The 51,483-nt window shown below is 41.4% G+C and carries 49 protein-coding genes, 1 tRNA gene, 3 pseudogenes and 2 riboswitches; of the genes and pseudogenes, 31 read left to right on the top strand and 22 right to left on the bottom strand.

Annotated features, from left to right (window positions below; translation table 11 throughout):
- A partial coding sequence (gene alr, locus F3741_01890) for an alanine racemase (protein ID MZG29546.1) occupies positions 1–725 on the top strand: 725 nt, incomplete at its 5' end.
- Here alr and F3741_01885 read toward each other — a convergent pair.
- Positions 726–1,631 carry a dihydroorotate dehydrogenase gene (locus F3741_01885; protein MZG29545.1) on the bottom strand — a complete coding sequence of 302 codons (906 nt, stop codon included), beginning with the start codon at positions 1,629–1,631 and terminating at the stop codon, positions 726–728.
- A 181-nt stretch (positions 1,632–1,812) separates the two neighbouring features.
- On the opposite strand from F3741_01885, the gene F3741_01880 reads away from it, so the two are divergent.
- Both F3741_01880 and F3741_01875 read left to right on the top strand, forming a co-directional pair.
- Positions 1,813–2,787: a hypothetical protein gene (locus F3741_01880; GenBank protein ID MZG29544.1), complete on the top strand. Its 975-nt coding sequence runs from the start codon at positions 1,813–1,815 to the stop codon at positions 2,785–2,787.
- A gap of 249 nt (positions 2,788–3,036) precedes the next feature.
- On the top strand, positions 3,037–3,996 hold the full coding sequence (locus F3741_01875; protein MZG29543.1) for a calcium/sodium antiporter: 960 nt from the start codon (positions 3,037–3,039) through the stop codon (positions 3,994–3,996).
- Positions 3,997–4,002: 6 nt separating this feature from the next.
- On the opposite strand, the gene F3741_01870 is transcribed toward F3741_01875, so the two are convergent.
- A complete protein-coding gene (locus tag F3741_01870; GenBank protein MZG29542.1) occupies positions 4,003–6,006 on the bottom strand; it encodes a tetratricopeptide repeat protein in 2,004 nt (667 codons plus the stop codon).
- Between the two features lie 279 nt (positions 6,007–6,285).
- Here F3741_01870 and rph point away from each other — a divergent pair, with 279 nt between their 5' ends.
- Positions 6,286–7,002 (top strand): ribonuclease PH, encoded by a 717-nt coding sequence (gene rph, locus F3741_01865; GenBank protein MZG29541.1) that lies wholly within the window; start codon positions 6,286–6,288, stop codon positions 7,000–7,002.
- Positions 7,003–7,026: 24 nt separating this feature from the next.
- Here rph and F3741_01860 read toward each other — a convergent pair whose 3' ends face one another.
- A complete protein-coding gene (locus F3741_01860; GenBank protein MZG29540.1) occupies positions 7,027–7,692 on the bottom strand; it encodes an endonuclease III in 666 nt (221 codons plus the stop codon).
- 143 nt (positions 7,693–7,835) lie between these two features.
- Between F3741_01860 and ilvN the strand changes: the two genes are divergently transcribed.
- The 5 genes from ilvN to F3741_01835 are packed head-to-tail and all read left to right on the top strand — an operon-like array spanning position 7,836 to position 11,660.
- Positions 7,836–8,324, top strand: a complete 489-nt coding sequence (ilvN, locus tag F3741_01855) for an acetolactate synthase small subunit (protein ID MZG29539.1) — start codon at positions 7,836–7,838, stop codon at positions 8,322–8,324.
- A gap of 2 nt (positions 8,325–8,326) precedes the next feature.
- Positions 8,327–9,352 (top strand): ketol-acid reductoisomerase, encoded by a 1,026-nt coding sequence (ilvC, locus tag F3741_01850; GenBank protein ID MZG29538.1) that lies wholly within the window; start codon positions 8,327–8,329, stop codon positions 9,350–9,352.
- A gap of 6 nt (positions 9,353–9,358) precedes the next feature.
- Positions 9,359–9,991, top strand: a complete 633-nt coding sequence (locus F3741_01845) for a phosphatidylserine decarboxylase family protein (protein ID MZG29537.1) — start codon at positions 9,359–9,361, stop codon at positions 9,989–9,991.
- A 1-nt stretch (position 9,992) separates the two neighbouring features.
- Positions 9,993–10,739, top strand: coding sequence for a CDP-diacylglycerol--serine O-phosphatidyltransferase (gene pssA, locus F3741_01840; protein ID MZG29536.1), 747 nt, complete (start codon positions 9,993–9,995; stop codon positions 10,737–10,739).
- Positions 10,740–10,751: 12 nt separating this feature from the next.
- Entirely contained in the window at positions 10,752–11,660 is a 909-nt protein-coding gene (locus tag F3741_01835) for an acetyl-CoA carboxylase carboxyltransferase subunit beta (GenBank protein MZG29535.1), read from the top strand.
- Between the two features lie 237 nt (positions 11,661–11,897).
- Here F3741_01835 and F3741_01830 read toward each other — a convergent pair whose 3' ends face one another.
- Complete coding sequence (locus tag F3741_01830) at positions 11,898–12,857, bottom strand: chlorite dismutase (protein MZG29534.1); 960 nt, start codon at positions 12,855–12,857, stop codon at positions 11,898–11,900.
- Between the two features lie 350 nt (positions 12,858–13,207).
- On the opposite strand from F3741_01830, the pseudogene rocD reads away from it, so the two are divergent.
- Positions 13,208–14,424, top strand: a pseudogene (gene rocD / locus F3741_01825) (ornithine--oxo-acid transaminase).
- A gap of 105 nt (positions 14,425–14,529) precedes the next feature.
- Here the strand turns inward: rocD and F3741_01820 are convergent.
- From F3741_01820 to F3741_01805, 4 genes and pseudogenes are all read right to left on the bottom strand, one after another.
- Positions 14,530–14,721: pseudogene (locus F3741_01820) on the bottom strand (hypothetical protein).
- A 221-nt stretch (positions 14,722–14,942) separates the two neighbouring features.
- Positions 14,943–15,407 (bottom strand): tetratricopeptide repeat protein, encoded by a 465-nt coding sequence (locus tag F3741_01815; GenBank protein MZG29533.1) that lies wholly within the window; start codon positions 15,405–15,407, stop codon positions 14,943–14,945.
- A gap of 3 nt (positions 15,408–15,410) precedes the next feature.
- Entirely contained in the window at positions 15,411–16,034 is a 624-nt protein-coding gene (locus F3741_01810; protein MZG29532.1) for a pyridoxamine 5-phosphate oxidase, read from the bottom strand.
- Between the two features lie 79 nt (positions 16,035–16,113).
- Positions 16,114–18,225, bottom strand: a complete 2,112-nt coding sequence (locus F3741_01805) for a peptide ABC transporter substrate-binding protein (protein ID MZG29531.1) — start codon at positions 18,223–18,225, stop codon at positions 16,114–16,116.
- Between the two features lie 308 nt (positions 18,226–18,533).
- On the opposite strand from F3741_01805, the gene F3741_01800 reads away from it, so the two are divergent.
- From F3741_01800 to F3741_01790, 3 genes are all read left to right on the top strand, one after another.
- Complete coding sequence (locus tag F3741_01800) at positions 18,534–18,860, top strand: YfhL family 4Fe-4S dicluster ferredoxin (protein MZG29530.1); 327 nt, start codon at positions 18,534–18,536, stop codon at positions 18,858–18,860.
- A gap of 134 nt (positions 18,861–18,994) precedes the next feature.
- Positions 18,995–19,071: transfer RNA gene (locus tag F3741_01795), tRNA-Met, on the top strand.
- A gap of 253 nt (positions 19,072–19,324) precedes the next feature.
- Complete coding sequence (locus F3741_01790) at positions 19,325–19,624, top strand: hypothetical protein (GenBank protein MZG29529.1); 300 nt, start codon at positions 19,325–19,327, stop codon at positions 19,622–19,624.
- Between the two features lie 746 nt (positions 19,625–20,370).
- Here the strand turns inward: F3741_01790 and F3741_01785 are convergent.
- Genes F3741_01785 through F3741_01775 form a run of 3 tightly spaced genes read right to left on the bottom strand, consistent with a single transcriptional unit; the run spans position 20,371 to position 21,438 of the window.
- Positions 20,371–20,628, bottom strand: a complete 258-nt coding sequence (locus F3741_01785; GenBank protein ID MZG29528.1) for a hypothetical protein — start codon at positions 20,626–20,628, stop codon at positions 20,371–20,373.
- Between the two features lie 23 nt (positions 20,629–20,651).
- Entirely contained in the window at positions 20,652–21,095 is a 444-nt protein-coding gene (locus tag F3741_01780) for a DMT family transporter (GenBank protein ID MZG29527.1), read from the bottom strand.
- 49 nt (positions 21,096–21,144) lie between these two features.
- Positions 21,145–21,438 (bottom strand): hypothetical protein, encoded by a 294-nt coding sequence (locus F3741_01775; GenBank protein ID MZG29526.1) that lies wholly within the window; start codon positions 21,436–21,438, stop codon positions 21,145–21,147.
- Positions 21,439–21,562: 124 nt separating this feature from the next.
- Between F3741_01775 and F3741_01770 the strand changes: the two genes are divergently transcribed.
- Both F3741_01770 and F3741_01765 read left to right on the top strand, forming a co-directional pair.
- Complete coding sequence (locus F3741_01770) at positions 21,563–22,912, top strand: NADP-specific glutamate dehydrogenase (GenBank protein ID MZG29525.1); 1,350 nt, start codon at positions 21,563–21,565, stop codon at positions 22,910–22,912.
- Positions 22,913–22,982: 70 nt separating this feature from the next.
- Positions 22,983–23,486: a YajQ family cyclic di-GMP-binding protein gene (locus F3741_01765; protein ID MZG29524.1), complete on the top strand. Its 504-nt coding sequence runs from the start codon at positions 22,983–22,985 to the stop codon at positions 23,484–23,486.
- Between the two features lie 49 nt (positions 23,487–23,535).
- Here the strand turns inward: F3741_01765 and F3741_01760 are convergent, their stop codons facing one another.
- A complete protein-coding gene (locus F3741_01760; GenBank protein ID MZG29523.1) occupies positions 23,536–24,084 on the bottom strand; it encodes a DJ-1/PfpI family protein in 549 nt (182 codons plus the stop codon).
- A gap of 129 nt (positions 24,085–24,213) precedes the next feature.
- On the opposite strand from F3741_01760, the gene F3741_01755 reads away from it, so the two are divergent.
- Positions 24,214–24,522 carry a hypothetical protein gene (locus tag F3741_01755; GenBank protein MZG29522.1) on the top strand — a complete coding sequence of 103 codons (309 nt, stop codon included), beginning with the start codon at positions 24,214–24,216 and terminating at the stop codon, positions 24,520–24,522.
- A gap of 9 nt (positions 24,523–24,531) precedes the next feature.
- On the opposite strand, the gene F3741_01750 is transcribed toward F3741_01755, so the two are convergent.
- The 6 genes from F3741_01750 to F3741_01725 form a co-directional block, all read right to left on the bottom strand.
- Complete coding sequence (locus F3741_01750; GenBank protein ID MZG29521.1) at positions 24,532–24,855, bottom strand: hypothetical protein; 324 nt, start codon at positions 24,853–24,855, stop codon at positions 24,532–24,534.
- 15 nt (positions 24,856–24,870) lie between these two features.
- Positions 24,871–25,374, bottom strand: a complete 504-nt coding sequence (lspA, locus tag F3741_01745; protein MZG29520.1) for a signal peptidase II — start codon at positions 25,372–25,374, stop codon at positions 24,871–24,873.
- Positions 25,375–25,379: 5 nt separating this feature from the next.
- Positions 25,380–28,169, bottom strand: a complete 2,790-nt coding sequence (gene ileS, locus F3741_01740; protein MZG29519.1) for an isoleucine--tRNA ligase — start codon at positions 28,167–28,169, stop codon at positions 25,380–25,382.
- 19 nt (positions 28,170–28,188) lie between these two features.
- Entirely contained in the window at positions 28,189–29,175 is a 987-nt protein-coding gene (trpS, locus tag F3741_01735; protein ID MZG29518.1) for a tryptophan--tRNA ligase, read from the bottom strand.
- Between the two features lie 19 nt (positions 29,176–29,194).
- Positions 29,195–29,821, bottom strand: coding sequence for a site-2 protease family protein (locus F3741_01730; protein ID MZG29517.1), 627 nt, complete (start codon positions 29,819–29,821; stop codon positions 29,195–29,197).
- A 215-nt stretch (positions 29,822–30,036) separates the two neighbouring features.
- On the bottom strand, positions 30,037–30,774 hold the full coding sequence (locus F3741_01725) for a glycosyltransferase family 2 protein (GenBank protein ID MZG29516.1): 738 nt from the start codon (positions 30,772–30,774) through the stop codon (positions 30,037–30,039).
- Positions 30,775–31,096: 322 nt separating this feature from the next.
- Between F3741_01725 and F3741_01720 the strand changes: the two genes are divergently transcribed.
- From F3741_01720 to folK, 15 genes and pseudogenes are all read left to right on the top strand, one after another.
- Positions 31,097–32,590: a hypothetical protein gene (locus F3741_01720; GenBank protein ID MZG29515.1), complete on the top strand. Its 1,494-nt coding sequence runs from the start codon at positions 31,097–31,099 to the stop codon at positions 32,588–32,590.
- 33 nt (positions 32,591–32,623) lie between these two features.
- Positions 32,624–33,601 (top strand): MinD/ParA family protein, encoded by a 978-nt coding sequence (locus F3741_01715; GenBank protein ID MZG29514.1) that lies wholly within the window; start codon positions 32,624–32,626, stop codon positions 33,599–33,601.
- Between the two features lie 120 nt (positions 33,602–33,721).
- Positions 33,722–34,996: a CCA tRNA nucleotidyltransferase gene (locus tag F3741_01710; protein MZG29513.1), complete on the top strand. Its 1,275-nt coding sequence runs from the start codon at positions 33,722–33,724 to the stop codon at positions 34,994–34,996.
- The gene (locus F3741_01705) at positions 34,993–35,649 is read left to right on the top strand and encodes a phospholipase (protein ID MZG29512.1); all 657 of its coding nucleotides are present in this window, start codon (positions 34,993–34,995) and stop codon (positions 35,647–35,649) included. The genes F3741_01710 and F3741_01705 overlap by 4 nt, the downstream gene beginning before the upstream one ends.
- Before the next feature lie 65 nt (positions 35,650–35,714).
- A riboswitch (cobalamin riboswitch) is annotated at positions 35,715–35,888 on the top strand.
- A gap of 42 nt (positions 35,889–35,930) precedes the next feature.
- Positions 35,931–36,902: an ABC transporter substrate-binding protein gene (locus F3741_01700; protein ID MZG29511.1), complete on the top strand. Its 972-nt coding sequence runs from the start codon at positions 35,931–35,933 to the stop codon at positions 36,900–36,902.
- A complete protein-coding gene (locus F3741_01695) occupies positions 36,899–37,678 on the top strand; it encodes an ABC transporter ATP-binding protein (protein ID MZG29510.1) in 780 nt (259 codons plus the stop codon). Before F3741_01700 ends, F3741_01695 begins: the two co-directional genes overlap by 4 nt.
- A gap of 5 nt (positions 37,679–37,683) precedes the next feature.
- Positions 37,684–38,700 carry an iron ABC transporter permease gene (locus tag F3741_01690; protein MZG29509.1) on the top strand — a complete coding sequence of 339 codons (1,017 nt, stop codon included), beginning with the start codon at positions 37,684–37,686 and terminating at the stop codon, positions 38,698–38,700.
- A 4-nt stretch (positions 38,701–38,704) separates the two neighbouring features.
- The gene (locus F3741_01685; protein MZG29508.1) at positions 38,705–40,207 is read left to right on the top strand and encodes a cobyric acid synthase; all 1,503 of its coding nucleotides are present in this window, start codon (positions 38,705–38,707) and stop codon (positions 40,205–40,207) included.
- A gap of 5 nt (positions 40,208–40,212) precedes the next feature.
- A riboswitch (cobalamin riboswitch) is annotated at positions 40,213–40,378 on the top strand.
- A gap of 9 nt (positions 40,379–40,387) precedes the next feature.
- A complete protein-coding gene (locus F3741_01680; protein MZG29507.1) occupies positions 40,388–42,418 on the top strand; it encodes a TonB-dependent receptor plug domain-containing protein in 2,031 nt (676 codons plus the stop codon).
- Positions 42,419–42,512: 94 nt separating this feature from the next.
- The gene (gene cobO / locus F3741_01675) at positions 42,513–43,067 is read left to right on the top strand and encodes a cob(I)yrinic acid a,c-diamide adenosyltransferase (GenBank protein ID MZG29506.1); all 555 of its coding nucleotides are present in this window, start codon (positions 42,513–42,515) and stop codon (positions 43,065–43,067) included.
- 183 nt (positions 43,068–43,250) lie between these two features.
- Entirely contained in the window at positions 43,251–43,985 is a 735-nt protein-coding gene (locus F3741_01670; protein ID MZG29505.1) for a hypothetical protein, read from the top strand.
- Positions 43,986–43,994: 9 nt separating this feature from the next.
- Positions 43,995–44,375 (top strand): cytochrome c, encoded by a 381-nt coding sequence (locus F3741_01665; protein MZG29504.1) that lies wholly within the window; start codon positions 43,995–43,997, stop codon positions 44,373–44,375.
- A gap of 38 nt (positions 44,376–44,413) precedes the next feature.
- Positions 44,414–45,381: pseudogene (gene cobT, locus F3741_01660) on the top strand (nicotinate-nucleotide--dimethylbenzimidazole phosphoribosyltransferase).
- 234 nt (positions 45,382–45,615) lie between these two features.
- Positions 45,616–46,854 (top strand): LL-diaminopimelate aminotransferase, encoded by a 1,239-nt coding sequence (locus F3741_01655; GenBank protein MZG29503.1) that lies wholly within the window; start codon positions 45,616–45,618, stop codon positions 46,852–46,854.
- A gap of 100 nt (positions 46,855–46,954) precedes the next feature.
- Positions 46,955–47,452, top strand: coding sequence for a 2-amino-4-hydroxy-6-hydroxymethyldihydropteridine diphosphokinase (folK, locus tag F3741_01650; protein MZG29502.1), 498 nt, complete (start codon positions 46,955–46,957; stop codon positions 47,450–47,452).
- Here folK and thiI read toward each other — a convergent pair.
- From thiI to tmk, 4 genes are read right to left on the bottom strand one after another with little or no spacing between them, the layout of a single operon-like run.
- On the bottom strand, positions 47,438–48,634 hold the full coding sequence (gene thiI, locus F3741_01645; GenBank protein ID MZG29501.1) for a tRNA 4-thiouridine(8) synthase ThiI: 1,197 nt from the start codon (positions 48,632–48,634) through the stop codon (positions 47,438–47,440). The two genes, folK and thiI, sit on opposite strands and share 15 nt — an antisense overlap.
- Entirely contained in the window at positions 48,631–49,821 is a 1,191-nt protein-coding gene (locus F3741_01640; GenBank protein ID MZG29500.1) for a cysteine desulfurase, read from the bottom strand. Before F3741_01640 ends, thiI begins: the two co-directional genes overlap by 4 nt.
- 6 nt (positions 49,822–49,827) lie before the next feature.
- Positions 49,828–50,382 carry a UbiX family flavin prenyltransferase gene (locus tag F3741_01635; GenBank protein MZG29499.1) on the bottom strand — a complete coding sequence of 185 codons (555 nt, stop codon included), beginning with the start codon at positions 50,380–50,382 and terminating at the stop codon, positions 49,828–49,830.
- Entirely contained in the window at positions 50,383–50,994 is a 612-nt protein-coding gene (gene tmk, locus F3741_01630; GenBank protein ID MZG29498.1) for a dTMP kinase, read from the bottom strand.
- Positions 50,995–51,483: the final 489 nt, after the last annotated feature.

The following is a 51,483-nucleotide window of genomic DNA, read 5'->3' as shown; positions in this document are numbered from 1 at the left end:
TGGGAGTCACCCCTGAAAATTTGGCAGCACTTCTAGATAGTATTCGCAGTTTGCCAAATCTGAAAATTGAAGGTGTCTCCACCCATTTTTCCTCTGCCGATGATGAAGATCCTTCCTTCACTCTAGTTCAACTTGAAAAGTTTCGTTCCGTATTACCCATGCTGGAAAAAGAAAATATCCCAATTCTCCATTGCGCTAATACTTCTGCCTTGTTTAAATTCCCTGAAAGCCATTTCAACATGGTAAGACCAGGGCTCATTCTTTACGGTGCTCTACCCTCTCCCTCCTTGCGATCATTTGTAAACTGTGAAGAAAAGCCCTTCCAACCTGTCATGCAATGGAAAAGCCAGGTCATTCTCGTCAAAGCAATAGCAAAAGGGCAACCCATCAGTTATTCAGGCAGCTATACAACTCAAAGGGAAAGCCTTGTAGCTACTTTGCCAATCGGATATGCAGATGGACTCCACCGCACCCTGTCCAACAACATGGAAGTCCTTATCCGGGGCAAACGTGCGCCACAAATTGGGAATATCTGTATGGATATGACTCTCATTGATGTTACAGAAATTCAAGATGTGCGGGCTGGGGATGAAGTTGTCTTGTTTGGGGAACAAGAGGGAAATGTAATATCAGTCGAGGAGATGGCAGAAAAAGGAAAAACCATACCTTACGAAATTCTCTGCAATGTAGGAAAACGGGTGCCCCGGTTCTACCTGGGAGAATGATTAGACTTCACTCATTTTTATTTCAGAAACACTCTTCATTCCATTCGATGTACAGTATTTACGAATACCGTCTATCACATTTATAGTTGCTTCAGGGTCGATAAAGTTTGCCGTTCCTACCTGAACCGCTTTAGCACCAGCCAATAAAAACTCAACCGCATCATCACCACTTGCTATTCCTCCAAGTCCAATAACAGGGATGTTGACTGCCTGCGCAGTTTTATATACGAGATTTAACGCAAGGGGTTTAATCGCCGGCCCCGAAAGTCCCCCGGTCTTGTTTGAAAGATGGGGTTTTCTGGTTTTCAAGTCAATCGACATCCCCACAAAGGTATTGCACACTGACAAGGCATCGGCTCCTCCGTCTTCTGCCGCCTTTGCCAGTAAGGTTATGTCAGTCACGTTGGGAGATAACTTAACGATCAAAAACTTTCGCGTCGTTTTTTTCACTAATGAAACCACCTCTGTCAAAACCTCCGGATCAGAACTGAATTGCAACCCTCCCTTTTCTACATTTGGACAGGAAACATTCATCTCTAATGCATCCAATCGCTCCACATCAGACAAAGCCCGTGCCATCTCTACATACTCATCAGTGGTATCACCAAAAAAGTTTACGATAATCCGGGTGCTCAGTTTCTCCAACTGAGGCAGTTTATCGGTTATGAAAGACTCCAGTCCTATATTCTCCAAACCTATCGCATTGAGCATACCTGAAGAAGTTTCGATCACCCTTGGAACGGGATTTCCTGTTTTAGGTTTTAATGAGAGCCCTTTTGTCGAAAATCCACCCAATGCATTCAGGTCTACAATCGAACCATATTCCAGTCCATAACCAAAAGTTCCCGATGCCGCTATGACCGGGTTTTTCAAATGTAAACTGCCCAGGTTAACCGACAGATCCATGACAACGATTCCTTATCTTATTGACAATTAAGGAGTTATAAGATATATTTTCTACTGAGTGGAATCAAAAAGGGTAAAAAGCCCTGTTCCTGATACATCCTAACATTCACAACTTAAGTTGTCCCAAAATAAAACCAGATTATATTTTAACTCAAAATATTAACTAAAAAGGCCACCGATTATGCTGGAAACAAAAGAACAGAAAACATTACCTTTCGAGGAAAGCAGCCAGCCTCTTGAGGAAACCACAAAATACCAAAAGCGAATTGATGATCTCATTGAAGATGCCGAAATTGAAGCAGAAATGGAAGCGGAAAAAAAGATCAGGTCAAAGAATTCGCGTATGCTTTCTATTTCGATGATCGGTATCGGCCTGTTAGGCCTGGTTTATTTTCAGGTTAATAACCAGGTTCCTAATGAACCTAAAAATGAAACGGTAACGGAAGTCACTGAGACGGCAGAAGAAAAACTGGCAAAACAAGTACCTGTAGTCGAAGATGGGTCCAGCGCATCCAGTCTGCCCATTCCACAGTCCACAAGTCCTGTAAAGCCGCTTGAAAACCCTTTTATCAAAGAGCCGAAGACCAAGAGTTCCCCTCCTCCTGTTAAAAAGGTAAAGAAAACTCCTTTAAAAGAAAAAATAGCGTCAGCCCCCAAGCCAAAATCCACTCCTAAAAAAACAGCGCCCGCTTTAAAAAGTGAAAGCTCCAAGTTTTATATTCAAGTTGGTGCATTCGGAGTTAAACAAAATGCGGATACGCTTGTCAAAAAACTTAAAAGCAAAGGCTTTTCTCCTTCTATTCAAACACAATCAAAGAAATTAAGCCGCTATGTTGTTACAGTTGGAAATTTTGCCAATAAAAAAGCCGGTGCTAATAAGTTAAAAGAACTTACCAGAAAAGGATACGATGCTTCTTATTTCCAGAATTCCAAAAAATCATTCAGCTTGAAAGTTGGTCAATTTAAATCTCTAAAGGATACTCAGAAAGCGCAGGACAACCTGAGCATAAAGGGCTTTCTGTCAGAATCGCACAAGGCTGAAGTTCCTGTAAAAACCTACATGGTTCAACTGGGCGTATTTCCCAACAAAGAAAAAGCACGTATAACCCAGGAAAAGTTGTCCAGAGCAGGATTTTCTAAATCATTTATACGTTAAATACTGACAAAGTATAGCCAATTCTTCTTTTAAATCTATTGCCTTAACGCTGACCTGCTATTTGTTTCAAGTCAAGTGGGTTGATAATTACCTTCCACGTATGGTATCTCTTCACTTCACCTTTTTAATTGGTGAAATACTGATTATCAGGTGAACAAAGAGTTGCCCGGACTAAACACACTTCTGCTGGTTGCTGCCCACAGCTGATGGGTTGCTATTTCCTTCCCACCCTGGTGGGCAATTATCCGCATTTATCCGAGGTATTTATTGCTTGATCTAATAAAAATAGCTGCCGGACTGGCACTTTTATATTATGGCGGAAATTTTTTAGTAACAGGCAGTGTTCGCCTTGCTCGAGTGTTGCAGATAAGCCCTTTTATAATTGGTGCCACCGTTGTCGCTTTTGGAACCTCCGCTCCAGAACTGGCGGTTGCCGTTCTTGCTGCATTAGACGGCACCTCGGAGCTTGCTATGGGCAATGTTATTGGAAGTAATGTAGCTAACATTGGCCTCGTCCTTGGACTTACAGCTCTTATTTCTACTATGACGATCGCACCTGATCGGCTAAATCGGGAGTCACCTCCACTTTTACTGGCATCTCTATTAATTGTTTTGATTGCGTGGAATCTGGAGATTAATCGTTACGAAGGTTTTTTTATGGTTTGCCTTTTGGGACTCTATATATGGAGATCACTCAGCCATAAAGAAGATTTTTCTGGTGAACCGGAAGAAGAATCAAATTTGTTTTCAGGAAAAGGGCCTGCATTCCAGTTCGCGCTTATTGTACTGGGACTGACACTTTTGGTCGGTGGTGCAAAGTTATTAGTCGAAGGGGGTGTAGGGGTAGCCAGAAGCCTGGGAATCAGTGAATGGTTTATAGGCATCACCATCGTTGCTATAGGAACCAGTCTCCCTGAAATTGTTTCATCTGTTATCGCAGCAAAACGAGGACATAGTGAAATGGCGATTGGAAATATTTTTGGAAGTAATATCTTCAACATCCTGATGGTTCTAGGCCTGACAGCAACGATTCATCCGTTGCAGATCAAGGAGCCTATTCAGCCTGACCTGGTTATCGCTACCGTTATCACTATTGTTCTGGTGGCTATGATTGCTTTCGGAAAACATTCATTGGGGAAAGCAAAAGGGTTAGTTTTGCTAATGTTTTATTTTGCTTATATTGGACTAAAAGGCGCAGGGGTTTTATAAAAACTATCAGGCAGGCGGATTAGGCTTTATATTCTTAAACTTCCATAATTGCTGCTTGTAATAGGGGTTATTAGGCTCCAGCTTAATGGCCTCCTGAATTTTTTCCAAAGCTTTATCAGTCTCGCCCCGAACATAATGAATTTCTGAAAGCGTATCTATATACTCAGGCCGTTTAGGGAAAGCTTTCAATGTCTGACTTGACAGATCAAAAGCTTTTTTAAGGTTATTTTTTTTCTTTGCATACAGCCAGGCCAGACGGTTCATAACTTCATAGTTGCCTTTATCAAGTTCATTAGATTTCTCGCAATGCTTGGTGGCAACTGTAAAGTATCCTTTTTTTGTATAAACATTACAAATTGATAAAAAGACTTTAGGGTTATTTGGTTCTTTTTGAGAAACCGGAAGAAGGAGTTCCAGAGATTCATCCAATTCTTTTTTTTCCACCATTGCCAATACCAACCCCATAATAAAATCCGAGTTTTCAGGTTCCTTGTCCAGGGCTTTTTGAAATGAATCTCTGGCTGGATCCAGTTTTTCCCTGGCCAACAACACAATCCCCAATTCATAATGAGAAGGCCCATGAGCAGGGTTCAGAGCAATAGCATTGGACAGCAGAGATTGGGCACGACCCCATTTTCCTTCACTGGAAACCAGTTTACCCAGTTGATAATGGCTGAGAGAGTCCTTGGGGTTTAGCTTTATAGCTTTTTCTAATGCAAGTTTGGCTTTTTGCTTTTCATTCTTGTCAGAATAAATTTTTCCTAAACGCGCTTGCACGACAGGATTTTCTGAGTCAAGAGTCTCCGCGACTTTATAAGTTTCAAGCGACTCATCCAGCAATCCTTTAGTGTAATACCAGTCAGCAATACGAATTTGGGCTTGAAAGTTTTGCGGAAACAAGTTGGCCGCTTTTTTAAATGCCTCCACAGATTCATCTTCCTTACCTGTTTCCAGAAGTAGTTTTCCCAAAGCCAGATGTAAGTCAGGCTTGTCATTTTTAAGGTTTATTGCTTCTTTAATTTCTACAAGAGCCTTGTCATAATTCTTTTGTAATGAGTAGAGTTTACTAAGCGACTCATGAGGCTCATATGCACTTGCATTTAACTCAACACTCATTTCAAGCGATTCACGAGCTTTTTCAAGTTCTTCCTGCCCAAGATACAAAAGACCCATTTTATAAAAAGCTGTTCCACTCTTAGGGTCAATCTCCAGTGCCTGTTTATAGGACTTTACCGCATCCTTTATTTGACCCTTTGAGGAATATACATTTGCCTGTTTTATGCGATATTCAGCATTCGCAGGACTCAAATCAATGGCCCTTTGAAACTGGGCCAATGCATCGTTATAAAGCTTGTCTTCAAAGTAAATATCACCCAGCCCCGCATAAACTTTTGGTTCAACTCGAGAAACGGTCAGCGCCTTTTTCAAAACTGCTTCAGCATCTTCATATTTTTTTTCAGAAAGAAGCCTATAACCTTTTTTAACCAAAGGTCCCAGTCTATCCTCTTTGCTCGGATAAAACCAAGTCAGCCCGGCTATTACTAGAACAGCAATTGCAATACCGGCGGCCTTTTTTACTGGAAAAATAGGTTTTGAATCGGGTTTAGATGTTTTCTCTGGAGGGGATTTGGCAACCTTCACCGATTTAGGAACGGGCCTTTCCAGTGTTTCAATTTCCTCCTTTACGGTTTTTGGGGGCTCGTCGATCATCTTACAACGACCCTCAAAATTGGACCCCTCATCAATGATCAAATGATACGTTGAAATGTCACCGGTCAAACGGCTGTCATTCATCAGGACTACTTTATTTTCGGCAAAAAGGTTGCCCTGAATAAAACCCATATTGGTTACATTACAGGTTTTTATATTGCCAAGGATCTTGCCCGACTTACCAACCACAAAATGATCGGATGAGTAAATCTCCCCTTCATAGTCACCATCAAAGCGAACCGCTCCTTTTACCCAGAGAGTGCCCTTAAGCCTGATTCCTTTTTCAAAATAGGAGTCCATAAGCCAGCAAAGAAAAACAAAAGGTTTATTATCAAGAATGGTCCAAATACTATCAAATAATTGAATATGTTACAAGCAACTAACAAATGCTTTCGGGTCTTTAACCAGGGTACTTTCCGTAACTTTTAGCAGGGAATAATTCTTTCAGGGTTTTCTTCATAATGAAATTCGAGATTAGCTGCAGTTGAAAAATTGATTCATAACTGCTAGTTTAATCACTTTTTATATTTCCCGATGCAATAATTTTCAAACTATTCACTCACTTTTCCAAGGAATACCATGTCCAGAAACCAAGGCCGCGCCCACAATATGTGCCGAAAAGTTAAAGTCGTTAAAAATTACACCATGCACCCGGCAGGTTCAGTTCTCATCCAGATGGGTAATACAAAAGTCATTTGCGCAGCCACGGTAGAAGAAAAAGTCCCTTCCTTCCTCAGGGGAAAAAACAGTGGCTGGGTTACTGCAGAATACTCAATGCTCCCTTCTTCAACCAATGTAAGAAGTCCAAGGGAAGCATCGCGTGGAAAGTTGTCGGGAAGAACACAGGAAATCCAACGTCTCATCGGACGTTCACTCCGCACAGTCATAGACCTTGAAAAACTAGGTGAGCGTACCATCTGGCTCGACTGTGATGTGATTCAGGCTGATGGTGGAACTCGTTGTGCTTCCATAACCGGCGCTTTCATGGCAATGGTAATGGCCCTTAAAAAATTGAAAAAGGAAAAGTTGATTAATGAGCTTCCCATCTTAGATTATGTAGCCGCAATCAGTGTAGGCATTGTCAATAATAAAAAAGTGCTTGATCTGGACTACTCGGAAGACTCAAACGCTGAAGTTGATTTAAATATAGTTAAGACCGGATCAGGAGGATATGTCGAAATACAGGGAACCGCCGAACAGGAACCATTTAATGACAAACAACTGGATGGGCTCCTTAAACTGGCCGATAAAGGCATCAAGGAATTAATAGAACTACAGAAAAAAACCGTCGGCTAACACTCGGCGTGCAGCCAACTTAACTTATTGCACACTGCCCCCACGGCTAGTGGTCACGCCAATTTTCGGGCAACTATCTTCTATTTCACAAACCCCGCAAAATGGTGAGACCGGCTTACAAATGTTCTGCCCGAAACTCACCAATAAATCGTTATATCCCTTCCAATACTTCCGGGGCAATATCTTACGCAATTCAGACTCAGTTTCATCAGGGGTTCCTGTTTTCACATATCCCCAGCGATTGGAAATACGGTGTACATGAATGTCTACACAGATCCCTGGTTTATTGTGCCCCAGAATCATTGTCAGGTTGGCTGTTTTACGCCCTACTCCCTTTAGCTTTAACAAATCCTCCAAAGTGTCAGGAACCTTTCCTTCATAATTTTGCACCAGGTCTTTACATAGTTCTTTAAGGGATCGTGCCTTATTTCGAAAAAACGCAGCAGGATAAATTGCTTTCTCTATTTCTTTGATGGAAAGCTTCATCAATTGATCCGGGGTTTTTGCCAGGCTGAACAAACGGAGTGAAGCAGGTTCAGTGACTTCATCTCGTGTACGCAAACTGATTATGCAACTCACTAATACAGCAAAAGGATCATTCTTTTGACTGATCACGGTCACACTCGGTGTTCGAAAATTACGGACAACCTTTTTTACCTGGGTCAAAACTCTATCAATAGGAAACGCCATGAATTTTCTCTTTGATCAGCTATTTTTGGTCCCTAATCTATTCTTTTATTAGGAAAAAAGCGTTGATTTTGCTACTATAAGGGTTTTTAAAAAACCCCTCCCCATAAAGGTTAGGGTGAACCTCAAACCCGGATTTCAAGAAAATGCAGCATACCATTTCTGTATTAATGAACAACCGTTTCGGTGTTTTGTCCCGCGTATCAGGACTCTTTAGCAGTCGTGGATTCAATATAGAGAGTCTGAATGTTGCTGAAACTTCCGACCCAACCGTTTCCCGCATGACTATTGTCACCCGCGGAGATGATGCCAAAATAGAGCAAGTCACAAAACAACTAAACAAACTGGTTGATGTTATCAAGGTCATTGACCTGACTGAGGAAAGCTTTGTTGACAGGGAGTTGTTATTGATAAAAATGAATGCTGAAGTCCGAGTCAGGGAAGAGATTCTTAGAATTGTGGATCTGTTTAGAGCCAAAGTTGTAGATGTCAGCCCCAGTACTTATACCATTGAGATAACCGGCGATGAAGGAAAAATAACGGGCTTTCTGGATATGTTAACTCCCTTGGGAATTAAGGAAATTGTCCGGTCTGGAAGAATTGCTATTAGTCGAGGAAATAAATCGATCAATTAAACTTGTTTAGTAGAAGGAGATCCATTTTGTCGAAGATTCTTTATAACAAAGATGCGGATATTAAAATCATAAAGAAAAAAACTGTTGCCATAATTGGTTATGGCAGCCAGGGTCATGCTCACGCCAGAAACCTGCATGACAGTGGAGTTAAAGTAATCGTTGGCTTGAGAAAAGGCAGTGCTTTCTGGAAGAGAGCCCAAAAGGATGGGTTGAACGTTATGACCGTTCCGGAAGCTGCCAAAAAAGCAGATATCATGATGATCTTGATTCCTGATGACAAACAAAAGGCCATGTATGAAAATGATATCGAACCGAATTTGAAAAAAGGTATGGCTTTAGCATTTGGCCATGGGTTTAACATTCATTTTGGCCAGATCGTTCCGCCAAAAGATGTCGATGTATTTATGGTTGCCCCGAAAGGCCCGGGTCATTTAGTACGAAGAACCTACGAGCAGGGAGCTGGTGTCCCCTGTTTAATGGCTATTCATCAGAATGTCACCAAAAATGCCAGGAAGATTGCCCTGGCCTATGCCAAAGGCATAGGAGGAACCCGTGCCGGCGTGCTCGAAACCAATTTTAAAGAAGAGACCGAAACCGATCTATTTGGTGAACAGGCCGTATTATGCGGAGGTGTTTCTGAGCTGATTCGCGCTGGATACGATACTCTTGTGGATGCTGGATATAACCCGGACCTTGCCTACTTCGAGTGTCTCCATGAACTCAAGTTGATTGTTGACCTGATTTACGAAGGTGGAATTGGCAATATGCGATATTCCATTAGCACAACTGCCGCATATGGAGATGTAACGCGGGGGCCACGTATTATCACTCAGGAGACCCGTGAAGAAATGAAGCGGATTCTGGGCGAGATTCAAAGCGGTGCCTTCGCTAAGGAATTTATTCTGGAAAATATGGCCAATCGTCCCCTGTTTAATGCCAGATTGGCACAGGATAAAGCTCACCGTATCGAACAGGTCGGAGAAAAGCTCAGAAAAATGATGCCTTTTGTTGGCAAGAAGGTACAGTAAACACCTATGCGAATTCCTATAGCTAAAGAGGGGTATGTATTCATCATTCCCCTCCTTGTTTTAACCTGGGGATTCTGTGCTCTATCCTGGTTCTGGGCCACAGGGTTATTTGGCGGACTTCTCCTGTTTGTCACGTGGTTTTTTCGTGACCCTGAAAGAGTTATACCCGATGACCCTAATGCCATCGTTTCACCCGGGGATGGCAGGATAGTTGAAATAGTCCCAGAACAAGATCCTCTGCTTGAAAATGAAGGGTATACACGGATAAGCGTATTTCTGAATGTGTTTAACGTTCATGTCAACCGTGTGCCTATTGCCGGTAAGATTCAGGCATATCGCTATAATAAAGGGAAATTTTTAAACGCCGCCAGCCACAAGGCCTCATTGGATAACGAACAAAGCGCTATCCTATTGAATAATGGTCATGTTACAATTTTAGTGAAGCAAATTGCCGGTTTGATTGCTCGCAGAATTGTATGCTGGGCAAAAGAAGGTGATGAATTTCAACGTGGACAACGCTACGGCTTAATCCGTTTCGGCTCACGTATGGATGTGTTTGTACCTCAGGGTACAGATATCAAAGTTGCTGTTGGCGATATTGTCAATGGAGGAAGCTCCATCATTGGATATTTAAAATAATATGAAACCCAAAAAAGGCATTCACATCCTGCCAAGTTTGTTCACCACAGGAAATGTGTTTTGCGGATTCTACGCATTTGTAGCGGTATTGAACGAACAGTTTTATTTGGCCGCCTGGGCTATTGTAATAGGTATGATATTTGACGGGTTAGATGGTCGCATCGCCCGACTGACAAAAACCACCAGCGCATTTGGAGAACAATACGATTCTCTGGCAGATATCATTACCTTTGGCATGGCTCCAGCCTTCCTGGCATACTCCTGGGTATTAAAGCCCTTTGGCCGACTGGGTTGGATGGCGGCTTTCCTGTTCTTATTATGTGCCGCTTTGAGGCTGGCCAGGTTCAATGTCACCAAATCTGAAGTCCGCAGCCAACACTTCATAGGCCTGCCAAGCCCCGCCGCGGCAGTGGTGGTAGCATCTATTGTTATTGCGTTTGAAGATCTTTTTGCCACGCGCATGAATCCTTTTATCATGGTAATGGTGGTTTATACTCTGGCGTTTCTCATGGTCAGCAATATAAAATACCCTGCCTTCAAGCAGTTAGAATTTAAAAAACGGGTGGTTTTTTCCCGCTTTCTATTCGTGATATTATTCATTTATGTTCTTGCGACCATACCCAGAGTTGCATTGTTCATTCTTGGCATCAGTTATGCTGTTATAGGTCCAATTAGTTTATTGTTGGCTAATAAAAAAGTGGAGTCTGAATCCAACGAGACATCCCCTCCTCCAATAAACAACCACTAAGCGAGAATAGATATGTCATGGATTGATAAAATCAAGGCCGGAATCGGCGGAAAAAAAACCACCAAAGATGAAGATCTCTGGGTCAATTGTAAAAAATGTAAAGAACAGATTTTTATCGCCGAGCTGGAAGACAACCTCAAGGTCTGCCCTCACTGTGATTACCATTTCCGGTTAGAGACTCGACAAAGAATACATCAGCTCCTGGATCAGGATACGTTTACAGAATATGACCAGACCCTTGCCTCCTCTGATCCTTTAAAGTTCAAAGACACAAAAAAATATAAAGAAAGAATCAAGTCATCGGCAAAAAAAGGACTCTCCAATGACGCGATCATTACCGGCTCCGGATCAATAGAAGGACTACCCGTTGAACTCTGCGCTTTTGACTTCAGTTTCATGGGGGGAAGCATGGGTTCGGTGGTGGGTGAAAAAATTACCCGAACTATAGAACGCGCTATTGAAAGCAATTCAGCTCTAATTATAGTAAGCTGTTCTGGTGGTGCCAGAATGCAGGAGGGAATCTTTTCTCTAATGCAAATGGCAAAAACCTCTGCCGCTCTCAGCAAGTTGAGCAACAAAAAAATTCCCTATATCTCTATCTTGACTGACCCGACCATGGGCGGTGTCTCTGCAAGTTTCTCCATGCTTGGAGACATAATTCTTGCAGAACCAGGAGCTCTGGTTGGATTCGCGGGCCCCCGTGTGATCGAACAGACTATTAAACAGAAGCTACCCGCAGGATTCCAAAGAGCTGAATTTTTGCTGGATCACGGTCTCATCGACAACGTAGTACACCGTAAAGAATTGAAATCCACCCTCGCCCATTTGCTCAGGTTATTACAAAACAAACCTGAAGAAGAGACTAAGCCCGAATCAGAAAACCCTGTCCTCACAAAACCTCCGGAACTACTGGGAGCCTAATCACCAGGCGTAGGGCCAGAAACAATAGCATTAGCAGACTGTAAATAATCTTCTAGACTTGATAAATCCTTAACCCCTTGAGGTTATTTTTTAGAAGAAGCTTATCGATTTCTTTTTGAAGTCAGGCAGGGCTTGGAAGCATCGTTGTTAATACCGATGTACTAAGCATAACCGGTGATCTCAAAGGGACACTGGTAAACAATGAATCCTGAATTCCGCAGCAAATATTAACGCCTTTTAACAGCCCAGGCTATGGACAGCGTCTTCAATCGACATGGCAATACAGGTGAAGATAGGAGTATCTTCTTTCACATACCGGCTTCCTTCTGTTTCCCTCAGTTCCTGAACCAGATCTAGAAAATCATCAGGAGAATTGGACTCGAAAGCAACAACAAATTCGTAATCGTCAATACCAAAACAATAGGTCGTATTCAATTTAACGGAAGGATATTTGTTGCCGACATAAATATGCTCGTCCATGATTCCCTGTCGGGTGAACTGTGTCAGCAGATACCATTCTCGTGTCTTGACGAAAGGGTAAATGAAAAGATATTTCGCCTTGCCCGGAATAATGTGAGTACGGTCTTCTTCGTGCTCGGGATTTATGAAGTCCATATACATCGACCGCTTGGTCATGGAAAGATAAGAATACGGTGTATGCAGATATCTTCCCAACCCGGTCTGCATAAGCTTGGTGGTCATTGTCTGGAACTCTTCAAGAGAGTAAGAGATGCGCCAGGTCATTATATCAACATCACCACGCAGGCCGACCATTGAGTAACACAGTAAAATCATATCGGAACTGTTATCGTATTCTTCAAGCACATCAATAAACTCTTTCATACCCTGATCGCGTTCATCTTTGGGCAGTCGGCGAAATGCCGGATCGAGTTTATAGAAAGTGAAACTTATGTATTGACGTTGGACGGGGTTTTCATCACTGGAAGCTTTCTGCTCTTCTGCTTTCTTTTTACGAGCCTGCTCCATAGCTTCGCCTTCACGTTCCTGGCGAGCCTTGGAGACAACAATGTCATCAACTATTGTGATGCCTTTATCTTTGGCATATTGTTCAATGCCACGCACCACACTTTTGCGGACGAAAAATGGCACGTTAGTCATACGGCTCTGGGCTTCATCGGTCCATTCCAACTCAAGCGCAGGCATAAAATCTTCCAACTCTTTGTCGTCAATACTCATATGTTTATTCTCAATTAATAAAATGGTTTTTGGAAAGTCTTATTATATCTAAAACTGATTGGAAATCAAAGCTTAAACCGGCTTGCTGGTAGTTATAGTCATTTACCATAATCTGGTCAATATCTCTCACCCGGATACAGGTTTTTGAATGTTTACCAAATTATTGTCCTAACCAGAGTTCCAATCATCATATCTCAGGCAATTATCATGGGGTCATCTCTGTAATACTCAGGTTTTTTCCATATTCAGCTTGTCTAGAGAGCATATTATGCCTTTTCACCTAGCGGGTACATAAATTGAGACCTAAATTACTATTGAGGAAAATGCTGAACGATTTAGAGGTACTCGAAATGGACTCAACCGTCACTTATTCAAATGCTCAAAGCTTTATAGATCTCGAAAATGAGTTTGGGGCGAACAATTATAAGCCTCTTGATGTAGTTCTGGCCCGGGGCCAGGGCGTCTGGGTCTGGGATGTGGAAGGTAATAAATATCTGGATATGCTGGCATCGTATTCTGCCCTCAACCAGGGGCACTGCCATCCCCGCATCATGAATGCCCTGATCGAACAAGCCCAAAAGCTTACCCTGGTTTCCCGGGCTTTCCGGACTGACCAATTGGGGCTTTTCTACAAAGAAATTTGTGAAATGACCCATTCACACTGTGTATTGCCCATGAATACGGGTGTCGAGGCTGTTGAGACCGCCCTCAAAGCCGCCCGTAAATGGGGTTACAAAATTAAAGAAATCCCTGATGACTTGGCCGAAATCATTGTCTGCGCCAATAACTTCCATGGCCGGACCACCACCATCGTCGGGTTTAGCTCTGAATCACAATATAAAGACGGGTTCGGTCCTTTCGCACCCGGATCATCACCATCCCCTTCGGGGATGCGGAAGCTCTTGAATGGGCCATCACTCCAAACACCGTTGCCTTTCTGGTGGAACCCATTCAGGGCGAAGGGGGAATCATAGTGCCACCTGCCGGTTATCTGAAAAAAGCTAGCGAAATTTGTGACAGGCATAATGTCCTGCTCATTCTCAATGAAATTCAAACAGGACTGGGCAGGACCGGAAAACTTTTTGCCGAAGAACATGAGGGTATCGAATCTGACCTCACTTTAGTAGGTAAAGCTCTTTCAGGCGGAGTCAATCCCGTGTCCGCCGTGCTCTCCAACAAAGAAGCCCTCTCTGTTTTTGAACCGGGTGACCACGGCAGCACCTATGGGGGCAATCCACTTGCCTGCGCTGTTGCGCGCGAAGCCCTTAAGGCCATTGAAGACAAAAATCTTATTTAAAAATATATATTTATTTTTCATTACCTTAAGTAATTAATGAAGAATATTATCTCCCCCTACGTGAAAGAAGTTCGGGGTAAAGGATTGCTTATCGGTGTAGAGTTGAAGAAGTCTGCCGGAGAAGCGAGGAAGTTCTGCGAAGCATTGATGGAAAAAGGCATCCTCTGCAAAGAAACCCATAAACACGTGATCCGTTTTGCTCCGCCACTCGTTATTACGAGAGAAGAACTCGATTGGGCTCTTGAACGGATTGAAACTGTTTTAAAGTGATCGCTCCATATTCTACCTGGGTCAAATTTTTGTTCGCTGTATAGTCTCAACACCACCTGCAATATCAGTATCTATCCGATCCAGCTTTTTGTCTCTGCGGTAGGTAGAAAGATTGCCCATGAAATGGATGTTGGACTGGGGACAAATCCAGCCTTCTCCAGAATTAATCCAGCACTCATCTTCCACCCACTCCTGCGCTTCTTCTTCTGTTTCGCAATAGTCGCCATTCTGAAGACAATCTGAAGCGACTTTAGAATGGCACTCCACCGAAAATTGATTGTCTTTTTTGATGATCAACAGGGTTGCCTTTCAATAATTGGAAATATTCTTACCGGCTGAGCTTGTTTATTTTAGCAAGTTTTTACAATTTTGTAACCCGACACCTCCAATAGTGGACTTTGCGATATCCCCTTCCGAAAATTTCGTGGGTGAGGGGGGATCTTTTATGAACCCCTCTTCCCCGAAGAGGGGCTGGGGTGATTTTCGTCATGGCGAGCCACCAGGCGTTAGGCTAGTGGTTAGTTGAGGTTGGCACGGCAGTTTGCAATATAGGTCCGGTTGATTTGGGCATAAGGCTGGATTTCAAGAGCCTTCTGGAAGCTGCGAATTGCCTCCTCGAATCGTTTCAGTTCAAACAGACACAGCCCCAGCCCATTGAGAGCGCCAAAATGGTGAGGGATTCGTTTCAAAACTTCTTCGCATTCTTTTATGGACTCATCGTATTGTCCCATGAGAAACAGGAGAGTAGCGAGTTTGTTGTGAGCTTCGGCGAATTCGGGGCATTTCTCAACAAGGGTTTGCAACGCGATCAACGCCTCATCGTGCTTTTGCCGATCCATCAACTCCGTTGCCTCATTCAAGTCACGTTCCAGTTCAGCGCCCTCCTGTCGATGCCAGATGATCCATAGTTCACGGGTCGCATTCTCCCGTGTGGTCGGGTCTTCACTCTTCAAATCTTCCAGTAACTGCTCGGTATTATCCAAAGTTTATTTACTCCTGGACTTTCTGCGGGTTGTTTTTCTGGTCACAAACGTATTACTTTTCTTATGCGTTTCCAAGTTCGTTCCCCAGTGAATTTCCTTCTTCATTTTTTTGAGCCGGGGGATGTGCTTTGAACAATGAATATAGGCTTCTTCTATTTCAACGACCACCCAGCACTCCGCTTTAAGCCCCCCTCCTTTGGGAATATTTTTCTTAAGGTCATCCGGTACCAAACCACTAATTGCCTGGTCCATAAATATCCGAACTTTGCCATTTACATGCAGACCAACCGTGCTGTCAAAAAAGTCAACGAATATCATTCCAACATGAGGGTTTTCCATGATGTTCCCCATACTGGCGAAGACTCCATTGCCCCTGTACTCGGGGAACGCCAGGGTTTTGTCATTGATAACCCGAACCCATCCCGGTGGACCGTTTCTAAAAGAGCAGTCGCATTCACCGTTCGCGTCAGAAGTGGCAATGCAAACGATTTCCTGATTGGAAATAAACTCGCACATCTCAGGGTTGAGATGATCCAGCATCTGATTTTTATAGAAAGCCTGAGCCTTCTTCGCAGTGCCGAGCTTTTTTTGCAGTTTATGTTCCCCTTTGGAACCCGGTAGCTTCATAAATTTAACCTCGATAATTTCAAATACACTGTTAAATATCTCTTCCACTCTTCAACTCATAAAGAAGAAATATGTAATATTATCCCGCAGAACTGAAAGTGGGAAGGGTTGCCAGTTTTTTCCATTTGTTGAAGTAATAGCGGATTCGACCGTCTCGGGTTGGATAAATTTTCTCATACTTCACTTCCCCGCCCTCTTCTTTTTCTACAATCACGATTTTCTTATCCAGCAATTGGGTCGATTTTGCAACGTACAAAAAGTTATAAGGCTGGTCTCTTGCGATCATACGGTGAAGCTCGTGCGCCATTTTGACCTGCTTTTCCCGGTCGTATTCTCTGCGGATTCTTGTTATCAGCCTGTCCGCCTCGTCATTCTTATAGCCGACAAAGTTCAGTTGTCCGGGTCCTGCCTGACTTGAGTGCCAGATCTGGTAGAGGTCCGGGTCGATGCCCATGCTCCACCCCAACACCAGCGCGTCAAATTTAAGAGCATTGACAAAATCTTTCAGGAATACCGCCCACTCGAAAAGCTGCGTGTTGCATTTGATGCCAATCTTCCTCCAGCTTTCCTGGGCAATGGTGAGAATGTTTTTACGCACGGGGTTTCCACTGTTTGTGATCAGATTGAACTCAAAAACTTTTCCATCTTTTTCCAGCCAGCCATCGGCGTTTTTCTTCCACCCTTTGGCGTTCAAGATTTTAAGCGCTCCCTCCGGGTCGTAAGGTAGAGATTTGACATCAGGGTCGTACCATTCTGTGATTTTCGGGTAGGGTCCTGTCACCCTTTCCCCCTCTCCATAAAGAATGTATTGAATGATCGGGTCGATGTCGATGGCCATGCCAAGTGCCACACGTATATCTTTATCTTTAAATAAAGGCTTACGCAAGTTATAGCCAATGTAGGAGTAGAAATAGCCCAGACTGGAAAAGCTTTGATATTTATCGTCAGTTGAAAACCGGGCCACCTGGTGGGGTTGCACGGAATAATTATCAACCGCCCCGGCATAAAATTCCATCTCCTGCGTCAAAGAGTCTGGAATAATGCGCATGACATATTCTTCGTATTCCGGTGCTCCCTCCCAGTAATGTTCGTTTCGGGCCAGTCGTATATGTTCGTCGGACTTCCACTCTACGAATTTGAACGGCCCAGTACCAATTGGATGGCGATTGAAATTGCTGTCGCGCAAACCAAAAACTTCAGGGTCCCGACCTCGTTCCCCGGCTTCTTCAACCAGCTTCTCCCTTGTTAGCAGGTGTTCTGGCAGAATGCCCATGGACCAGGAGTTTATGGCTGGCGAAAAAAGGCGTTTATAAGTGAAACGAATTTTATGCGGCCCCAGAACTTTTGCGTTTTTTACCGGCTCGTAATCGGATTTTCTAGGTGATGTGCCTTTAGGATCGATGATTGATTCAAAAGTAAACAAAACATCGCCAGAGTCAAACGGATGACCATCGTGAAAGGTCACATCTTTTCTCAGGTCAAACACGATCACCGGGTTATGTTCTGTCAACGGCAATATTTGTCTGTAATATTCCTGAAGTTTTTTCTGATGTTGCGGTTCTTCGGCATGGATGAATTTATCGTAGGGGAAGTTTGTAAAATAGCCTTCGCCCAACCACTGCCTGATGGGAACAAAGAAATCCTGATCAATTTTTTCCAGAGTGAATTTCAATCTGGGTGGCTGGTGGACTGTGTAAGGAATCTGTTTTAAATCTTTGTCAGAACCAGAAAGTTTAATCACTCCCTGTATGGTTTTTCCAGGAATAACTTCTACGGAACGCAGGTTTTTAGCCCATTCAGTATTTTTACCTATTGCTTCAACAAGGCTATCGGGCCAGTCCGATTTGCTGTCCGCAAACTTGCCTCCGGGCAAAAAAGAAGATGTGTTAAGTGTCAGCATTGCCTCTTCAAACTGAACCCAGGACTTTGCAAGTCTTGGGCGATATTTTAGGTTCTGATCAAGATCAATCAGACCGTCAAAAACCAACTCATTTATGGAACTGGATGAGGTATCAGCGCTTAAAGTGGGGTTCAGTATATGTGCATCGCCGCTGGAGCCCTGTACATACTTAACCAACCGTACGGGGTTACCAACCGCCTGCTTATCGTAAGTGGGCACCCAGAAAAAAGACTGCGACAGAAACAGGATCAACAGGACAGGCATATAGATGAGAATTTTTTTGACAATCATATTAAAATCATATCAAATCAGTAGAGAAAAAAGGCTTATTTTTAACACGAAAACAGCCGAAAACATAAACGGGCCTGCATATGATAAGCCCTTTTTTATCAATATGAAGGAATCTATTGTCTGGTGCGACTTTCAAATTGGGGGGTTTTCCAAAAAAATTCTTGACTTGCTCTGTAATTGACTATAATTTGAAGCACCTTTTCAGGAGCTTTACTCTGGCGGGCCTTTAACGCAAATAACTTAATTTAGCGAATAACTATATAGTTCAATATCTTTTAGATCATTAACCATTTAGAAGGAAAATCAAGATGGCAACAATTATCACTGACGAATGTATCAACTGTGGCGTATGTGAACCGGAGTGTCCTAACACGGCGATAACCGAAGGCGAAGATTTCTATGAAATCGAACCCGATCTCTGCACAGAGTGTGTAGGATTCCATGGTGAAGAAGCCTGTCAAGAAGTATGCCCTGTTGATTGTTGTATTCCAGATGAAGATAAAAGGGAAACGGAAGAAGAGCTGCTGGTTAAAGCCCAGAAAATCCATCCGGATGAAACTTTCCCGGCTTTAGATGAATTAACCAACGAAACTTCCCTTTTCCGCAATCCAGACCGGAAAAACGCCGGACTGTAATATCAAAAGCATTTGGGCTCTGGTCTTGGGCAAGTCCCACCAGGGCCCGTTTTTTTGCTCTCGGATAGAAGAGTAAAGACCAGTCCTTGACATCACAATCCATATCAGTGATAGTCACAGTCAATCAGTATTATTGCGGGGTGGAGCAGCCTGGTAGCTCGTTGGGCTCATAACCCAAAGGTCGTCGGTTCAAATCCGGCCCCCGCTACCAAATAGAATAAGGGGTTAGCTTGATAAAGCTAGCCCCTTTTTTATTGGAAAATGAAACATTTGTCAGCAATTTGGCAATTTACGTTTTTGAGCGGCGAACATTTATAACCTCCATGGATATCAGGAGGTAATAAGGTTAGGAAAGTATTTTCTGAGAGTTTAATTACATTTATTGTCGTTGCCTAAGTCTAAAGATAACTATATAGTGTCACATATTATTAGTAAGTTAATACTTGGAGAGAAGTTTTTAACTTATGGATACTTTGCAAAATATTAAATATTTTGATGAGCTCGAAATATTTAAAAACTTTACTAATCAAGAAAAATCAGAAATTGCAAGCTTCACCCAAAACTTTGTTTCGTGCCGCAAAGGTGATTTAATTCTCCAGCAGGAGTCCAACGACCCTTCCCTATATATTATCCTTGATGGTCAAGTAGTATTAAAAAAAATGAGCAAAAGGATGTGGAAATTGCGACTCTCCTACCTGGTTCCATATTTGGCACGATTCCATCACTCCCGGTCACCCCGCGCAATAAGAACGTCATTGCATTAAGTAACAGCCTGGTCCTTAGGATCGACAGACCAATATTGAAGACGTTGAGCCCAACCATTATCAATAAGTTTAACTTTGAATTCATAAATATTTTATTCCGCCGAGTGGCAGAAATGAATGTGAGAATTTCACGAGAAAGAAGTGAGGTGAGGAATATAGCCCGTAATTACGGGATAATCAAAAGTGAGCTCGACAAATCACCCGCCCTGCCAAAAGAGATTCGCATCGCATCTAACTTATTGTATGAACAGCTGAAAAATTTCCAGAACCCAACGAAATAACTAAAGAGATGAATACTTGATAAAATGAAATTAGTTCCCCAATCCTCCACCAGTGCTTTTTATTGCACATCCGAACTTTGTTTTCCTGCCGAATCCAGTAATTTTAATCCCTACTAAATAGAGCCCACTTTAATGAAATACATGAGATTGGGGATTCTACCCACTTCGCGTCATAATTAAAATGTAATGCCTTAGCCGTTTGGCTAGAAGAGTTATTGAAGAAAGCCTTTGTAAAATTGAAAATAATTGACCTTGGCAGGTAAATTTAAGTTAAAATTACACGCAATTTTTGAATTTCAAAATTTACTTGATGAAGTAATAAATGAGGTAAGTTTTAGGTTTTTAAATTAAAGTCTTAATTAGAAATAACGTAACAGCTTACTGTTAAAAATTCGAATTGAAATATGGCAATTAATCCATTACATAAGGCATTTTTCACGGCAAGATGATTAGAAAAGTTCTATATTATGGATCAAACTTCAATTTCATGGCAAGAATGGCAGAAATTAAAATTAAAGTAACTAAATTCCAGAATATAATTGGAGGTTCATGGATTAGAAACCCATAAATCAACCAGCACATTACTCCCACACCAAATATTGAAAACATCCCTAACGAAAGGTCAGAAGCTGATCTGCTTTTCCAGGTTTTTAAAACCTGAGCCATAAAGGAAACAGTCGTTAAAAATCCTGCAAAATAACCCAGCATAACAGTTCCGGTCATATCCATCCTTTCAAAATTTTAGTTTAATTGTTTCGAATCAAATAAAATCCGCCCAGAAGTAACAAGATCCCAAAGATTCGGACAATATTGATTTTTTGCATAGGAAAACCCAGCCAACCGAAATGATCGATCAAAACAGAAGCAATCAATTGCCCCACAAGCAATATACCTACCAGAGCGAGCGCGCCAATTTTAGGTCCGGCAATAATTGAACCCAGCACAACTGCAGCGCCAATTAAACCTCCACCCCAGATCCAGACAGGCATAACAGCTACCTGACCAATAGGAGGGACAGGTATTCTCAATATTACTGCGCTTGCAATGAGACATAATGTACCCACAGAAAAAGAAATCAACGCCGCAAGCAACGGGTTATTGGTATGCCGGGCCAGTTCCGCATTTATGCCGACTTGAACCGGCAACATGAATCCTAATACAAAGACTAGAGAAGCATAAAGATAGCTCATATAAATCTCACATTTTCATAATTTTTATTTCAAACCTTTCATTACGACTTTAGTATTCCTCAGCCAATTCTTCTGCCAATTCAATAACAAGTTTTAAAACGCCAATAAGACGCAAGCGGTCTTCATCTTCCAAGTCTTTCAGCGTGTCTTCATAACCGTATTCGATCAATTGTTTTTTTCGAGCCGGGTCAGCATCCAGTTCACTTAAACATTCAAATTCTTCCCTGGCTTGAGCAGCAACTTTTTCAAAGTTTTCAGGGCCATGAATATATTTATATGTAATAGAGTTTTTTGGAAGTGACTTGGATAAATCAGTTAAAATGGGATGTGTATAAGAATTCATGATATATATAGGGTATAAAAAAATAAATATGGGCCTTAGGAGGCATATTAAATTAACTTATGTATTATACGGTAATATCATTTCCAAGGCTTTTCCATATTAACTTAAAGGACTAAATTAAATGATGACTCGAGGCACTGCATTAAATCACAATGAATTCATGCAGGGATTGATCAAAAGAAATCCTGGCGAAGTTGAATTTCATCAGGCTGTTGACGAAGTAGCTACCAGCGTGATTCCATTCATCAACGAAAACCCCAAATACATCGAAAATCAAATTCTTGAGCGAATGACCGAGCCGGACCGGACTATTATTTTTCGGGTATGCTGGCAAGACGATAAAGGTAATATACGTACCAATCGTGGTTACAGAGTCCAGTTCAATAATGCCATTGGACCTTACAAAGGTGGCCTTCGCTTCCACCCCTCTGTCAATTTAAGCATCCTCAAATTCCTGGGTTTTGAGCAAACTTTCAAGAATAGCTTAACTGGCCTTCCAATGGGTTCTGGCAAGGGTGGTTCAGATTTCAACCCAAAGGGAAAATCGGAACGTGAGATTATGCGGTTTTGTCAGGCTTTTATGACAGAATTGTCAAAACATATAGGAGAAAATATAGATGTCCCTGCCGGAGATATTGGTGTAGGCGCAAGAGAAATTAGCTACATGTTTGGTCAATATAAGCGCTTACAAAATGAATTCACTGGAACTCTAACGGGTAAAGCAATTGAGTTTGGTGGAAGTTTGATAAGAAAAGAAGCTACTGGATATGGTTGTGCTTATTTTATGGAAGAAATGCTTAAACATATTCAGGATTCCATAAGTGAGAAAAGTTGCATTGTCTCAGGATCAGGAAACGTTGCTCAGTTTTGTGCTCAAAAAATAATAGATTTAGGTGGTAAGGTTCTAACTTTATCAGATTCCTCTGGTTTTATTTATGATCCTGATGGCTTAAATGATGAGAAGCTAAATTTCGTCATTGACTTAAAAAATAACCGGAGGGGAAGAATTTCAGAATATGCAGAAAAATATAAAGTAGAATTCCATAAAGGCAAAAGACCTTGGGTTGTGAAGGCAGACTTGGCATTTCCCTGTGCAACTCAAAATGAAATTGAATTGTCTGATGCGGAAAACCTTATTAAGAATGGATGTAAGGGTGTGGCTGAAGGTGCTAACATGCCAACAACAATGGAGGCGATTGAGGCGTTAGATCAGGCTAATATTATGTTTTCGCCAGGAAAGGCTTCTAATGCAGGAGGGGTTGCTGTTTCTGGACTTGAAATGACCCAAAACAGCATTCGTCTTTCATGGCAAAGAGACGAACTTGATGATCGACTCAAGAATATTATGCGTGACATTCATCAACAGTGCGTCAACTATGGAACTGAAAAAAAACATATAGATTATGTAAAAGGTGCAAACCTGGCAGGATTTGTTAAGGTTGCCGAAGCTATGGTGGCTTATGGCGTAATCTAATTGATTAGCAAATAAAAAAGGTTTTCGATCTATATTCAACCAAGTTAAATCAAATTCAGGATAAGACACTATGGCTTCTAAAAGTTCATCATTTGATATTGTTTCAACAACCGATATGGCGGAGGTGCAAAATGCCTGCAACCAAACAATGCTTGAAATCAGGCAACGGTTTGATTTCAAGGGGAGCAAAAGTGAGGTAGAACTGGATTCCAAAAAATCCCAGGTCGTAATTCTTGCAGACGATGCACACAAACTTAATTCCGTTGTTGATATTCTGCAAAGCAAATTGATAAAAAGAAAAGTATCAATTAAAGCATTGGATTATGGAAATGTAGAATCTGCCTCAGGAGATACCGTACGACAGACGATTTCCATCCAGCAGGGAATCCCACAAGATAAAGGCAAGGAAATTATTAAATATATTAAAGGTCTGGGTTTTAAAAAAATGCAGGCCCAGATAGCTGACGATCAGGTGAGAGTATCAGCAAAAGATAAAGACGACCTGCAATCGGCCATAGCAAGCTTGAAGGCAAAAGACTTCGGCATTGACATGTCTTTCACCAACTACCGTTGATCCAACCTCCTCATAAATCAAAACTGCTCAACTGCAATAATCAGTGCAGTCATGTAACACCTAAGAGTTCCAGAACTTTTGCAGCCAACAACTTGCCACTGGACTCTCCAAATGCCGTTACAATTTTATTCGAACATGTCAGGGGTTCTTCAACAACATAAGCTCCAGCTTCCTTCAGTTCTTGATTACATTTTTCATGATTTGTATCAGCGACTTCATGACCGGCAAGCAACCCGGCACGGACCAATGAAATCACTGATATTCCCAAAGCCCCCACAATTTTACCGGCTCTATAGTGGTCCGTTATAATTTGAGGAAGAATCGGGTCATTCCAAATAGAGCTTTTTGCGCCCTTCCCTCCAACCACCACCACCGCATCATATTTTTTATTCGGTAAGAATCTTTTATCCCAGTCCACCAATATTCCATCAGGAGTGACTTTTGTTTTCATTTCTCCGACCGCTTCAGAGCCTGACTTAGAAAGGGTAACAGTTTTAACCGACGCCGCTTCAAATACAGAATTTAATTCTGACAATTGCTGATCACAGAAACGGCTTTGAGGAATAACAATCAGGACAATCAGATTTTCAGCATCCATAAGCTATTCTCACTCGGGGCCTTCATCGCCATAAAAATCGTTAAAGAACAGAGTTAGATTTGCAAATGTTCTTACATTCATGCTTTATAATCTCAAGTGAGTATTATCTAATATTTTTAAGGAGTCTATATGCCTATCCTGATGACAGCACGTTACCAAGTCAAACCCCATGCTATCGACCGGTGTAAAAAAGCAATTAAAGCTTTAGTTGAACATGTCAAGGAAAACGAGAAAGAAACTCTTTTTTATATAGCACAACAGGAAAAATTGAATCCCTACGCCTTTTTACACGTCATGCTATTCAAAGATGAAGTGGCTTTGACCCTGCACCGATCATCCCAAGCCGCAGAAAATTTTGTCAGAGCTTTATATCCTGAAACTATCGACCCGCTGGAGTTTAAGGAATATGATATTACCGCCACAAATCTCAATCTTTAATACAGCCGATTACTCATTAATTTCTTTCAAGAGGCCTGCCATTCGCTCAAGATCATCTTTAAGACCTTCCGGGGGAAGTGCCAAATCAGAATCAGTAGGATTGAGGGTATCCGCCATTGATTCTGAAGATTCACTATTTTTGCTGTTTAAAAAGAATTTACGCAACTGATAATGGCTGTCGACCCTTATCCAGCTTTTCCCATCACCCGAAAGTTCATCGGATCCAAGTAAAGCTTTTTTCCTGATAAACGTGATCAGGTTCTCAGTGGGCACATTAGAGACTTGTTTGCTTCCCCGACGAATCATCACTACCTTTAAAGGTTTCGTAGTCATTAGGAGATAAAGAAATTAAAGAGTATTTGTAGACGGGTCTGGCCTTGAACCTTCACTGAATAAATCGATCACCATTAAGGCAACACCCATTGTTATGCAGGAATCGGCAATATTAAATGCCGGAAAGTGGTGCCCATTGATAAAAAGATCAACAAAATCTATCACCTCACCATGAAGGCTCCTGTCAATAAGATTACCAATCGCCCCACTGAATATAAGAATCAAACCAATCTGAACCATTTTCTTTTCTTTAGGGGTTTGATGAAATATCACCAGGATAGCAGTAATGGCAATGGTCGATATTGTTATGAACATCAGCGCCTTATACTCAGACTGTTGACTGGCAAATAGCCCAAATGCAACTCCGGAATTGCGAATATGTGTCAGGTTGAAAATACCCTCAATGACTTCTACCGAATAATTAAGAGGAATATGAAGCGAAACCATGAGCTTGGTATATTGATCGATCACGATCAATACTCCAGACACAATTAATAGCGACAAATATTTATTCCTCACCATTGTCAAGCTCCTGCCGCATGGAGGTGACTTTCACAACGCAAACAAATCTCACCATTGGTTTTGCCAGCCTGCGTATCAGGCAAAAAATAGTTCCAGCACCTCTCGCATTTCTTTCCAGGATGCATTTCTGAAAATACTTTTAGCCCGGGAAGAGACTCGCTCTCATATACGTTTTCATTAGAGTCCAGGCTATCAACCAAGTTCACTTCTGAGACGATAAAAATATATTTTAATTCGTTTGAGGAGTTTGCAATGATCTTCCTAAACTTATCGGGAACCACCAACTTGACTATCGAATCAAGGGAATGACCTATTACCTTCTCTCTCCTGCTTTTTTCCAATGCCTTGCTAACCTCCCCTTTCAAATCAACCAGAAACTGCCATTTTTCTACAAGCCCCTCATCAAAACTCACATCAACAGGAGCATCAAATTGAGAAAGATGAACACTTTTTTCATTCACCCATTTCCCGGGGAGGTATGACCAGACTTCTTCAGAAGTAAAACTTAAAATGGGAGCCATTAAACGGACCATCCCCATTAAAAGAATGTGCAAAGCAGTTTGGCCCGAGCGTCTTCCAAGAGATTTAGGCGGATAGGTATATAACCTGTCTTTGATAATATCCAGATAAAACGCGCTCAATTCAACAATACAAAAATTTGAAAACGAATGATAAAACACATGGAATTCGTAGTTGTCATAAGCGGTTAATATTTTATCCCTCAAGATATTAAATCGATAAATAATGTACCGGTCCAATTCAAGCATTTCTTCGACGGGCACCCGGTCTTCATCGTGATTGAAGTCGTGAAGGTTTCCCAATAAATACCGGAATGTATTTCGAATTTTTCGATAAGATTCTGTCAGTCTTTTTAGAATCTCATTTGAAATGCGAATGTCTTCACGATAGTTTTCTGAAGCAACCCAAAGGCGGAGTATCTCCGCACCATACTGGTCAATGATTTTTTGAGGAGCAATCACATTGCCGGCGGATTTGGACATTTTCCTACCCTTCCCATCCACCACATAACCATGAGTCAAGACCGATTTATAGGGCTCTTTGCCCCTTGTTCCTATTGATTCCAAGAGAGAGCTATGGAACCAGCCTCTATGCTGGTCACTTCCCTCAAGATAGAGATCAGTCGGCCAGTGCAGATCTGGATCATTTTCGACAACAGCCGCGTGGCTGACACCAGAGTCAAACCAGACATCCAGTATATCTGTTTCTTTGGAAAAATCTTTCCCTCCACATTGACAAGTTGTCCCTTCCGGCAAGAGATTTTCAGCATCAAACCAAAAGTCTGCTCCGTGTTTTTCCACCCCATCTGCAATCCGCTCGAATAATTCTCTGGAATTAATAAACTCCCCACAATCATTACAGGTGAACAAGGTAATTGGAACACCCCATGCCCTTTGCCGTGAAACACACCAGTCAGGACGGTTCTCTATCATGCTGTATATCCGATCTCTTCCCCACTGAGGAATCCACTCTGTACGGTCTATTCCTGCCAGGGCGCTCTTACGCAGATCCTGTTTATCCATCGCAATGAACCACTGATTCGTTGCCCTGAAAATAATGGGCTGACGGCAACGCCAACAATGCGGGTAGGAATGTTTAATATCTACAGAACAAATTAAATAACCATCCTGCCTGAGTTTTTCAATTATCTCAGGATTAGCTTTCCTGACGAACATACCACCAAAATGTTCTAACTCTGACACAAAAACTCCCGCGCCGTTAACCGGATTATAGGGTTCCAATCCATATTTCAGACCGACAATATAATCGTCCTGCCCATGACCCGGGGCGGTGTGTACACAACCCGTTCCCTGCTCCAGAGTTACATGATCCCCAAGAATGACTTTTGATTCTCTATCTATAAAAGGATGGCGGCAAACAGCATTTTCCCATTCCCCACCTTTACAGGAAGCTAATATTTTATAATCCGTCAGCTTCCATTCTTCTACCAGTGAAGATAAACGGTCTTCGGCCACAATATAAATATCTTCGTCATGGCTGACTGCGACATAGACAAATTCGGGATGCAGGGAAATGGCAAGGTTCGCAGGGAGTGTCCATGGGGTCGTGGTCCAGATAACCATGGATAAGTTTTCTAACCCTGCCATACTTTGAGGCGCTCCTGATTGAACCGGAAACTTGACATAGATTGATGGCGAGGTGTGGTCTGCATGCTCAACCTCGGCTTCTGCCAAAGCAGTTTGGCAGGAGGTACACCAATGAACAGGTTTCAATCCTTTATACACAAGCCCTTTTTCTACAAACTTACCAAACTCGCGAACTATTGTTGCTTCGTAGGAGTAGTTCATAGTCAAATAAGGATTTTCCCAATCTGCAAGCACTCCCAACCTTTTAAACTCTTCTTTCTGAATTTCGACAAACTCTTCTGCATAAACCCTGCACTGCTTGCGAATTTCTGATTTTTCCAGGTTCAGTTTTTTTTCTTTCAGTTTTTTACCTACCTGATGTTCGATGGGAAGGCCATGACAATCCCAGCCCGGTATAAATCCGGAATCAAAACCCTTCATACTCGTGATTTTAACAATGAAATCTTTGAGAACTTTATTCAAAGCATGGCCCATATGAATATGCCCATTGGCATAAGGTGGACCATCATGAAATACGAATTTGGGCTTACCTTTGGCAGAATGTCGGATTTTCTTGTATAACTCCTCCTTTTCCCAAATGGCAAGGGTTTCCGGCTCACGCTTAGTCAGGCTGGCCTTCATCGGAAAATCCGTAACAGGTAAGTTAAGTGTGTCTTTGATTTCCATAAATATTGTACAAAAGCTCCTACATCAATTTCATCGCTTGTTTCGCTTGTTCCAAAGTGGATTTTGCTACGGATTGAGCTTTCAGTGTGCCCTCGCGCAAAATTTCTTTTACTGTATCAGGGCGAGCAAGAAATTCCTGCCTTTTCTCCATCATCGGCTTCATACCCTCAATCATAGTTTGAGAAAGCATTTTTTTACAGTCGCCACAACCTATTTTTGCAGTCCTGCAATCCGTGTTTATTTCATCCTGCATCGATTTGGGCGAATAGATTTTGTGAAATGGATACAGGTTGCACACATCAGGATCGCCAGGATCATCCCTGCGCGCACGGGCAGGGTCTGTAAGCATGGACTGAACCTTTTTACGGATCTCTTTTTCACCATCTGAAAGGAAAATAGTATTGTTGTAGGTTTTGCTCATTTTCCTGCCATCCAGACCATTGAGCTTGGGAATATCAGAAATTTTCGCACCAGGCTCAATAAATACTTTCTTATACAGCTTGTTAAACCTTCGCACTATTTCACGAGACAACTCCAGATGTGGCGCCTGATCAATGCCTACCGGAACAAAGTCTGCTTTATAAAGTACGATATCTGCGGTTTGCAGAACCGGATATCCTAAAAACCCATATGAACTCATATCCACATTCTTTATTTCATCCTGTTTTTCCTTATAGGTCGGGTTCCGTTCCAACCAGGGAACAGGAACAATCATGGATAAGATAAGATGAAGCTCTGCGTGCTCAGGTATTTCAGATTGGAGAAACATCGTGCATTTTTCCGGGTCCAACCCTGCACTCAACCAGTCAATTGCCACTTCAAAAGAAAAATCCTTGATACGTCCTGGTCCTTCATATAAGGAGCTTAGAGCATGCCAATCGGCAATAAAAAAGTAGCAATCAAACTCATCCTGGAGGCTCACCCAGTTTTTCAGCGCTCCAAAATAATTCCCCAAATGCAGTTTTCCCGAAGGCTGCATTCCACTTAAAATACGTTTTTTTTTCATCAGTAGTTATCCATCTGTATCAGGAAAGGCTAGCCCTTAACACCTCTATAATCATGGGAAAGGTTTCCTGACTCAGAAATGAAACCGTGTAATTTATGGGTAACATTAAAATGGTACCGAGAATTCCCGTATGCGCAAAATGATCCAGCAGAAATATGCCTAAAATCAGAAATGCTCCGAATCGGTCAAGGTGGGTCAGTTTTTCAGCAATTTCATGAGAAACTATACCCTTTAGCACACTGGACCCATCCAAAGGGTACATGGGCAACATATTGAAGATCGCCAAAGCGACATTGATCCATATACCATAAGCCAAAATAACAAACAAATAAGAAAACTCAGGACCCATCAAACGAATAAAAAAACTGCATACTACTGCCATGGCAATATTGGACAAAGGTCCAGCCATGGCCACATACATCATGTCCTTTCTTGGGTTTTCAAAGTTCCGCCAATCAACCGGAACAGGTTTAGCCCAACCAAACCCAACAAAATAGAAAAAAAGCACCCCAAGTATATCCAGGTGCCGTATAGGATTAAATGAAAGTCTGCCAAGGCGTTGGGCTGTGTCATCACCGAGCAAAAAGGCCATTTTACCGTGGGAGTATTCGTGAACCGTGAGGGAAAACAAAATGACCGGTGTCATTAATAACATTAATTGCGTTTTATTCAAGAAAAAAGCCTCAGTAATATTGGGTGAAACTCATGCCAGAATGAAAGATAAACGTAAGGGGGGACCGAGTTCGGGGAAACTTCCTGCAAAACGGCAAAACCTAAACGTAATACTATTTTATCTCAATCGTATCAACTCTGTCATATTTTAATGTCCTGTCAACTCCAAGAAAACCAATCACAAAACGATCAGGTTTTTTTGGTCTTGGCATATTTTAAAAAGGTATAAAACGAAAAAGCCAGGGCTAGAAATAATCCTAAAAAACCATCCCTAAACCCCTGCCTAATAAGATAATTTTTAATAAAGGTAGCCGGAGGTCGCAATAAAAGATGAGACCAGCCAGCCCGAAAACCCTTTTCTACTTTTTCACGAGAATAAAGCGTAGAATAGCGGTTTTGTCTATCTATATAGTCTTCCATCCCAGAAAAAGAATAGTGGGTAATAGGGTTCTTGAAAGAACCCACATTCTCATCAGGAACCAGTTTTTCGTGCACCAGCGATTCTGTGAAGCTCACACGAGATTTATCGTACAATCGTGAGATATGATCCGGATACCATCCTCCAAAACGAACCCAACGGCCTGCAAACAAGTTTTTACGTGGAAATTGATAAACCGGATGCCTTGGGCCCTCTCTCAATACCTTCTGTATCTCCTCAGCACCTTCAGAGCTAATCTCTTCATCGGAATCAAGATTCAGGATCCAGTTATGGCTAGCTCTACCTGCGCATAAATTTTTCTGCTTCCCATAACCATTCCATTCCACACAATACACCTTATCTGTAAATTGCCTGCAAATTTCCACTGTACGGTCCGTACTATTGGTATCAAGCACAACAATTTCATCAGCCCACTTTACACTCTCAAGGCACCTTGCAATATTCTTCTCCTCATTTTTGGTAATGATTGTGACCGATAATTTTTCCATCAATTTAATATCCAAACACTAAATAATTTTCAAATCCGGCACGATTATATCACTGAACGAGCTCTACAAACACCCGCCAAGTGATTAATTTTACTGCATTTTTGGATTTTTATGCTATTATTAGTGCCAGAATTTAACAAAGGGGCAACCCTGAAACTTTTTGTATTTGAACGAGGCGAAAAATGCCAAAACAGGAAGTTTTTGAATCGAGTTATCTAAATCCAATTCTAATTTTAGATAAACAACATTTTGTTCTTAATTCTGTTGAGAACAGAGCCTGTCTTCAAATTTCTTTTTTTAAGCTATAACCAACTTAAAACATATGATCGAACAATTCCTTCAAACCGCCCTGGAGTTTTTGAAAGAAATCTGGTTCCAACTGAATTCGCGTTTTGACCTGGAAAACACCGAGGCTTTTAAGTTTCTCAAACCTTACCTCCTTCAGCTACAGGAAAACCCTCTTTATTTAGGTGTTTCACTGGCGGCTCTTGTTCTGATTCCATATGCTTTGATAAAAGTTAGAAGTATCTCCAGAGAACGCGAGCGCAAACTCGATGAGCTTATGGAAGAAATGGAGGAAGAAGAATATGATGAGGATGACCCAAGACGCCTTCGCCGACCTGAGCCAGAAGACGATGGTGACAAACCATTATTTGTTAATGAAGAAAGTGAACCTTCTTCATATTCGAAGGTGGTGGATACAGAAAATGATGCAGACTCTGAAGAAGAAATTACCGAGTTTGAGCTTGACGCACTTTCCTCTGAAGATGCAGAGAATATTGCGCCTGTCAGCTCAGAGCTGGCAGACAGCGACTTTGAAAAAGATTTGAATGAATTCATGGCGATGGAGGATAACATCGAACTTCCTGCCGATGATTCGACCCATGATCAAGCCATTAAAGAACTCCAGGAAGATGGCGAATTGATGGAACTGGATGAGCCGTCTTCTGAAACAGATATATCCGAAAGCGTTTCCGATCTGGATGAAGATGAGCAGGATAAGGCCATCAAGGATCTTCAGGAGGAAATGGAGCGAACCATCAATCAATTAACCGAACAAATTGAGGAACCCACAGAGGCTCCAAGTTCTATAAAAGATTTGAGCCAAATTCATGTGAGCGGTGATGCTACCATTGAAGAAGACTATACTGAAGAGAACGACCCTGTTCTGGAAGAGGAACCATCACCCGAAACTGAACCCGCCCACTCCCTAAACGAAGAACCATCTCTGGAGCAACCCCATGAGCTTTCTGATAATGAAATACTAGCTTCTTTGGAACCGGAGATAGAAGAGACATCGAGTCTAGAATCAGAGCCAGAGTATACAATAGAAGAAATATCTGATCTGGAGTCAGAACCAGAACTCAAGGCTGATTCGATTCCAGATACTCGTGATTACGAACCGGAGATATCAGGTTTCACATTTGAAGCTGACATTTTAGATGAAGAAAACGAGGATAGTAAGGGATTCACTTTTGAGGAACAACCGATTGAGATTGAGGAATCACCAGAGCCGGAAGTGACTATTGAGCAATCAACTTTGGATCATGACTATGTTCCTTCAGGGGATGCTGATAGCCTTATAGATCGTCTAAAGTTTTTACAGACCCGCTTTGAAAATCGTTATCAGTCCACAGAAAAACCAGTTACTGAAAGCGCTCCGGCACCTGTTGGAAAAAGAATTCCTGAAAAAGACTATGCCAGCTTTACTGAAGCAAGACGTCAATCAAGTATGGCATTATCACCGGACAGCAAAAAATATATGGATCTGTTAGAGTCATTTGTATTCATGAAAGATCAGAGAAAGCATAAATAAACCGAATTTGGAGCAAAGCTCATTCAAAGCACAATGACAAGCCCGATAAACATAATAGCCGTTGGAGGCGGCAAAGGCGGTATTGGGAAAAGTGTAATCTGCACGAACCTGGCTGCCGGAATGGCTTTGAGCGGACAAAAAGTTATTCTAATGGATACAGATTTTGGAGCTTCAAATCTGCATGCATTGCTGGGCATTGGTAACCCTGCTCATGGATTCCAGGATTTTTTTACTGACAAAGTTACCGACCCCAGGACTCTCCTTCTTGATACTGGTATTAGCAACCTTAAGTTTGTAAGTGGCGCGGGGGATAATCCAGGTAGCGCCAATATTGATTCCAATAATATAGGTTCTATTATTTCTTTTATTAAAAATCTTGAGGCTGATACGATCCTTCTCGACCTTGGCCCAGGAACCAATTATAACGTTATTGATTTCTTTAATATCAGCACACAGGGTGTTGTTCTGACGACTCCTGAAATGACTTCTATTATGAAGACCTTCAGCTTCATCAGGGCAGCCTTGTTTCGCAGAATATCTCTTGCGTTTCAAACTTCTCCTGAAATCCAGGAGATGGTGGATCATTCCAACCCGGACACAGCCAACATGGAAACTTACACAACCGGTTTGTTGCGCGCAAAATTCCAGGACCAGTTTCCCAACCTTGTTGATCAACTCAATACAATAATAAGTGATTTTAAACCTGGTCTCGTAGTAAATCGAGTGAGAAACCGTAAAGACTTGATGGCGGGAGACAACCTTCTCAAGTTGGTTAAAAAGTTCCTGGACGTTGATGTCACTTATCTGGGTTATATCATCGAAAGTGATAGAGTTCGTGATTCTATTGACGAAATGATTCCATTCCTTATCAAAGACCCTCAAAGCAAACCTTCTGAAAATCTCCAACAAATCATTGGAGCCCTGACCAATACTGACCTGCAATTTATGAAAAGAGACGGAAGAATTTTCGTTTCAAAGCAAGTTCGCCTCTCATCCGGTTGGGAAGCTTGATTGAGGCATAAGTATTACATATAGCCTTAATTTGAAATAAATTCCTGTTTCAGATTCATAAATCCCTCTTAAAAATCCTGTACAATGAAACCTGGCTAATCAATTTTTGTCTTCATTCGTATGGATTCATTAACTCAATCGACATTACAAAGTCTTTTAAATCTTTCGATCAGTAAGAATCAAACACTGTTCGTGGTTGGTGGAACATTGAGGGATTTTTTATCTCAAAAGCCTTGTTCCGATTTTGACCTGACGGGTAAAGATGCCTCTGGGACGGGAATTAGTTTTTCCCGCTCCCAGAACTTCAAATATATACTTCTGGACAAAACTCCGGGCAGGAGAACAGTTCGAGTTATAGTCAACCAGGAACACCATCTAGACTTCACAGACCTGCAGGGAGGGAATATAGAAGAAGATTTATCTCAAAGGGACTTCACCATTAATGCGATGGGCCAGCAATTGTCGGATTTTCTGTCAGGAGAGAAAAACATAATTGACCTTCACAAGGGACAGGAAGATTTGACCAATAAAAGAATACGTGTATTGAAAGGACCTGTCATTCAATCCGACCCCCTGAGAATGCTCAGAGCCTTCCGTTTTGCGGCAACCCTCAATTTTGCAATTGATGAAGCTACTTTATCCGCTATCACCCTCTATAAAGACAAGTTGAAAGAGTCTGCTCCGGAACGAATTTGGCACGAACTAACTTTATTTTTAAAGGAGACAGACACCTTTACTCTGATAAGGTCGATGCATAGCTGTGGGCTATTGGATTGTCTTCTCACAACATCTGATAATGCTTTGGTCCATTATGAAAAAATAGAATCACTGTTAAACCACCCAGGAGCAATCTTTCCTGAGTATATGGGTGAGTTTGGCGCCAAATCATTTCTCGATAAACATTACCTATTAAAGTTATCGGTCTTGATGAATCGACATCCAGGCAGTTATGCTTTTAATTTCAGTAATGTAGAATTAAAATTTTTAGAAAAAGTTGCGAAGATAACCTGCTGTTTAGCTGAAATGCATACAGAAGATAACTTCAGCCTGAGTGAGACCTACGAATTAGTCAATCAGGCGAATGAAGAACTACTGCCATCAATCACTATTTTCACTTCAAGCCTGGATGCGGCAGATGCTGATCGGGGCGTTATTTTTTGTAATCACCTGCTGAAGTTTTACTGCGGAGAATACCTGTCTGTAGTGAATAATAATCCATTATTGGACGGGGAAGATATTATCCAACACTTTGGCCTTTCACCGTCTAAACTTTTTGGTAAAATTTTAGGGGATGTTCAAAAAGCACATGTATTGGGTCAAATTAAAACCCGGGATGATGCAATTGATCTGGCAGAAAAAATTATTCAATCACAAACCAAAGAGTCCAGCGGATGACAACAAAGTATACAACCACAGAATGGAACAATAAAAAAGTCATACTTGGTGAAGCAGAAATTGACCCAGACAAACCCATTAATCTGTTAATCGGTTTTCACGGAGCAAGTTCTACCCCTGAAAACATGCTTGTACAGGGTAACCGTTTAAAGCTTTCAAATACTTTGCTGGTTTTTCCTGAAGGGCATATCGATGCAGGGGATGGTGTGTGGAGCTGGTGGGAAGACGGCCCACGACAAGGTGAAACGGTGAAGGATTTCATAACTTATGCATCACAGGTTATTGATTCTGCCCACGAACATTTTAAGAATGTTAATACGGGTGAAAAACTGAGAACCTGTTTATGGGGATTCTCTCAGGGGGGAGCGGCGTCCCTGACTTATTCTCTGCTTGGCAAGCACTCTTTATTCAAGGTTGCTTCAATTTGTGGATTTCTCCCTGAGTTTCAGGATCCTGTCATCAAGAAAAAAGATCCGCCTCAAATTCTTGGGATTTTTGGCAGCAACGATGAAGTGGTTCCCTCTTTTCTGGCTGATCATGCGCTGGATGAAATGAAAAATCATGGGCATATTGTAAAGTCCAAGGAAACAGCCCAACCCCACGAGCTAAACTCTGAAAACCTTCAGGACCTATGTGACTTTTTCAATATTTGAAGAACGTATTGAGTTAATAATGCTGGCTCAATGTCAGTTGACTTTCACAAGTATTTTGCTATTCTTCTTAAAAATTCATTAGGGTCGATCGCAGAGAAGACGGTGTAAATCCGTCGCGGTCCCGCCGCTGTAACCGGGGACGAACCTCGCAATTTGCCACTGTTTGATTTCAAATGGGAAGGCGCGGGAATTCGAATAATCCGGAAGCCAGAACACCTGACTCTGATCCTGTTAACTAAACCTTCGCGGCCTGAGGTGAGTTAAGCTAGACTACGCGCTTTATCACCTCTTTTCGCTGGAACGAGGAAATTCCGGTGAAATTTTTCACTTCTTTTAGACCTAAAGGTCAATTCAAAGATTCCTACCTAGTCGTCTTTCTTTTTGTTTTTCTGTTTTTCTTTCTTTCAATATCCCCTGTAATTTGGGCAAGTAATTCAATTTATAAACCTACCAACAGGATCGTATCCGCCTCCCCTTCTATAACCGAGACTCTGTTCGAGCTGGGTCTAAAGGACAGCGTTATTGCTGTTACCGATTTCTGCAAATATCCTCAAGAAGCCTGCAAGCTCCCAAGTATTGGAGGAGCAATTAATCCAAATATAGAAGTATTAGTGTCCCTCCAACCTGACCTAGTTCTGCATCTGTCTCATAGTGCTAAACTTGCCAGAAACACAAAAAGTTTAGATATACCCTCCTTCGGAATTAATATGGACACGTTGACCGACATTTTAAACTCAATAAAGATTTTGGGAAAAACCTTGGGAGTTGAAAAAAACGCTGAGCAATTAATAAAAAAACTAACAGAAGGAATAAGCTCTTATAAAGAAAAATTAAATGGTGTTGCTCCAAAAGAGGCTCTACTTTTGTTGGGAGATAGCAGTGATCCAGGCCGCGATCTATATGCAACAGGCCACGGTACTTTTCTGCATGAGCTTCTAGAGATTTCTGGCGGTAAAAATATACTCCCTACAACAATGGCTAAATATCCGAGGATTACGAAGGAATATATTATAGAAAAGTCGCCAGAGGTTATTATCGAAGCTGGACCAAAATCCCGGCTTACACCGCCTCAAATTAAGGAAAGAATAAAAGGGTGGGAACGTTTTCCTTCTATAAGAGCTGTTCAAAAGGGACAGATCCATTATATCGGCGCAGATTATATTCTCATCCCTGGTCCACGTTTACTAAATATTATTGAACAGTTTTCAAGAGCGATACACCCTGATATTTTCCTTAAAGAGGGTTTGCCATGAAAACTCAAATGGAAGTGAAAAACCTGGAGTTTGCCTACGATTCGGAGCACGTTTTAAAAAGTATTTCATTTAGTATTGAGCAAGGAGATTTTATCGGTTTGATAGGGCCCAATGGTTCGGGCAAATCTACTTTACTAAAACTGGCGGGAGGCTTACTGCCATGCACCGAAAGCTCTATTCAACTAAACCAACGGTCAATCAATCACATCAATAAGAAAGAATTAGCTCGCATCATAAGCTGGGTCCCTCAGGAGCATCCCATGGTTTTTCCTTTCACGACACAGGAAATAGTTTTAATGGGCAGACATCCTTACCTTTCTCCCCTTTCATTTGAAGGGGAAGAAGATTATCAAATAGCACGTCAGGCTATGGAGACCACCAATACTTCAAAGTTTTCTGATCGCTATTTCAACGAAATCAGTGGCGGAGAAAAACAAAGAGTCATTCTTGCCAGTGCAATCGCACAGGAACCTGAAATCATGTTGTTGGATGAACCAACATCTGCATTGGATCTCAAATATCAGGTTCAGATTTTAAATATCCTGAAACACTTGAACGAAGATAAGAATATTACATTGATCCTGGCCATGCATGATCTCAACCTGGCTTCCAGGTACTGTCGGCGACTCATTCTTTTAAATGAAGGATCCATTGTTCGCGACGGAACCCCTGAAGAAGTTCTGAAGAAAGAAGTATTAGAAAGTGTTTATGACATAAATGTCAATTTGCATCTTCTAGATGGAGAAATACTGGTACACCCAATTTCCAGCAAATAGTAAACATGCACACAAAATTAGGACCACAATCTTATAAGTTAACACTTGCCATATTTATGCTCCTGTTTATGGCCACTCTTTGTGCAACTCCTCTGATTGGATCGACTAAGATTAATCTTGCTAACGCGCTATCAGGTGGAATTTATGCAAACAATAATCTGGACGCCAATATACTTTTTCAGGTTCGTTTACCAAGGATTCTTCTAGGGGCAGTAACTGGTGCAGCTCTTTCTGTTGCCGGTGCTGTTTTTCAGGCACTTTTGAGAAACGACCTGGCCGCGCCTTTTACATTAGGTGTTTCCAGTGGTGCCGCACTGGGAGCTGTATTGGCAATCGTTCTGAATTTTAATATTTCAATACTTGGGTTTCCCATGGTCTCACTTTTTGCTTTTCTGGGAGCACTTGGTGCTATTTTCCTTGTTTTCAGTCTTGTCAGAACAAGGCATGGTGATTTCCCCACGAGCACTCTATTACTGGCAGGGGTTACTGCTAATTTCTTTTTCGCGGCAATGGTTATGTTCATCCACTATATATCAGACTTCAGCCAGTCGTTCAGGATAATTAGATGGCTGATGGGAGGATTGGATATCATAGGTTATCAAACAGTCCTTTCGATATTTCCCATGGTATTCCTTGGAATTGGAATACTCGTATATGTGAGTCGCGACCTGAATCTTATTAGTACCGGAGTTCACTCTGCAATCAGCAGAGGTGTCGATGTATCACTCATTCAAAGAGCAGGTTTTATCACCGCATCATTAATCACTGGCACTGTCGTGGCCATCACGGGCCCCATTGGATTTGTAGGACTGATTGTTCCACATATCGCCAGGTTGATTGTAGGCTCTGATTTGAGAATACTTATACCGGTTTCAATGTTATTCGGTGCCAGCTTTCTAATCATCTGCGACACAGTGGCTCGCACTATTATTGCTCCAACAGAAATTCCAGTAGGAATTATTACAGCAATGCTTGGTGGACCATTCTTTGTATGGCTCCTGAAAAGAAAAAGACCCGTTTAAGAATATGACAGCTAAAACTTTAATGATTCAGGGAACAGGATCCGGTGTAGGAAAAAGTGTCCTCACTGCGGCATTCTGTAGGTATTTTTATCAGGCCGGATACAAGGTGGCCCCTTTCAAAGCTCAGAATATGGCATTGAATTCTTTTGTAACGGAAAACGGCGGCGAAATCGGGCGAGCTCAAGCTTACCAGGCAGAAGCAAGCGGATTGAAACCAGACGTGTTGATGAACCCTATTCTCTTAAAACCTTCAGAAGACAACAATTCCCAGGTAATCGTGATGGGAAAACCTGTAGGTTCAAAAAATGCGAAAGACTTTTATTCCAGACATCTTCAGCATAAAAAAGTGGTCACTCAAGCCCTTGATGAAATTAAAAAAAACTATGAACTGGTCATTATTGAGGGAGCCGGGAGCCCTGCCGAAATCAACCTGAAACAATGGGACCTTGTGAACATGTTCATCGCTGAAAAGGCCGAATCCCCAGTACTCATCGTCGGGGATATCGACAAGGGAGGTGTGTTTGCATGGTTAAAGGGTACCTATGATCTTTTTTCCGAAGATGAACAGAACAGAGTGCTTGGATTCATTATCAATAAGTTCCGCGGTGATATCGAAATGTTGAAACCGGGAATAGAACAGTTTGAAAAAATGGTTGGCAAACCGGTTTTAGGTGTCATCCCCTACTTCCATGATTTGGTTGTCGATGAAGAAGACTCCATTCCACAGCGATCTTACTTTGCAGAAAACAAGGTGCAGAATCCTTTGAATATAGCAGTGATTGAAATACCTAGAATTGCAAATTTTACAGACTTATCACCACTGGCTCTTGATCCAAATATATCTTTGCAATATATCCAGCATCCATCGCAATTAAGAGCTCACGATTTGATCATTCTGCCAGGCAGTAAAAATACTGTGGGTGATATGAATTATCTAAATCAACAGGGGATGACCAAAGAGATTATCAAACATCATAAATCAGGTTCCATGATCCTTGGAATTTGTGGTGGATTTCAAATGCTCGGCAGGAAAATTAAAGATCCTGATAATCTGGAAAGCCGTGAAAAAGAAATAAACGGACTGGGACTCTTTGATTTTGAGACCACACTTGTTCCAGAGAAATTAACCCGACAAGTACAACTTGAAACTGTCATAAGCAATGTATTTCCAGAGAGACTTCATTGCGAAGGTTATGAAATTCATATGGGCCGCACCACATTCGGCTCCATCTACCAAGCCCTATTTTCCGAATTGAATGGAGAAAACGCGATGAATTTTGGAATCACCAATCAGAATGGTACTGTTTTTGGTACTTATCTTCACGGATTTCTGGATAATGATTTGTTTCGAAACAATATTTTACGTTATATAAGGAATGAAAAAGGGTTACCAGAACCACAAAAACTATTCGATTATTCAGAGTTTAGAAAACGCGAACTCAACAGGCTCGCGGATCTGGTAAAAACTTCCATCAATATGGAGATCATCGAAAGAAGGCTACATTAGTAACTATAATATTAAAAAAGTCCGGTTAAGGGAAGCTTGGTGAAATTCCAGCACTGCCCCGCAACTGTAAAGGAACGAAAATCGCAATCAGCCACTGTCAATCATTGATGGGAAGGCGCGATGAGTAGGCAGCCAAAAGTCAGGAGACCTACCGGAAACTTATTCTCGAGGGAGAAATTTATGAAACAACGTATTTCCATTATTCTATTTATACTCTTCTTAGCAACTACCTCAACTGCTCAAACTCAAAACTCAGAAAAAAAAAGTGATCCAATAATCATTGATCCAATTGTTATCAATGCAAGTAAAATTAAAATGAAGGATACAGAGGCCACCTATGCTTCAGAAATATATCGTCGAAAAGAAATAATAGAATCCGGTGCTAAAACTATCTATGATTTTTTAAATCAGAATACATCCGTAGTTTCTATGCCAAGCTCAGGGAATCCATTTAGCCAAAAACTTGACCTTAGAGGTTTTGGTATCGCGCAAGGTTTTCAGTCTATTGTAGTCACAGTAAATGGCCGTCGAATAAATAATATTGATGATGTACCGCAAAATTTAAGCTCCATACCAATTCAAAACATCGATAGGATTGAAATTACTAAGGGGAGTGGTTCCGTAGTTTACGGTGATGGAGCAACAGGTGGAACAATTCAAATATACACAAGAGATTCTACTGATACAAGCATCGCAGTTTCAGCGGGAAACTATGGCCGGATGACAACAACAATAAACAGTGGATTTGCATCTGAAAAATTTCAATTTTCTGCATTTGGAGATGCCTACAAACAAGATGGATTCAGTGATAGGGGTCCTGATGGAAATCGCGACAAGGGTGAGCTACTGAATTCTAAAGTAAGGTTCCAATATAAACCCACAAAATTCAGCAAACTTTACATTGAAAAAAAAGCTACATATTTAGAGTATAGATATCCAAATTTTTTATCAAAATCAACATTTCAACAGAACCCTGGTTCTAATAATAGGGGGGCAGCAGGAACTCCAACTAATTACACCCATCAAATCGAAAACACAGATGTCATTGAGTTAGGTAGCACTTTAAATATAAATGAAAATATTGAGACAAATTTCAATTATTCATTTGTAGATCAAACTCGTGTCATTAGTCATGCTAGAAAATATAATAATCACTTTTATGATGGTAGTATCAAGTATTTAAATGGCCCTTTAACAATTATTACAGGAGCTCAGTATTTTGATGGGAGCCGCAGATGCGATAACTGTAATGGCACAGATACCCCCACAACCACAACCAAAGAAAATGTGGGTATATATATTCAAGGGCAATATGGTTTTAGTTCAATGACTTTTTCGTTTGGTGCTAGAAAAGAGTGGATAGACTACACATTTCTTAACCAAGGAGCATTAACAGAAAATCAAGATAATTTGTCAGCTTTTGATATTGGTATCAATAAATCATTAAGTAATAGATTAAATATTTTTTCTAATTTTAATTATGCTTTCCAAACTCACAACCTTGATAATTTTTTTGATTTCCAAGGAAACTTTGCTGGATTTTTAGAACCAGTTATAACATCCACTTTAAATATGGGACTTAATTATTTAACACCCAAAAGCAAAACAAAGCTAACATTATTTGGTTCTAAGTTAAGAGATGAGTTGGTTTTTAATAGGCATGTGAGTTTCTTTGGAAATAGTGTAAGTATTGATAGAAGTTCAAAGTATGGTTTTGAACTACAAAACAAGTATTCATTCACTGAATCGTTGTCTGCCTCAATTAATTACGCTTACATACGGGCAATAATCGACAGAGAAACATCAAGTGCAAATTGTATAAATAACTGCGCAGGAAATGACCTTCCAGGAGTATCTAGACACAACTTAACAGTCGGTATCAATTTCAAGCCATATGAACACTCGAAAGTTATATTAACGCAATCATATAGAAGTTCTGCATTAGCTGACGAAGACTTAAACAATGCCGAAGACCCAAGCAATTCTTCCAGCCCTAGCTTTAAAACCCCAGCATTCATCAAAACCGATATATCTTATATCTATACATATAAAATTTTGGGAGAAAGAGTATTGGGGGCAAGTCAAATTGATCTTTCAGCAAAAGTAGAAAACCTTTTCGAGAGAGCTCACGGAACAACACTCAGAAATGATGTTATTTATCCAAGCAATTTCACCCGCAACTTTATGTTTGGAATTGAACTCAGGTATTAAGATATAATAAATATTCAAGAGTTTTAATTTTTTAAAAAATTTGAATATCCTTTTATAAATATTTCACTGATCATTATCCACCCTTAAATATTTTATGCGAAAACCTTCAGGAGCAGATCCCAGAAAGCGAAAGGGTTTAATTATAGTTAATACCGGAGACGGCAAGGGTAAATCTACGGCATCTTTTGGTCTTGCTGTGCGTGCTGCTGGAAATAAAATGAATGTCTTCATCATGCAATTTATGAAGGGTCAGTGGAAAGCAGGTGAGCGTAAATCTTTCGAAAAACTGGCTCCATATATCGAGTTTGAAGCAATGGGTGATGGCTTTACATGGGATACAAATAATATTGAAAAGGATATGATTACGGCACGAAAAGCATTTGAAGTGGCAAAAAAGAAGTTATTGAGTAATAAATATCAAATGGTTATTTTTGAGGAAATTAATTACGTTCTTGATTACAATTTCTTACCAGAAGACGAGTTCCTAGAATTACTAAATAATAAACCTGAAAAGGTTCATGTTGTATGCACAGGAAGAAATGCCTCCGATAAACTGATTGAGATAGCTGATCTCGTTACTGAAATGAAAATGATCAAACATCCGTTTAAAGATCAAAAAATCCCGGCTCAAAAGGGTATAGAGTTTTAATTATTTTAAAATGTAAGAATAGAATTTTTTATCTATACTTTTTGAACTATCCAGAGCGAATCCACATTGACAGCGAATAGGCTCTATATTTTTCTATGATAGGTTTTATCTTAGACGATATGTACTATCAGGTTTACTAATGTTTAATCTTCCGGCTTTATTTATACCGGTTTAGAAATGTTCATGATTAAATTAACAGAAAAGTTAATTCTTACCAGCATGATATATTTCATGCTGATTACTGTTGCCGAATCTTTGGTTTTTCAGGTCGACAGCAATAAGGATGGAAGATTTGATCAATGGCAGTATAAATCTGAAAATGGACAATTAATTAAGATCGAATACGATAAAAACAAGGATGGCAGGATTGACCAGATAGATATCTTTGATGGCTATAAAAAACCTGTTCGTGTTGAACTGGATCGCAATCTGGATGGAACTCTCGATCAAGTTCAGAACTATTCTAAAGACTTTATCCTTGAATACATTGAAAAGGATTCAAAGTTCTCTGGTTTGATGGATTGGCGTGAAATATATGGACCAAACAATACCATTATCAGCCTAGAAACAGATGAAAATCGTGACGGTAAAATGGATGTGTTTCAATATTTTTCTGACGACGGCAAAATAGAAAAAGTTGAATATGATAGTCTAAATGATGGCAAAATCGATCGTTGGGAGGTTTTTGATAAAAATGAGTATCTTGCCTCAGTCATTTTTGACACAAATCATGATGGTAAACCGGACCAATGGCAATATTTCCAAAGATCTAAGCAACTGAAAAAAGTAGAGCACGATACAAATTTTGATGGCAAAACTGATCGCTTTGAATACTTTGACGACTCAGGCTCGCTTGAGCGTGTTGAAGTAGATACTGATCATGATGGAAAACTCGATATTGTCAATAGGAGGCAATAGTTCCAAGCTATGAAACAAACTAGAATTTCAATTCTCGCACTTTTCTTAACAGTTTTTATATATTCATGTGCCCCAAAACCCACACTTGAAGTACCAGAACCCTATAAAAAAGGACAGCAGTATTTCCACAGGGTGTGCTCTAATTGCCACGGCTCTGACGCAATGGGAAAACACACTCAAGCCCCAAGGCTCATTGATGAGGAATATCTGGCGGGAAATTTTTCCGATGAAGATATTAGAGAGACAGTACTAAACGGAACCGATAAAATGCCCTCGCAAAAAAAGAATGTAACTGCTGAGGAAATCAGCGAAATCATAAAATACCTTCGCTACTCACAAAATGCCGCAGGTCTTGAGCCTGAGGAATCGGAAGAAGATGACGAGGAATAAAGTTCTCTATAATTCGATTGTAGGTTTTATCGATATCTATGCTTGAAATTATTAACAAATCTTTGCAAGCTATAAAACCTGTCTCTTCAAGCCGGCTAAAAACTGCACAGTCACATCTCAACTCACTCACAAAACCACCTGGAAGTCTTGGCCTCTTAGAAGAGCTGGCGAAAAGATACGTCGCTATCCGCGGAAACGCTTTAATCAATAGAAAAGCGGTCATGGAGGAACGGCGATCAATGTATTGGCCCGACATCAGAATGCCGATATATTGGTGGTAGATATTGGGGTCAACCACCGTTTCGAACCACACCCTGATTTACTGGATAGAAAAATAGCCTTCGGCACTCGCAACATGGCCCAGATGCCTGCTATGACAAGACAAGAGGCTGAAGAATCCATCACTATTGGCATTCAGGTGGCAACACAACTGGCCGACAAGGAGGTGGCCCTCTTTGCTTCAGGTGAAATGGGGATCGGAAATACCACATCCAGTTTAGCTATATTTGCAGTATTAAGTAGACTTCCTGTAAGCAAATTAACTGGCAGAGGAACCGGCATTGACGACAAAACTCTCAACCACAAGATTTCCGTCATCCAGAAAGCTCTGAAAACACATGCCCCTAATCCAGATGATCCCATAGATATTCTCACTAAAGTAGGCGGGTTTGAAATTGGGGGTATCGTGGGCCTATTGATTGGTGCCGCTTCAAAAAACATACCTGTTGTGGTCGATGGTTTAATTTCAAGTGCCGCCGCAACCCTGGCTATCAAGCTGAACCCATCCGTGAAGGATTATATTTTTCCATCACACCGTTCTGTAGAACCTGGGCAGGAAGTTTTTTTTGACTTGCTTCACATGCCGCCCCTTTTTGACCTAAAAATGAGAATGAGAGAAGGAACCGGGGCTGTTATGGTTTTTGACCTGATAGAATCAGCATTAAATATTTATTCTGAAATGGCAACTTTTCAAAGTACTAATATTTCAGGCCCTGCTGATGCTTAAGGTGTTTCCCTTTCAAAATAAAATACTCTGGGTCACCCTTTTAGTTCTGATCAGTTCTTCTGGTTCATTGGGATTCGGAGAAGTGATTTATAGGGACAGTTCAGGTCGGTTTTGGAAAATGGGCAAATTAGTGCATGATTGAACAGCTTGACACGACTCAGTTTTTTGTCTACGATTGACCGCCTCTTTTAGGTCCTATTTTAAATCTTCTTGAATACAATTTGGAGTACCAGAATGTCAGATGAAAGCTATATTCAGTCCTTGTTTGCAGACCGCTTGGGCGGCAATCAATTTGGAAAAGATACCAAAATTTATAAGTTTGAAAAAATAAAACGGGCAAAACGTGCAGCATTAGATGCTAACCCGGGAAAAATATTATTCGATATGGGAGTTGGCGAACCTGACGAAATGGCTGATCCCGGTGTTGTTAAAAGTCTGCAATTAGAAGCGGAAAAGCCAGAAAACCGAGGCTACACCGATAATGGAATAGAAGAGTTCAAGGTCGCTGCCTGCAAATATATGGAAAACGTTTTTGGTGTTAAGGGACTGGAACCGGATAAACATGTCAATCACACCATTGGCTCCAAACCTGGTCTGGCAATGGCTCCCGCTATCTTCATCAACCCCGGTGATATTACCCTGATGACCGTTCCGGGTTATCCGGTAATGGGAACCCATACTCAATACCTGGGCGGAGATGTTGTTAATCTCCCTTTGACAGAAGAAAATAATTTCCTGCCCGACTTGAAGAGCATTGATGCGGGAACACGTGAAAAGGCGAAGATCTTATACTTGAATTATCCCAACAACCCGACCGGCGCCAATGCCACACGTGAATTTTATGAAGAAGCTATTGAGTTCGCCAAACAAAACAATATTATTATCGTTCAGGATGCTGCCTATGCGGCTTTAACATATTCTGGAAAACCTGAAAGCTTTCTTTCAATACCTGGCGCAATGGATGTCGGTGTTGAGTTTCATTCCCTCTCAAAAGCCTACAACATGACCGGTTGGAGGATAGCGTTTATAGTGGGAAATGAACTCATTGTAAAAGGACTTTCACACGTTAAAGACAATGTAGATTCTGGCCAGTTTGCAGCCATTCAAAAAGCCGGGATTTATGCCATGGAACACCCTGAAATCACAGAGCGGACCGTGGCAAAATACAAGCGTCGTTTATCCATTTTGGTTGAAACCCTCAATTCACTGGGCTTCAATGCAAAAATGCCTGGTGGTTCCTTCTTTCTCTTTGTAGGAATTCCTAAAGGAATCAAAGGAGGACGTCGGTTTGCCAATGGTGAAGAGTTTTCTCAGTTCCTGATTACAGAAATGTTGATATCTACTGTCCCCTGGGATGATGTTGGTCATTACGTAAGATTTTCTGCAACGTTTGCAGCCAAAGGAGAAGAGGAAGAAGCTCGAATCATGCAAGAAATCAAAGCCCGTCTTTCCAGCGTGGAGTTTGAGTTCTAACCATTCCTGCATGACGAAATTTTGAAGTGCATCGATTAAAAGTCAACACCCTGCAAAAAAACTTTTTTGCAGGGTGGCCTAAAACCTTGTTGGCGATTTTATGAAATATAAAGCCCTCATCGGTATCGGCTCAAACTTAGGCATTCCCGCAGAAAACTGTGAGAAGGCAATTCGACTTCTTAATGACACGGCAGGAATTGAAGTGACTTCCCGATCCAGCCTCTACGAATCAGAACCCGTTGGCAATACAGAGCAGAACTGGTTTGTTAATGCTGCGGCTGTTATCAAGACCTCTTTGGAACCAGAATCTTTGCTGAATCAGCTCTTGAAAATTGAAGAAGTATTGGGAAGAGTTCGGCGGGAAAAATGGGGTCCTAGAATTATTGATCTGGATATACTGACCTATGACAATCTTGTGGTCAACACCCCAGACCTAACGCTCCCACATCCGGAAATGGCAAAAAGGCGTTTTGTACTTCAACCCCTTAGTGAGTGTGCCGGTGATTATATTCACCCGGTAGAAAATAAAACAATTCATGATCTCTTAAAAGATCTTCCTGAAAACCCGCAGGTTAAAAAAATCTTATCTGTTGGATAAGTCATCAACTTTAATGGTCTCCATTCGAGCGATGGCATTATCTCTTAATTCTTTCCATGCGATTTTCTTCTCATCTCTTTCCAAATCAGGAATCTTGCTTCGGGTGACCGGGTTTTGAGGCATGAACACAGAACAACAATCAGGTTGCGGCTCAATACTAACCTCATAAGTACCAATCTCTTTTGCATGGGAGATAATACTTTCTTTATTCATGCCAATAAGAGGTCTAAATACATTCATTGAAGTAACACTTGTTACAGCCGCCAGGTTCTCCAGTGTCTGAGACGCGACCTGGCCCAGCGATTCTCCGGTCACCAACGCCAAATATCCTTGACGGATTGCTATTTCCTCAGCGATACGGTACATCATCCTTCGATAGAGGACGACCCGGTTTTCTTCATTGCAGTTATCACGAATAGCCCCCTGCATTTCCTCGAAAGGAACGACAAATAAGTTAGCTCTCTTCTGAAAATGATTAATTTTTTTTGCCAGAGTTAAAACCTTGTCATACCCTCCCCTGCCTAGAAAAGGTTGGTTGTCAAAAAAAACAAAATTTACCCGGCATCCACGACATAGCATCATAAAGGCAGACACGGGACTATCAATTCCACCTGAAAGCAGACAAAGAACATTACCCGAACTCCCAACAGGGAGACCCCGCAACCCCGGTTCACGATTGTCAAAAACCACCGTTTCTGAGCGCCCAATTTCTATTTCAAGAACATATTCCGCCTCATTAATATTGACCGTCAACCCATTTGGGCCCAGTTTTTTCATGATACGCGACCCAACTTCAAAGTTGACTTCTGGTGAGGTTTCAGGAAAAGACTTTTCAGACCGACGAGTCTTTACGCAAAACTTCATATTCTCGACAGACTCCAGTTTTGGTTCAATCCATTGAATTCCCAGGTCGGCCATTGCATCATAATCAGGCGACATAGAAACACCAAAACTGAATGAGGCAATTCCAGGAACAGTTTTTAAACAGTCAGAACACTCCTCCACAAAACTATCCGGAATATCTAAAACAATTCTGCCGCGAGGAGAGCTGTAATGAATATCACCTGAACCCGATAGAACACGTTTAATGTTCTTCAAAAGACATTTTTCAAAATATTTTCTGTTGCGTCCTTTGAGTCCGATTTCATCATAACGGATCAAGACTGTTTTTCTTCCCGTCATCGATGCCCGGCTTTTTGAATAAAGGTGGGGTAAAGGGTCTGGTAGGCAGCTTCAAATACTTCAAGAAATCGGTCAACATCTTCAATCGTATTGATTACTGAAAAAGAAATGCGCAAACTGCATCGTGCCTGTTCTTCATTCAAACCAATTCCCAAAAGAATCTTTGATGGCTCTTTAGATTGAGCACTACAGGCACTACCCAGTCCGACATAAATATCTTTAGCTTCCAGATGGTGGAGAATAACTTCACCCTCAACAGGAGGAAAAGAAAAGTTAACAATTCCCGGTGATTGACATATTGCATTGTCATCAACCAGTGAATTAAACTTAATATTCAATTCAGGCAACCGTTCCTGCATATTTTGCAAGCCTTGTACTAAATGACAACTTAGACTTCGAAGGTGTTCATGAGTTTGGTCAATTTTTTCGACAGCATTCTTAATGGCAGTCTCCAACCCTACTATTAATGGCAGTGGGAGTGTCCCAGATCGAATTCCATATTGTTGTTTGCCACCATGCATTTGTGGATTAAGAACCAGACGTGAATCATAGACCAACATTCCTATTCCCTTTGGACCGTGAATTTTATGCCCGGAAATCGAATAACCAGCAAGGCCTTTCCACATTTCCGGCTCCAGCCTAAGCTTGCCAACAGCCTGCACTCCATCCAAAAATAGTTTTGTTTGTGGGGATTGCTTATCAATAGCCAAAATAGTTTTTAGAGGATCGTTCACCGTGCCCAACTCATTATTCACATGTGACATGCAAAGAAGACGGACCCGGTTTTCTTTCAAAGTAGACAAGCGAGACAGATCCAGCCTGCCTTCAAGTTGCAAAGAAAGTAAAGAAACAGGTTCATTTCCATACCGGCTAAAATATTTCAAGGTTTCAGTAACACTTGGATGTTCAAGACCAAGAAAAGCTGTCTTTCTTTCAGGAAAACACAATCCTTTAATAAAAAGGTTATTTGACTCTGTTCCTCCACTGGTAAATAAAATACGATGGGTTGAAGGAAGTTTAAGATATCCGGCAATAGATTCTGTTGACTTTTCTATTAGACCCTTTGCATCGAGACCTGTTTTGTAGGGAGTCCCACTATTTGCGAAATGTATTCGCATTGCTTCCTGGACCCGCTCTAAAACTTCCTCATTCATTGGAGTGGTGGCGGCATTATCAAGATAAATCATCTATCATCAAGGTTCATAGGGTTTAATAAGGTCTTGATTTAATCCCAGCTGATCCAGAATTCGGGCCACAATAAAATCAACCAGGCCTTCAACACTGTTTTCTCCCTGATAAAACCCTGGTGATGCAGGCATTATCAAAGCCCCTGCCTGATCCAGAGCCAACATGTTTTTCAGGTGAATCGTGCTGAAAGGTGTTTCACGCGGAACTATTATCAATTTGCGTTTTTCCTTTAACATGACATCCGCAACGCGTTCGATCAGGGTGCCAGACACACCGGCCGCTATTCTTCCCACCGTTCCCATACTGGCAGGAACCACCACCATGGCATCAACAAAAAAAGAACCACTGGCAATGGAACTGTTCATGCGCGAAGTTTTGTGAAGAGTCACCCGTTCCCCTGAAAAATAGGAGGTAGCAAGGCCCAACTCAAGATTCAACAACTCAGCACCACGGTCTGAAATGATCACATGAGTCTCGGCCTGGGTTTTAAGACAATCAAAAAGCCGTTTGCTGTAACAAACCCCACTCGCCCCTGTTATTGCCAGTACAATTCGTTTCATTTATCTACAGTTAAAATCAAACAAGTCTTCTATCTCAGCTAGAACTCTTTCATGAACTTGAGCAACTGAATCTTCACAATTAATAAAGCTTATATTCGGTCCTTGAAAGCTTTTAAAAATGTTTTGAACATTCTGCAAATAATCCAGTTTTTCAAACGCGCTTTTCTGGTCTCGTGATGATTCAATCCTCTCCAGACATTTTTCGGGAGAATTGATGAAAATCAAAACCCTGTCAGGAATTGGAGCAAAACTCTCATTATCCTGAACAATCTGTTCAGGATCCAGACCTAAGGCACCTTGATACGCCGCCGTCGAGAAATAATAACGGTCTAAAAGCACCACCTTATTTTCCTGCAGCGCTGGCATTATATTAACTTGTATATCTTCCTTCCGGTCATTTATAAACCAGCTCAATTCTTCTTGCGGACTGATGCCTTTTCTTCCTTCGCTAAGAAGTTTGCGAATCTTCATGCCCCACTTGCCACGTGTCGGCTCAGCTAAAACAATATGTGGAACCTGTTTATCCTCGAAAAACTTTGCCAGTAAACCGCACTGAGTGCTTTTGCCTGTCCCGTCTATCCCCTCAAAAACTATTAAAGATCCCCGATTCAAGGCGTCCCTTTCCTACAAAATCAATAACATACAGTCTATAAAATTTGGAAGGTTAAAGATACACTTAACTGGGTGAAGGGCGCAAAAACTGAATAAAAAAAAACCCTGTGAGATGGATGAAACACCCATCTCACAGGGGGTATATTATGAAACCTGTAATTCTCATCCCGATTATTTTGGGAAGGATCGATCAATATTTAAATCGTTCAACAAGCTTTTGCAGTTCAGTCGCCATATTGGCCAACTTGTTGGCTGCTGCCTGATTTTTTACTAACTATTCTCCATAGTTACTAAAAGAATTGATTCAAAAAGGCTATTTTGCAATCACCCTCCAAATAGATATTAGCAATCCTATAGTTATAAAGGTGCAACAGTTAGACGCATCGGGCAATACGTCAGGAACTAACTTCTTCCATTTGGTGGTTGGTTACCGTTTCCTGACTTACTTTGTGCGGCAGCTTGAGCAGCAGCTGCTTGGTTTGCAATGTC

The organism is Nitrospinota bacterium (assembly GCA_009873635.1).
Classification (GTDB): Bacteria; Nitrospinota; Nitrospinia; order Nitrospinales; family VA-1; genus LS-NOB.
This window is presented reverse-complemented; position numbering and strand designations above follow the sequence as displayed.

Coding starts and splice junctions, on each gene's coding strand:
- trpS (MZG29518.1), bottom strand. CDS start 29,175: ATGAAAAAAAAACGTATTTTAAGTGGAATGCAGCCTTCGGGAAAACTG.
- F3741_01655 (MZG29503.1), top strand. CDS start 45,616: ATGTCAGATGAAAGCTATATTCAGTCCTTGTTTGCAGACCGCTTGGGC.
- F3741_01885 (MZG29545.1), bottom strand. CDS start 1,631: ATGGATCTGTCGGTTAACCTGGGCAGTTTACATTTGAAAAACCCGGTC.
- ileS (MZG29519.1), bottom strand. CDS start 28,169: ATGGAAATCAAAGACACACTTAACTTACCTGTTACGGATTTTCCGATG.
- F3741_01860 (MZG29540.1), bottom strand. CDS start 7,692: ATGGCGTTTCCTATTGATAGAGTTTTGACCCAGGTAAAAAAGGTTGTC.
- F3741_01790 (MZG29529.1), top strand. CDS start 19,325: ATGGATACTTTGCAAAATATTAAATATTTTGATGAGCTCGAAATATTT.
- rph (MZG29541.1), top strand. CDS start 6,286: ATGTCCAGAAACCAAGGCCGCGCCCACAATATGTGCCGAAAAGTTAAA.
- F3741_01755 (MZG29522.1), top strand. CDS start 24,214: ATGCCTATCCTGATGACAGCACGTTACCAAGTCAAACCCCATGCTATC.
- F3741_01680 (MZG29507.1), top strand. CDS start 40,388: ATGAAACAACGTATTTCCATTATTCTATTTATACTCTTCTTAGCAACT.
- F3741_01770 (MZG29525.1), top strand. CDS start 21,563: ATGACTCGAGGCACTGCATTAAATCACAATGAATTCATGCAGGGATTG.
- F3741_01880 (MZG29544.1), top strand. CDS start 1,813: ATGCTGGAAACAAAAGAACAGAAAACATTACCTTTCGAGGAAAGCAGC.
- F3741_01810 (MZG29532.1), bottom strand. CDS start 16,034: ATGAAGCTACCGGGTTCCAAAGGGGAACATAAACTGCAAAAAAAGCTC.
- F3741_01805 (MZG29531.1), bottom strand. CDS start 18,225: ATGATTGTCAAAAAAATTCTCATCTATATGCCTGTCCTGTTGATCCTG.
- F3741_01695 (MZG29510.1), top strand. CDS start 36,899: ATGAAAACTCAAATGGAAGTGAAAAACCTGGAGTTTGCCTACGATTCG.
- F3741_01710 (MZG29513.1), top strand. CDS start 33,722: ATGGATTCATTAACTCAATCGACATTACAAAGTCTTTTAAATCTTTCG.
- F3741_01765 (MZG29524.1), top strand. CDS start 22,983: ATGGCTTCTAAAAGTTCATCATTTGATATTGTTTCAACAACCGATATG.
- F3741_01760 (MZG29523.1), bottom strand. CDS start 24,084: ATGGATGCTGAAAATCTGATTGTCCTGATTGTTATTCCTCAAAGCCGT.
- F3741_01720 (MZG29515.1), top strand. CDS start 31,097: ATGATCGAACAATTCCTTCAAACCGCCCTGGAGTTTTTGAAAGAAATC.
- F3741_01685 (MZG29508.1), top strand. CDS start 38,705: ATGACAGCTAAAACTTTAATGATTCAGGGAACAGGATCCGGTGTAGGA.
- F3741_01870 (MZG29542.1), bottom strand. CDS start 6,006: ATGGACTCCTATTTTGAAAAAGGAATCAGGCTTAAGGGCACTCTCTGG.
- F3741_01780 (MZG29527.1), bottom strand. CDS start 21,095: ATGAGCTATCTTTATGCTTCTCTAGTCTTTGTATTAGGATTCATGTTG.
- F3741_01635 (MZG29499.1), bottom strand. CDS start 50,382: ATGAAACGAATTGTACTGGCAATAACAGGGGCGAGTGGGGTTTGTTAC.
- F3741_01715 (MZG29514.1), top strand. CDS start 32,624: ATGACAAGCCCGATAAACATAATAGCCGTTGGAGGCGGCAAAGGCGGT.
- F3741_01775 (MZG29526.1), bottom strand. CDS start 21,438: ATGAATTCTTATACACATCCCATTTTAACTGATTTATCCAAGTCACTT.
- thiI (MZG29501.1), bottom strand. CDS start 48,634: ATGACGGGAAGAAAAACAGTCTTGATCCGTTATGATGAAATCGGACTC.
- F3741_01830 (MZG29534.1), bottom strand. CDS start 12,857: ATGAGTATTGACGACAAAGAGTTGGAAGATTTTATGCCTGCGCTTGAG.
- F3741_01640 (MZG29500.1), bottom strand. CDS start 49,821: ATGATTTATCTTGATAATGCCGCCACCACTCCAATGAATGAGGAAGTT.
- ilvN (MZG29539.1), top strand. CDS start 7,836: ATGCAGCATACCATTTCTGTATTAATGAACAACCGTTTCGGTGTTTTG.
- F3741_01730 (MZG29517.1), bottom strand. CDS start 29,821: ATGACACCGGTCATTTTGTTTTCCCTCACGGTTCACGAATACTCCCAC.
- F3741_01845 (MZG29537.1), top strand. CDS start 9,359: ATGCGAATTCCTATAGCTAAAGAGGGGTATGTATTCATCATTCCCCTC.
- F3741_01665 (MZG29504.1), top strand. CDS start 43,995: ATGAAACAAACTAGAATTTCAATTCTCGCACTTTTCTTAACAGTTTTT.
- F3741_01750 (MZG29521.1), bottom strand. CDS start 24,855: ATGACTACGAAACCTTTAAAGGTAGTGATGATTCGTCGGGGAAGCAAA.
- F3741_01800 (MZG29530.1), top strand. CDS start 18,534: ATGGCAACAATTATCACTGACGAATGTATCAACTGTGGCGTATGTGAA.
- F3741_01705 (MZG29512.1), top strand. CDS start 34,993: ATGACAACAAAGTATACAACCACAGAATGGAACAATAAAAAAGTCATA.
- F3741_01690 (MZG29509.1), top strand. CDS start 37,684: ATGCACACAAAATTAGGACCACAATCTTATAAGTTAACACTTGCCATA.
- F3741_01725 (MZG29516.1), bottom strand. CDS start 30,774: ATGGAAAAATTATCGGTCACAATCATTACCAAAAATGAGGAGAAGAAT.
- cobO (MZG29506.1), top strand. CDS start 42,513: ATGCGAAAACCTTCAGGAGCAGATCCCAGAAAGCGAAAGGGTTTAATT.
- pssA (MZG29536.1), top strand. CDS start 9,993: ATGAAACCCAAAAAAGGCATTCACATCCTGCCAAGTTTGTTCACCACA.
- F3741_01835 (MZG29535.1), top strand. CDS start 10,752: ATGTCATGGATTGATAAAATCAAGGCCGGAATCGGCGGAAAAAAAACC.
- F3741_01670 (MZG29505.1), top strand. CDS start 43,251: ATGATTAAATTAACAGAAAAGTTAATTCTTACCAGCATGATATATTTC.
- folK (MZG29502.1), top strand. CDS start 46,955: ATGAAATATAAAGCCCTCATCGGTATCGGCTCAAACTTAGGCATTCCC.
- F3741_01785 (MZG29528.1), bottom strand. CDS start 20,628: ATGACCGGAACTGTTATGCTGGGTTATTTTGCAGGATTTTTAACGACT.